The following is a 57671-nucleotide window of genomic DNA, read 5'->3' on the forward strand; positions in this document are numbered from 1 at the left end:
AAGAGCAGATCGCCATCGCCTTTGGCTCAACGCTGCGTTTCAACGAGGAAACAACCAAACCGTATCAGTGGGCAATGCAGTGCCGCATAAACTGCGAGGACCCGCAGAAGAACTTTGAACCCAACTCCGGGCGTATTACCCGTTACGTTTCTCCCGGTGGGCAGGGCATTCGTATCGACTCCTGCATTGGAGATGGATACCGCTTCCCGTCCAACTATGATTCCGCAGCATCCTTGTTGATTGCTTACGGCAACTCGTGGGACAAAGTCGTTTCCCTGATGAAGCGTTCTCTGCGTGAGTACATGATCGGTGGTTTGAAAACGACTATTCCTTTCCATCGCAAGATTATTGATCAGCAGCGCTTTGTCGATGCGGATTACAATACCAATTTTGTGCGCGATAATTATGCAGAGCTCATGGACTATTCGGATCGTGAGCCTGATTCTTTGCGTATGACTCGTCTCGTGGCCGAGATTTCCGCACTGGGGTACAACAAATACGTGCAGCTCGGTGAATATCGCGGACGCGAGGACAAGCGAGTCGGACGTTTTGAACTGGCAGAGCCGCCCGAAGTGTCCTCATGGTTCGAGCCGCGCTTTTCACGCAAGATGGACCGTGATGCGATCCTGGATACCCTGCGTACGGATCGCGAGGCCGGTATCGTCCATATGACCGATACCACCACCCGTGATATCACGCAGTCCAACAGCGGTAACCGTTTCCGTTTGGCTGAAGACAAAATCATTGGTCCGAGTCTGGATAAATGCGGCTTCTTCTCTTTGGAGAACGGTGGCGGGGCACACTTCCATGTGGCCATGCTGGCGAACATGACCTATCCGTTTATGGAAGCGGCCGAGTGGAACAGGTTTGCACCCAACACCTTGAAGCAGATTCTGGTGCGGTCGACCAATGTCCTCGGTTACAAGCCGCAGCCCAAGAATGTCATGCGGCTCACCTGCGAGATGATTGACGAACATTACGAAATCATCCGTTGTTTCGATTTCCTTAACCACGTTGAAAACATGCGTCCCTTTGCTGAGGTCGCCATGAATTCCAAACGCAATATTTTCGAACCCGCAATATCCCTTTCCTGGGCTAAGGGATTCGACGTAGAGCGGTATATGGAAGTCACGGATAATATCGTTGCCATGTGTGCTGACGCTGCCGGCATCAGCAAGAAGCAGGCTGAGAAGAGAATCATCCTTGGCCTCAAGGACATGGCCGGTGTATGCCCGCCCAGATTCATGCGTGAACTGATCGGCGCCATTACCAAAAAATATCCTGAACTGGTCGTTCACAGCCATCGTCACTACACAGACGGACTGTTTGTCCCCACCATGGGAGCTGCTGCTGATGCCGGTGCACATATCGTTGATGTGGCCATTGGTTCCGCAGTTCGCTGGTATGGACAGGGTGAAGTGCTTTCCACAGCTGCCTACATCGAGGATGAGGTTGGCCTGCAGACGCATCTTGATAAGGATATGATCCGTGCAACCAGCTTCCAGCTCAAGCAGATCATGCCTTACTACGATAAATATACCGCACCGTACTTTCAGGGCATCGATCATGATGTTGTTCGTCATGGCATGCCTGGTGGCGCGACCTCTTCCTCTCAGGAGGGGGCACTCAAGCAGGGCTATATCAAGCTTCTGCCCTATATGTTGAAATTCCTTGAAGGGACCCGCAAGGTGGTTCGTTACCATGACGTGACGCCTGGTTCTCAGATTACCTGGAATACGGCATTCCTGGCTGTTACCGGTGCATACAAGCGTGGTGGTGAACGCGAGGTTCGCAGGTTGCTTTCCATTATGGATATCGTCAACCTTTGTTCCGAGAGCGATCTGACCAGCCTGGAACGCAGCGCCCGACTCGACCTGTATCGTGATGCCAATGATGCGTTCAGAAATCTGTTGCTTGGCAAGTTTGGTAAGTTGCCCCTCGGTTTCCCCGAAGACTGGGTTTACCAGTCCGCCTTTGGTAAAGGGTGGGAAAATGCCATCAAAGACAGGACCGAGGAGTCCCCTCTTGTCACGTTGGTGGATGTGGACCTCGAAGCCGAGAAGAAGGCTTTGCAGAATCGTCTTCATCGGCAGCCTTCCGAAGAAGAATTCGTCATGTACCTCAACCACCCTGGCGACGCCATTACCACCATCGACTTCTGTGAGAAGTATGGCAATATTAACAATCTGCCTGTCGATGTCTGGTTTGAAGGGCTTGAAAAGGGCGAACTGCTCCAATTCCAGGGTAACTGCAAGAAGCCGCACGTCATGCGTATTCTTGATATCTCTGAACCTGATGAAAATGGTATGTGTGTTGTCCGCTATATTCTCGACTCCGAAATCATGAGCCATCAGGTGAAGATTGCCGAGCCGGAATCCGGAAGCAAGGACAGCAATGAAATGGCTGATCCTGCTAACCCGTATCACGTTGGTTCGCCCAGTAATGGCGACCTGTGGGTCACCCACGTGCAACCTGGTGACAGGGTCAAGGAAGGGGAGGAGCTGTTCAACATCTCCATCATGAAACAGGAGAAGGCTGTACTTGCTCCCATGGGCGGTACCGTACGTCGCGTCCTCAAGTCCGGTAACTATACCGAAGACAAGAAGATGATTCCTGTTGTTGAAGGGGAGCTCTTGGTTGAACTTGGTCCTGATGGTGGCGTCTGCCCCACATGCAAAGCCGAGATCGCCAATGAAGATGCCAACTTCTGCGCCAATTGCGGACAAAAAGTATAAAAAGTTCAAATCAATTTAAATTGGTCTGAAAACGAAATAAGACGTGCTTTGAGAGCGCGTATGATAAAAATCAGGGCCGATGCACAATAACTGTGCGTCGGTCCTGTCTTTTTTTGGGATATCCTATTTCTTCGATCGAGTGTGCATATTTTGAAAATGCATAATTTTATGGTTTTTTGGCACAATGGTCAGACCAATTGTTTCGTTGACGAATAGTTGGAAATACCTGTAAACGAGTACTCGAAACTTATGTCTTGATTGTTTTTTTGTATACACTCAAATCATATGGAATCCGTGGGCCTCGGTTGAAGAGGCAATCAATCCGCTTCAACTGCACGGATCAACCAGGAGGATGAAATGGCCAAGACCCAGAAAAAGCCCGCAGACAAAACTGAGGGTGCCAAAGCCAAGAAGGCGGACGCGAAAACTGAGAGTCTCATGAAGAAGTTGGTTCTCAACGGTGCCGACATCAAGAAGATCGGTGAAGAAGCTGAGCTTCTCGTTGGTGGCAAGAACTATAATACTGCCATCATCAGCCAGGTTCCTGGCATAAGGGCCCCGGAGTTCAGGGCCATTTCATCTCATGTATTTCATACAATTCTTGACGACACGAAGGTGAATGCCGCTGTTGTGCGCGCCACTGTCGACAAGGAATACAATAAGGTTGATTGGAATTCGGATGCCGTCAACGAAGACTCTGAATTCCTGCAACAATTTGTTCGCGAAGTCGGCAAACGGATTCGTGAACAGTCCGAAAAGCAGTCGGGAACGCCTATCCGTCTGCGCACCTTTATTAATAATGTAGTAGAAGGGTTCGCCACTTCTCCCGAGGGTATTGACCAGCTGCGCATGCGTTCGGTTCTGGTTCAGTCCGCCATCCTTTCTGTGGATGTCCCTGAAGAGATCGGAAAGGAAGTCATGGGCGCCTACAATTCCATTTGCAAGGAAGCCGGTCTGGATGACGTGCCAGTGGCGGTTCGTTCTTCGGCTGCTGGTGAGGATAGCCGCAAGAAAGCCTTCGCCGGTTTGCAGGATACGTATCTGAATATCGTGGGTGCGGATGAGTGCCTTGAGGCGTACCATTGGGATTGTGCTTCCGCATACAACCTGCGCTCCATGACCTACCGTCGTGAAGCCATTCTTGACGCCATTACCAAGGCTGAAGAGACCGGCGATGATTCCATTGCCGAGATCGCCAAGCAGGAGTGGGCCATTGAGCATACCTCTCTGTCTGTCTGTATCATGCGTATGATCAATCCGGTTATTTCCGGTACGGCGTTTTCTGCTGATACCGCCACCGGTTGCCGGGGTACCGATCGAAATGATCTCGTATCCATCGATGCCAGTTACGGACTGGGTGAAGCCGTTGTTGGCGGTATGGTTACTCCTGATAAATTTTATGTATTCCAGCGTGATGGCGGTCGAGAGGTCGTCATTCGTTATATGGGCTGCAAAGAAAAGAAGATTGTCTACAAGCAGGACGGCAGTGGAACGCATGTGGTCAAGGTCCCGGAAAACGAAGTCAATCGTTGGTCCCTGTCCATTGCTCAGGCCGAAACTGTTGCAGAAGGTGTACGAGCCATTTCCAGTGCCTATGACGGCATGATCATGGACACCGAGTTCTGCATCGATAGCACTGATCGTCTCTGGTTTGTTCAGGCCCGTCCTGAAACGCGCTGGAATGAAGACATCGAACTGCATCCCAACACCATTTTCATGCGCCGTCTGGAAGTGGACCCCAAGGCCATTAATTCTGCCGAAGTCATTCTGGAAGGCAACGGCGCTTCCCGTGGCGCAGGGCAGGGAACGGTCAGATATCTCCGTTCCGCACTGGAACTCAACAAGATCAACAAGGGTGAAATTCTGGCCGCGGCACGTACTGATCCGGACATGGTTCCGGGTATGCGTATCGCTTCCGCCATCCTTGCGGATGTTGGTGGTGATACAAGCCACGCGGCTATTACTTCCCGCGAACTGGGCATCCCGGCCATCATTGGTATTCAGCGCATCGAAGCTCTGAGGGCCCTGGAAGGGCAGCAGGTCACGGTCGATGGCTCACGCGGCAAAGTGTATCGCGGCGAACTTCCCCTGGTGGAAGTTGGTGGTGAGATCAAGGTCGATGAACTTCCTGCAACCAAAACCAAGGTTGGTCTTATTCTGGCTGACGTCGGTCAGGCGCTGTTCCTGTCCCGTCTGCGTCAGGTTCCCGATTTTGAAATCGGCCTGCTCCGTGCAGAGTTCATGCTTGGCAATATTGGTGTCCATCCCATGGCTCTCGAAGCATATGACAAGGACACCTTGAACGATCTAGTGGAAGAAAAGATCGAGGAAATGGACTCCAAGTTGACCAAGGTCATGAAAGAGCAGCTCGACACCGGGCTGATTTCCATCCCCCTCAAGCTTCGTGACTACGTCGGTCTGATCACCGGGCTGAACAAGGAAATGGAAGCCCTGGCTGAGCAGGAAGGCGCACGCAGCACTGACGAAGTGCTCGCCATGCACCGTCGCCTGCGGGAAATGGATCACAAATTGGATGACCATATCTCCTTGGCCACTGAACGCCTCGATGTGCTCAAGACGTCCATTGACATGGAAGCCCACGTGGCCGTTGTTCTGGGGTACCATGACATGCTTGAGACTGCTCCCGAACCCCGTTCAGAGGATTGGAAGATTCGCAGGCAGCATGAAAAGGAAATTGCCACCTATGTGGAACGATTGAAGAATGAGCCTGAATTCATTGCTCATATTGATAAAATTATAGGTCTGCGCGAAGAAGTGGCCCTCAAAATGGGGCTGAAATCCGAAATGGATGAAGTGGCAACTCTGCCTGATCGCATTCGCCACATCCTTGAGTCTCGCGGCTATACTTCCGGTAAGGAAAACTACATTCAGACCCTGGCTCAGGGCTTGGCGCTGTTTGCCATGGCTTTCTACGGCAGCAACATCGTTTACCGTACCACTGACTTCAAGTCGAATGAGTATCGCAACCTGCTTGGCGGTTTGCTGTTCGAGGCTGAAGAAGACAACCCCATGATGGGATACCGGGGTGTTTCCAGAAATATTCACGACTGGGAACTCGAAGCTTTCAAGCTGGCCCGTGGTATCTACGGTGGTACAAACCTGTCCATCATGTTCCCGTTTGTCCGTACCTTGGAAGAAGCGCGCAGTATGAAGCGCTATCTCAAACAGGTGCACAATCTTGAATCCGGCAAGGATGGTCTCAAGGTCATCCTCATGGCTGAGATTCCGAGCAACGCCATTCTGTGTAAGGAATTCCTTACGGAAGTCGACGGTTTCTCCATCGGCTCCAACGATATGACCCAGATGGTTCTGGCAACAGACCGCGATAACGCAAGCTTGCAGCATATCTATGATGAAGAAGATCCTGCAGTTGTCTGGGCTATCCTGTGCGCCATCTTCTCTGGTCAGAAAGTCGGCAAAAAGGTCGGTTTTTGTGGGCAGGGCGTTTCCAACTCCGTTATCCTGCGCGGCCTGGTTGCCATTGCCGGTATCGTGTCGGCATCGGTTGTTCCTGATACGTACCACCAGACCAAGCTTGATATGGCTGCGGTAGAAGCCGAGAACATCAAGACACGTGACTTGGGTACGTGGCTCAAAGCGCAGCACATGACCAAGTTGAAAGATCTTCTTGAGCAGAACAGCTATGGCCATATCCTGAAGAAATACAAATCATCAGAAGACTTTATGGAATGGTACGAAGGTGAACTCGATCGTTTCGGAGAACAGCTCCGCGACAATATCGAGACACCCAAGGAAGAGTTCTATCGCCAGGAGATGGAGCAGTTCAGGGCTGTATTCCACAAGCCGGTTATCTATGCCAGCTGGGATTGGAACAACACGGTTTATGATGCCATGCGTCATGCCGGGTTCGACTCCTTTGATGAGCAGGAAGCGGCTCTCGAAGAACAGCGCAAAAAGAAATGGTAGAATCGAAGTAAGAGCAAATAAAAAGCTCCCGGCCATTTGGCCGGGAGCTTTTTTGTGTATGGTGTTTAAGCGATGGTGTCGGCAATGCTGCCTATGCCTGTACTTAATGTCGAGTTTACCGCCTGCTGGATATCAATATCGGTTCCAGTGGAGCCGAAGTCAGTGCCGGCACCAATGAAATCTTCCGTTTTGGAGGCGACTTCAGCTCCAGTCACAGCTTGTTCCATCGAATCTAGTCCCTTGGAATTCATCCCGGAAGAAATCTCGCTGGTCTGGTCTGGAATGAATTCCGGACCAGAAATCTGATTCTCCATTGCCATGGATTGTATGGTGTTCGTAGAAATGCTGATATCGGACATGGTTGCCTCCATGTTTGCTGACTGCTACTTGTTTGTAGTATGCATCAAGACAATACATGAAGGCAAGTGTGTTGGATTCAGACGAAAAACGGCCAAAATCGCCCCGGCCTCAGGGGCAGGGGCGTGAATATTTGGCTGTGAAATGAGTAACGATCTAGGAGACTTCGTTCAAAAAGCCTTGACCGAGATTCTTCAGAGACTTTGTCAACTTGAGAAAATCATCATCAGGAATCTTGCGGATGGTCTTTCCTTCTGCGTCGACAATTTCCACCTGCACGGTGTCGTTTTCTTCCAGAATATTGAACTTCAGTTGCACGTTCGAATTTTCAAGCTGCTTTTCTGCTTCAGCAACAAGCGTGTTTAACTCTTCTCTGGAAAAATGGTTTGATTGAGCATCAGTATCAGATGCGTCCTGCTTGTTGACCGCATCCGTGCGCTTCGCTGTCTCGCCCTGATCGGGCTGCCGGGCCACTGCCTTAGCCGGTGTCACACTCTCCGAGCGCATACCTTGCTTTGTGTCGATTCTTATATCGGGGATATTCATGGTCTCCCTCCCTGGTGTTACACGAATCATCCCAATCCTGATTCACCTCTTACGTTTGTTATCGACATCTTTTGGGGTATCTTTAGAGTTGCAGGTATATAAATTATATGTTTGTCCGTTTTTTTTGATAAGCAGTGTTAATCATTGACGGTAATTTGAATATTGAATATGGTATTCAGAATTTAAAATTGTGTGCAATTACCGTTTTTTATGTGAATGATCTTGTAGCTGGCTGTGGCTGGTGACACGGGAGTTTATGCCCTATATTCTGAAACATTACTTTGACCCCGACTGGGATCTGACAAAACTCAAACCAGCCGAGCAGGTTGACGGCAGTGTGGACCACCATGAAAAGCACTTTGTGCATAGTGTGGAAGCCGGTGCTGTCATTGCGGAGTGGGTTGAGCTGGCTGAAGACGCCAATGGTCAGGACGAGCGATTCGTCTATGATGAGAAGGCTTTTCCGGCTGGTCGAGGTACTGGTATCAAACATAGGCATCCAGATCGGCTCTACGCAGCAAAGGACGGGTATGTTTGTTATAAAGATGGAAAAATAGTCGTAAGAGACACGCTCATCCTTGCCAAGGATATCGATTATCATACCGGAAACATAGATTTTATAGGTAATGTGGTCATAGACGGTTCTGTGCGCTCAGGATTTTCTGTGCGGGGCCGGGATCTTTCTGTCCATGGGCAGATTGAAGGCGCAGAAGTCAAGGCGTTACAGGATTTGAACTGTAAGGGTGGTATCAAGGGAGGACATAAGGCGCAGGTTAAATCCGGAAGAGATATGAAGCTTGCGTTTTGTGAAAATGCGACCCTTCAATCAAGTCGTGATATCTTGATCAAGGGAGCGTTGATGCATAGTGATGTGTATGCCGGGCGGCGTCTGGCTGTTGGCGGTCGTCTAACCGGTGGAAATATTTCAGCCTATAATTACATCTATGTAGGCGAGCAGTTGGGGGGCGGGCTGGATACCGACACCTCGTTGGTCCTCGGATACCATCCCTCATTGCTGTATGTGAACAGAGAGTCGAATATTCGTATCAAAAAACTGCATGATGATATTGCCTCGTTTGAGAAGATATTGAACAAAGACGATGAATTTCAGGAAGAGTATAAAGAAAAGCTTGAGTCTGCTAAAGCTGAGCTGGAGTTGATCAAATCCCTGAAGGTCCAACTTTGGGAGGGGATGTATTGCACGGAATGCCTTGAAGAATGCAAGGTTCTGGTTCCGGGGGTGGTCAAGCCCGGTGTCGAAATCAGCATTGGCAATGCGTATTACAAGGTCGACGATTATTTGGAAGATGTGTTTTTTTATTATGATCATGAAGAAGTTAAAATTGGTGCCTCCACCAAAAACATTAAAAGATAGCACATGGATATTGCAACTTTAATAGGATTGGCTGGAGCCTTTGGCCTTGTAATCACGACCATTTTTATGGGCGGTAATGCTGCGGGTTTTATCGACATCCCCTCGGTCGTTGTTGTCATTGGTGGCACGTTTGCCGTTACCTTTGTCATGTTTCCCATGGGAGTGGTGATCAATGCCATTAAAGTTGGGATGAAAACATTGCTTTTCAAATCCAACGATCCTCTTGATATAATACGTCTTATCGGGAACCTTGCTGACACTGCGCGCAAAGAGAGTCTTGTTGCGCTGGAAAAAGTCAGTATTGATGACGCATTTCTGAAAAAGGGCGTCATGCTTGTGGTTGACGGATCCAGCGAGAGCCTTGTGCGTAATGTCATGGAAATCGAGTTGGAGTTCATGAAGCAAAGGCATCGTCAGGGGCAGGCTGTTTTCAAGGGGATGGGAACCATGGCTCCGGCATTCGGAATGATTGGTACATTGATCGGGTTGGTCAATATGCTGTCAAATCTTTCAGACCCGGCCTCCATTGGTCCGGCCATGGCTGTTGCGCTTTTGACGACGTTCTACGGTGCGGTCATGGCGAACTGTATTTTTCTCCCCATGGCAACCAAGCTGGAAGAGCGGTCTGCAGAAGACGTTCTGTTTATGCAAATCATGATTGAAGGAGTTTCTTCCCTGCAGCGTGGAGATCACCCCTCAGTGGTCAAGGAAAAGTTGCAGGCATTCCTGTCGCCCGCCATGCGTGAGGCGAGCGCATAAAATCAATGATGTCCTGGAGTTGTCGTGGCTGATCAAGCTGAAGAAGCCGTACAGAGAAAACCGCCTGACGCCCCTCCTGTTGATGAAGGACTACCGCCGTGGATGGCGACCTTTGCCGACATGGTCACGTTGTTGTTGTGTTTTTTCGTCCTGTTGCTTTCCTTTGCGGAACAAAGTGAAGAAAAGTATCGGGACGCCCTGGGGTCGTTGAAAGGAGCCTTTGGCGTCAAGGAAGTGCGCGCGGTTTCCGAAGATATGGCTCAGTTCAATACAAGTCCCAAAGCCAAGGAAATGGCTGCCAGTATCTCTCGCGACGAGCGATTGCTCCTTGGCGTGGTCATGCGCATCAAATCGCTGCTTGAAGAGGACAAAGACCTTATGGAAGGGACCGGTGTCACGGCTGACAGGGATGGTGTTGTCTTTAGCGCCAGTTCATCTGCCATGTTTGAACCCGGGTCGGCTGAACTCGCTCGAAAAGCTACGGATATTCTGGATAAAGTGATCGACGTTTTGAAGGATTATAAGCTCAAGATAGTAGTCCGTGGCCATACGGACGACCGGCCTATTTCCTCCAAAAAATACCCCTCGAACTGGGAATTGTCAGCGGCAAGAGCGGCCATGGCGTTGGATTATATCGTGAACAAGGGTGGCATAGAAATCAGCCGGGCAAAAGCCGTCGGGTATGCTGATACGCGACCTGCTGTTCCCAATGATTCTGATGAAAATAGATTGAAGAATCAACGAGTTGAATTTTATCTTCACATGCCGCAACGCGATGCATGGTAAAGGTCTCTATTATGGCTGAGCAGGAAGCAGTAGAACAACAATCCGGCGGAGTTCAATCCGATCCGCCCAAGCCGGATGAAGGCATACCACCGTGGATGGCGACCTTTGCCGATATGGTGACGTTGCTCTTGTGCTTTTTTGTGCTGCTTCTCTCCTTTACCAATACGAATGTGACCAATTTCAAAAAAATGATGGGCTCAATTCAAGAGGCGTTGGGTGTGCAGTATGAGGATTCCAGCGCGCTTTCGACTCCGTACGCCGATACTTCTTTTCAGGAAAGACGGAGTGTAAAGGAAAATAGGCTGATTGCAGAATTAGGCGTTCGGATTGCGAAGAGTATTCGGGCCAAGGATTTGTCCAGCATGGCTCGGGTCAGTAGTGACAAGTCCGGCGTCATGCTGCGTTTGAATAATCAGGCCATGTTTGCCAGAGGTTCTGCTGTGCTGACGTCTGCGGCTCAACAAGGTCTTCAGGTGGTTATTGATGCCATGGAAGGGACTGATTTTAATCTGATAATCCGTGGGCATACAGATAGTGAACATATACAGTCCAGCTTGTACCATAATGACTGGGATCTTTCTGCTGCCCGCGCCGCCCGCTGCCTGCGGTATATACTGGAAAATTCCGACATACCCGCCAGTCGTATGAAAGCGGTCGGGTATGCCAACGCAAAACCCATTCTTCCCAGTACATCTGAGGAGAACAGAATGATGAACAGAAGGGTGGAATTTTTCTATATCCCTTCGGGGCGTTCAAAGTGGTAGATTGATGCGAATCAGTTAGGTGTTGTGAGAAAATTTTTGATAGGAGCCCCCTTTACCTGCTTGGTGTGAGGGGGTATTTTGTTGCATCGTTTGAAAATGCAGTGAAGTGATGTGAAATTATCCGAATCAACAATAATGGAGTTGCAATATGAGTAATACAGAACACGTTGGCGTCATGGATGCCATCACCGGTCGTCACAGCGTTCGTGCTTTTACAGAAGAACCTGTCTCAACCGAGCAGCTGGATGCTTTGTTTCAGGCAGCCCGTTTGGCACCTTCCAGCCTGAATTCTCAACCGTGGCGTTATAAGGCCGTGGTGGATAAGGACATGCTGCAATTGTTCGCGACAAAGGATGTCTCGAGAACCCAGACATGGCTCGCGCAGGCCGGGGCGATCATCGTTTGTTGTGCCGATACCAGTGGATATGTTCGAGATTCCCAGGCAAGTGCGTTTTACTATAGGGAAAACGACTTGATTACGGGTGACTCAATGGATGGGATCGAAGACTATGTTGAGCGGGAATCATCCGCCGCGGCATCTGCACAATTCGGCGCGGCAGCCATGAATGTGGGGATATCCATTTCCTTCATGATGCTGCGGGCCATAGAGTTGGGGCTTGGTACCTGCTGGGTCGGCATGTTTAATGAACAGAAAATCAAAGAGATGCTGAATATTGACTCAGGATTGCGCATTGTCGGTCTGTTGGCCGTCGGGCATCCCGCCTCTGATGAAGTGGTGGAGCATAATCGCAAGTCTCTGGATGAGATCATTCTTTCCTGAGCATGCCGGGATTGAATAGCTGCGAAAATCAAAAGAAGCCCTTGAACAACAAGGGCCCCTTTCTTTTTGGCGGTTTTTAAATATTTTGTTGTTTTTTACGTAACTGGTCTTAAGTCTTAAGCATCCGGCTCATTCTAACTGTAGGGGGGCGATGCAGCAGAATGACTTTGCAGGGCTTATCCAGATTTTTGAAAGACTGGACACTGAGGGGCAACGGAATTTCTTTAACTACATCAGGCGCATGCTTGGTGATTTACTTCCCATTTCTGACCACTTGAAGTACATTCGTGATACACGTTTTGCTGATGGCTTCTCCTGCCCACATTGTGGTGGCGAGAAGGTAAAGCACAATGGGACGTATAGTGGCCGACAACGGTATCTTTGCCATAGTTGCAAGAAAACATTCAATGATTGGACCGGCACGCCCATGGCTGGCACTCACTATACAGATCGCTGGATGGAATACATCCAGTTGATGCTTGAAGGAAAAACTTTGAAGCAATGCGCCAAGACACTTGAGATCAGCATTCCGACAGCTTTTTACTGGCGGCCATAAGGTGCTGAACGCTTTGCTACGATTAGGGGGATGGTAGTCTGCTATCAGGCATCGTCGAAACTGACGAAACCTATTTCCTTGAATCCTTCAAGGCGAGCGCAATTTGACCATCAGAAACCCCCGTAAGCGTGGCAGTAAGGCTTTCAAGTTGTATGCCGAGCAAACAATCATTGGAGCATGTTGCGATCAACCCCAACAAAGGGGTTCGCAAGTTCGGAATCTACCATATCCAAAGGGCAAAAGGCTATCACTCACGTCTGAAGAAGTGGATGCGTCGATTTAACGGTGTAGCCACCAAGTCTCTGGATCATTATTTGTTCTGGTTTAGACTGTTAGAACAAAGTAAGGATCTGGGAGACAGAAGCAGATGGGAAAAACTATTATTGGCCTCCTGCCGTAAATCTCAAAAGTTATCTATCAGCGATTTTCCACTGCCGGAGGCGGCATAAGCTAAGAAAGGTGCATACAAATAGATAACAGATTTACTATCTCGAAAAGGAGTAGCTAGTGGGTATTAATAAGAAGCTTGTTGAACTGCTCAGCACTGGGGTTGCTTTGCACTCTAGCGGTATAAGCAACTGGGCGTTCAAGAAGAATCAAGCATTGATAGTTCTTGACGAAATAAGGGATATTCATGTGCCGATTTTAGGTGGTGATGTTTTTTTATTTGAAAACAAACTCCTAGTGCCAGCCTACGAGAACTGGTCATGTGACCAGCTAAACAAAGAAACATATGGATGAGTATGTCTTGCGAAGCATAAACGTTGCAAAATCGTATATAGAAAAGATGCAACTGAATGGAAGGGTGCCATATTTTGTTCTTGTGCCGCCAAGCGATTTTGTCGTTGAAACGGATGAAAAACTCAACGAGTTGAAAGAACTGTGGAGAAAGAATCGGGGGCACCATACGAATTAAATACCAACAGCAAACAGGGGGTATATATCTGTTGCAATATACCGATATACCTTTTCTTATGAATAGATAATAGCAACAGGATTTTTTAAAACCGCCTTTTTTTTTGAGTTATCACGGAGCGTGTGTTGTCGATGTTGAAGAGAGTATGGATTTCATGTCTGCACCCCCAACAACTCATCCCAGGTGGTGGTATACCTTGGGGAGCGCATTTCACGGCGCATACGCCATGAACCATTGATACCGGAAGCGGCAAATTTCACTGTATCCCGTCCCCATCTGGCATTGCAGGCATCAACGGCTTCCATAATGGGCGTGTGGCGACTGTGCGCGTCCGGGGGGATATCCAGCAGTGAAAGCCAACGACCATTGCTCGCCTCAAGCCCGGAGAGCATGACACCGCATTTCTTGTAGGCGTATCCTTCGCGATAGATGCGTGTCATACCAGCTTGAGCCGCCTTGATAAGAGTAGGGGTGTGCGCTGTAGAAACGATCAGAGGGATGGATACAGTGTTGGAGTATTGTGGTTGCCCCAACCGGAATTTGTTGGTCTGGAGAAAGACGAGTATGTGTGAGGCGACAGAGCGCTGTTTACGAAGTTTTTCGGCGGCTCGCGTGGCATATTGTGCCGTGGCTTCCAACAGATGCTCCTGGCTTGTCACGGGGTGACCGAATGAACGTGACGAGACAATAGTCTTTTTGGAAACCGGGCCTGCCTCCAGTCCGTGGCAGGGGAGACCTCGTAATTCCAAAAGCGTTTGCAGGCCCGTAATGGTCATTTTCTTTTTTACCCAGTCCTGTTTCAGGGAGCGGAAGTCAAATGCGTTGTTCACCCCGAGTTTGCGCAATCTTTTGGCATGTCGGGGGCCGATACCCCAGATATCTCCAATTTCAGTCCAGCGGAGCACCCGATCTGGGTCTGGGCTGGTGTTTAAATTGAAAACACCGTGGCAGCGCGGCTGTTGCTTTGCAAATTTATTGGTGAGTTTGGCCAGGGTTTTGGTAGGCCCAATGCCGATAGAGACCGGAATGGATGTCCATTGCTCCACTGTGGCTCGCAGGCGCCGGGCAAACTGCGTGGCCCCGCCAGGTATGCCCGAGAGGTCCACGAAAGCTTCGTCGATGGAATATATTTCTACATGAGGACAGAAGCGTGTGAGCACGCGCATGACTCGGGCGGAGAGATCGCCATAAAGAGCATAGTTGGATGAGAAGACCGCTATGCCATGGCGTTCCAGCTGGGCTTTGCATTTGAAGTATGGGGTACCCATCCCGACGCCCAGGTCCTTGACCTCGTTGGAACGGGCAATAATGCATCCGTCATTGTTGGAGAGAACAACGAGCGGACGTCCTCGAAGGTCCGGGCGAAAGGCGCGTTCACAGGACGCGTAAAAATTGTTGCAATCAATCAGAGCATATTCTTTGGGCATGGCTCAGACCTTATGCACCACATGGCGTACCACTCCCCAAACTTCAAACGTTGTGTCCAGTGTCAGTGGGATGGTGGAGAAGTCAGGATTCTCTGGAGCGAGGGCCAATTCTGTTCCATCGCGTATCAGCCTTTTTACCGTAAATTCCCCGTCCACAAAGGCGATAACGATATTTCCGGGGACGGCCTGTTGAGATCGGTCCACCACCAGGATGTCATCGTGATGAATCCCCGCGCCTATCATTGAGTCCCCGGACACGCGTACGAAAAATGTCGCTTCTGGGCGGGGGGCCACATACTCGTTCAGGTCCAAAGGACGTTCCAGATATTCGTCGGCGGGGGAGGGGAAGCCCGCCGGGACAGCTTCTCCTGCCAATGGCAACGCTTTCCCATTGTTTGTCAATTTGCCTATGACCCAGGGCATTCGTTGGCTTGGGATGGAGGTGTGTTTCAGCATAAAACGCCTTTATTATTGTTAATCAAAAGAAAACAATAGTCGGCAGATTATGTTAAAATGTCAATCTTTAAAAAACATTCGGCGTTGCCGAAACAGTGTTCGTGGAGAGTCGCGGTAGCAATTTTTCGTCAGCAAAAGCACCGCGTTACTTCCCTGATCCTGGTCTTCAGAAACCCAAAAAGGCCCTGCAAGTAAGGGCCTTTTTGTAATCTTTACAGATTCAATCTGATAGTTTTTCTGGTGGAGGCGGGGAGAGCGGGCTGCCTCCACCAAAGTGAAGGTTAACTCCCCGGAATTGTTGGACCGCATCTTTGGCCCGATGTTAATTTGCCGCTGAGTTTGTATTACTTATGTGTGAAAGACTGGTCAAGGGGTGCCTAAATTCTCATGACCTTCCAGGTCAACAGAAAGGCCACCTCCGATGACACGAAGATGGCCGTAACAGCATAATTGTATGTGTCGATTAGCCTGTGACTAATTTCATAATAGCCGGAAGGAACGGACTGGCTATTGTGACTACTTGTGCACCAAGGTTCATAAGTTTGCTGATCGCACCTGTGGTACCTTCTTCTGAATCGGCAGACTCCAACTCATCAACGAGAGCTAGAGCCTGGGATTTAACATCTTCGTCGGTAAGTTCAGCGATCATCTTTTCTCGCAACTCGTTGAACACGCTGTCTTTATTGATGATGTTTGTGGAGTTGTCAGTGGTGTTAATGTTGACGCGTGAATTGTCGCCCATGGTTACGTTGCCAAAACCCATAGGTGAGGTTGTGGCGGGTGCATCTTGTCGCCGCACTCTAGATTGGTAATGAGCAGGGATTCCACCCAACGCGTTGTAGTAGCAAGGGTCTTCTACGATGAAGACCGTGACTCCAGCGGGCGTTGTTTGGTGGATTTGATCTCCAACGTCAATGACTGCTTGGTCAGCTTCAAAGAATATTTTTCCACGTTGAACAGAGGCTGCTACGTTTTCATAGCGGTCTCCATTCTGTCTTACAACTACGACCTTGTCGTTAGCTAAATCACCAAAACTCATGATGTCTCCTTGTTGCTTGTTCGCAAAATCAATAATCATCATGTGACGAACGTCAATACTTGGTGTTTGCGTTCTTACTTTGTCCATGGGAAAGAGGCAAAGAGAAGGTTTGCTAGCCTTGCTCATTATTGAGGTTGTGCCTAATCAGCATTGAGTTAAGTTGTTTCCGCGATAGTGAAGATGCTTCTACTTCATCAGTAAATATTATCGTGTTTGTCAGAAGGGCGTCCTCAAAAGAAGCACCTTTAAGTTTTGCTCCTGACATGTCCACATCGAGAACATATGCCGAATTAAAGTTGGCTCCACGTAGGTCTGCGTCTTGAAAATTGGCACTAGTAAATACTGCCTCTTCGAATGAAGCTTTCTCCATGCTGGCTCCTACAAAGGTTGATTTGGCCAAATTTGTTTCTAGGAATCTTGTATTAAAGCAAACTGACTCCTCAGCATACGCGTCTTCCATGTCTGCGAAGCATAAAGTGGCGTTGCTTAGGTCTGCTCCATCGAAACCAGTATTGTGCATGATGGCGGAGTGGAAATAAGCTGAGCGAAAGTTACCGTTCGGGAATGAGGCATTGGTTAAAATCGCGTGGCTCAAATCAGCTCCTTCTAGATCAGCATCTTGAATAAAGGCATCAGAGAGATCTGCATTTGCTAAATCAGGAGCATATTGACTTGAAAGGTTTAACTCATCTCTGTGCAATGTGATCAGAACTAACGCTGTTCTGACATCCTCTCTCAGTGAGCCTTCTGGTGGTGTGTGTTCATCTGCTGTTGGTGTTCGAATAAACGCGCATAGGACATCCAAGATGTGAGTTTTGTCTGCCATTCGGTTGGAATCAATGGCTGTCCTCCATAGAGTGTAAATAGCACCTATGCGTACTAGGCTTTTATTGCTTCCAAGATTTTCAGTCGCTTTGATTATTCTGTCTGTAATATGACCTTGTTCCGCTACGAGTGCCTGTCGGGACATGCTCTTAGCGCGCCACCCAGCAAGCCCCAGGCCGAACAAGCCAACAACAAAAAGCCCCATGTTTCGTATTATGACGTAGTTGGCAATGCCCACATCCGAACCGTAGGCTAAGAACCCTTTAATAGATGACCACCAAATTGGAATGGCTCCAAGGAGCATGATGGCTGCAAGCGCGACAATGCCGATTGGAAGGATGGTTTGGTAATCTTCCTTGGGTGTGATCTCGAAGTCTTTCTTGAGCATATTCAACAGTCTCATTGGGAACCTCCAAAAAGACTGATTACACCCCATGGCAAAAAGACGCAAAGACAAAGCCCACCCAGGAGGCTAGTTAGGGTGGGTATTAGCGGATGCCGTCTAAGGTGTTCTGTTTCTCGATTGGGGTTCCTGGCCCAAGATGTGTTTCAGAATGCGTTAGAGGTTAAATGTGGAAGCTGTTCTTGCGCTTAATGCTTCGCAATGACCCGATAAAGTGTCTGTCTGCTAACACCATATTCAATAGCTAGGGCTTTCTTCTCCTCGCCGTCCTCGATACGTCCCTTGATCTCTACCACCTGTTCCGGCGTGAGCTTGGCTTTCCTTCCGCAATGCTTCCCCTTGGCCTGTGCTTTAGCGATACCTTCGCGCTGCCTCTCCTTGATGATCTCACGCTCAAACTGTGCGACTGCTCCGATGATCTGGAGTTGCAGAGTTTGGAAGGGGTTGTTCTCTTCCCCGGTGAAGGTAAGGTTCTCCTTGTGGAATTTCACCGCCACACCCTTGCCTGTGAGTTCGTTCAGGAGGGACAGGAGGTCGGCAAGGTTACGTGCCAGCCTGTCAATGGAGTGGACGTGCAGGGTGTCACCCTTGCGGACGTAGCGGAGGCACTCCTTGAGCTTCGGTCTCTTCGTGGTAGCCGCGCTTACCTTCTCTTCAAAGACTTCGTCGAGGTCCACGCCGTCAAGCTGACGGTCTGTGTTCTGGTCTACGGTGCTGACTCGGATGTAGCCGATGTTGCTGGACATGAGGTTTCCTCCTGGTGGTCATCGTTGTGTAAGTGGTCGATGTAGTCAGTTTGTAACTAAACCTCTAGACCATGTGAGAGGGTGTGTCAATAAATTAATTTACAAGGTTTAGTGACACGATAGAATGCGGGTTGCCGAGGTCCGGCCAGGATGCTCACAACGTGTACCTTGTGAGACAGGGCAGAAGAGAGGGGCTGCGATCTAAGCCAAACAGGAGTGTGCTGACAGAGGTTGACCAGGAACAGGAGTGGTGAGAGGACGAAAAAATAGGGCATGACCGTTGAGCTTGGGAGGCTGTAGGTCATGCCCTAGTGGGTATGTCATGGAGTGGGACAGGTACGAGAAGATGAGCAAGGAGGAAGGAGCGTGTTGTTCACCTGACTACTCCTGCATGTGTGTATTGGGGCTATGAGTGTCCAAGAAGGACAATAGATCATCGTGGACATCACCCTCATTACCCAAGGCCTGGGACAGTTCATTACGGAGCGAGAGAGCTTCATCGACTTCCTGACCAAGCTGTTCTTGCTTCTGCAAGAGAACTTCGATCTGGTCTTGGATGTACAAGGGTCTCTTGGTGCTTGGTCAGTACGACCTTGGTGAGTGTGGGGATGTTGATGATGGGAGTGTGCGGGGTTCTGTGAAAGTAAGCATAACTTGATCTCCAGTTTAGGGTTGGGAAGGAAAGTCAATGGTATGCGTCTTTCCGCAACGTGTGTCAATAAAAACAATTAGTTACGCAACAGTATGTGTTGCGCTAGCGAAAGTGTCATCAAAATGGAACGGTAGCCGAGATGCAAATGACCCATGATTGTCTCAAGCCCTGCATTCTAGCATGATGCATGCCTACTCCCTATGAGAAGCAAGGGGGGGCATGGGGGGGAAATTAGATTCATAGTGTATGTAAAGTCACTCAGATTTTTCCACCATAATAAAGCTGGTTGGATTACTGGAGGGAAGGACAATAAGAACAATTGCCTATGGAAATTTTAATGACGGGCTAATGATCTCTTCAAGTACACCTAAAGGTAACCCCTAATAAAACCTTAAATAGCTTCACTGGGGCCTACCTTGTAGTGCAACCTAATTCCATTTATTTGGAATAATTGAATTAAATTGCATTTCGATTAGGGGGGGCTTTTTTAATGATTCTAGGTGGTTACGAGAAGTGATCCATGCCATCAACGGAGTGTCCAGTAAGAGGCCAAGGGATACTCTGTCTTCACTGGTCTACCTGGATACACGATTGGGCTGGTTCCAAGGGGATGTTGCAGGGATATGGGTTTATCCTTATGTAATTTAATGCTTTTTTATGGCATAATGGCTGTGCAACAAGTGGTCGAGGTCCAGGGTTCTGTGGAAATCGATGTGCATCACCACGTGTTCATTGATGAGATGTGACCGATATTGCTTGCCATACCTCCCCATGGTCATGCTGTTGTGGGCGTGCCCGTCGAGTTCATGGAGCAGGAGCGGGTCTACGAGCTTCTGCTTGAGATGATTTATGAGGGTGTGCCGGAAGCTGTGGAAGTCCTTCTTTGGTTCTCCCTCCTTGGCCTTTTCAATACCGCATTTGCCCTTGTAGCCGAAGGTCGTTGATGCGTTCCCATTGAACCACCTGCTAACCGTCTGGCCGTACCTGTCGCGTCCGCACTTGATTTCAGGGAAGAGACGTGTTTGACCCTGGTCGCGCAATACCTGGGCATACCCTGGGAGGTTGAGAGCTTCGGCTAGGAATGGATGCATGGGGACAAGACGCTTGGAGTTCTTCGTCTTGATGTGCTTGTCCGGTGCGTTGGCGTTGATGTCGAATACCCATAGGTCATGGTCTTGGCGAATGTCATCCAGGTGTAGCTGTGCGATCTCGTTCTGTCGCATCCCGGTGAAGAGGGCGATGGGAAGTACCCAAAACTGGTACGGGTGCTTGTGCGTGTCCTGGGTGTACTGTTCCGAGTGAAAGAGCTTCTTGAGATCGTCATCTGTGAATGTGGCACGTAGTTCGTCATCCCGCCGTTTCTCAGGCAGTTGCATACCTTCGGCAGGGTTAATCTGCATCCAGCCATTCTTCAAGGCGTACTTGAATAGGGTGGCTATTCTGTTGAGATATTTGTTGACTGTGGTTGTGGACATGGTCTTCTCAATGTCCATCGTCAACAACTCATGGATGGTCATGTCACGGTACGCCTTGGCTTTCTTCATGTTGGGGGGTAGCCCCATCAGGGCGGTCTTATAGTCCCGCATGAGGGGATAGGTGATCTGTCCTGTGGTGATCTCCTCCCCGGCGTATTCAAGAAAGAGTTGGTAGCAAGCGTGGTTTTCCTTCTTGCTCTTCTCTTCCCAACGTCCTGCGTGAGTTTGTTCTTGGGTGTAGGCGTCAATGACCTGGGTGAGCGGTACGCCTTCCCCCTGGCTTTCTTCTTGCGTTGTATGGGATATTCCTACGATCTGAGGAGTTTGGGCAAAGCGGTCTCTGTAGATGCCCTGGAGGCGTTTCTTGGCGATCTCACAGAACTCCAGGCTGCTCTGTGTAATGGCACGGCACAGGCGTTTGTAAGCGTCATTGTTCTGGTCGAGGTCCAAGCCATGGTTCTGGATTAGTTGGTCCACAGTCTCCCTGACATGCCTATAGTCGCGTTTCTGGAGGTCTTCCCAGTAGGCTTCCCAATCTTCATCAAGGCCTACAAAATCATGCTCCATAGACGCCTCTGAGGAGGGGGAAGAGGTGGCCCACTCTTCTTCAAGATCATTGAGTAAAGTGCGTATGTGGTTGTCTGCAATCGCCTGGATTTCTTCCTGCTTCATGTTCATTGCCTTCTTGGTACGCATCCACTGAAAGAGGTCTAGGATGCCTGTAGCGAGACGTGAGGATTTTCCCCTGGCTTCCCGTAGGAAAGCTGTTCGGAGTGAATAACGGTATTCGGTTCTGCCGAGCTTGGGGCGTAAGTCCTGCGGCACGGAGACCCGTACGTAGAAGATGTGCTTGTGTTTGACAAGGTAACTGGGAGAACGAGAAAGCCGCATCGGAAAACCCCGTTTTGGATCACAAGTTTGTGTGAAACCGGGTCTTCCGATGCGGCTTTTCTTCTAAGAGTCTGCAATAATTGACTCTGGTGGAGGCGGGGGGAGTCGAACCCCCGTCCGAGAACGATCCGCGAAAGCATCTACAAGTTTAGGTCCGGAATAAAGGTTCGCCTAGAGGATTGCACCGGGCCAAACAGCCCCTAGACTAGTTCTCCTTTAATTTCACATCACAGCCGAAGAAACCCAATTGTGGTGCTAGCCCTATAGTGTGTCGATTCTATCCGCTTATAAGGCGTCGGCAGTAGAATCGTGACAAACTAAGTTGTCAGGTAGCAATTCTGCAATTAAGCAGCCATTGCGTAGTCGTAATTGTCGTTTGCAATTATCTTGTGGTCGATTTTTACGAGGCCATCGACCAACCTCGACTTGCAGCCTTGGCTTCAACTATCCCCGTCGAAACCAGTGCGCCCCCATGTCAAAGAACTGTGTAGCAAGACATATATAAGGAGTTCTTCGCCTTTGGCAACCAAAAGATTGTAAGAGAGTTCAATCTTTGGCAACGAATGCGCAATCATGGTAATATCTCTATATCCAAGCACTTTATAGACTTTTCTAGAGATTTTCTAGGTTTTCTTTAGAATTGATGCAAGGTCTGTTCTGGTTTTTGATCGCTGATTGTCATGACAAACAGAGAGAAAAACAGTGAGAGGAAGCAAGTGTGGCAGGGGGGCGTCATCCATGAGAAAGGTGATTGGGCGAAGATTAAATAGCAATCAAGTTCTGGAAAATACGTGGGATCCTGCGTGGTAAAAGGGGAGAAAAGTCGGAGCCTAATCCAATGTCCGGCGATAGCGTTTCATGCCAATAATGATGATGAAAATCCAGAAGACGAGGATTGGCCAAACGTGGTGAATAGACTCGCCCAGATCGTTGCCCTTGAGGAGGATGCCACGAATAAGACGAAGGTAATGCGTGAGCGGAAGGACAGAACCGATAGCTTGTGCCCACTGTGGCATCCCTCTGAATGGAAACATGAAACCGGAGAGCAGCAATGAAGGCAGAAAGAAGAACAAGGACATCTGGACAGCTTGGAGCTGGTTTCTGACGATGGTTGAAATGGTGACGCCGACAGACAGCGTTGCCCCTATGAAAACGAGAGAAAGGATGAAGACCAGGGTGATGCTGCCATGAATCGGCACATCAAAGAGGAGAACAGCCGCCAGAATAATGAGCAAGATTTGGATGTAACCAACCAATATATAGGGAATGATCTTCCCAAGCATGACTTCGAGTGGTTTGACGGGAGTTGCCAGAAGATGCTCCATGGTACCGCGTTCAGACTCCTTGGTAATCGCCAGAGAAGTGATCATGACGAGCGTCATGGTCAGTATGACACCCATGAGTCCTGGAATGATGTTGTACTGACTCTCGGCCTCTGGGTTGTAGTCGTTGTGGATGCGTATCTCCACTGGCGATGCGTCCTGATTGAGATGCGCGGTGGGGCCTTTTAGTTCTTTTGCGAGTGCTCGCCTTATAATTTCTGGGAATGATCCTGCTGTGTTGCCTGTTGCCATTGGGTCTGTTGCGTCAGCTTCCAACAGAAGGACCGGCTTGCTTCCACGCAGAAGGTCTCGCCCAAATTGTTCCGGGATTGTCAGCACGAATTGTACAGTCCCTTCGCGAATAAGTTTGGTGGCTTCCGCTCGTGAGTCAGGATAATGCGTGATATTGAAAAAAGTGCTTGTCTGCATTCCGGCAACAATGGCCCTGGAGAATGAAGAATTATCACCGGAAAGGATTGCCGTAGGCAACTGGCGTGGGTCTGAGTTGATGGCATAGCCAAAAAGAATAAGCTGGATGAGAGGAATACCGATCATCATGGCGAAAGTGAGCCTGTCTCTTCGCATTTGCACGAACTCTTTGCCCACCATGGCCCTGAAACGAGTAAAGGAGAAGAGACTCATGCTAAATCTCCCTTGCTTTGCTGCATGAGATCAATGAAGACCTCTTCCAGGCTGGTATCGATTGGAGACCATTTGTATTGTGCGTGTTGGAATGGAGCAATGCTGTTGGCGAGCGTAGTTGCATCCCTGCCACTGACATGCAGCGTGTTTCCAAAGGCGACAACCTGATCAATGCCAGGAAGCGGCTTGAGTTGTTCTGACAGGGCATGGAGGCTTGCTTTGGTATCTTTCAAGCTGACACTCCATGTGTTCAGCTTTGCCTCCAGAATCATTTCTTCAACGGTTCCGGTTGCGAGAAGTTTTCCATATGCAATGTAGGCAAGTCTGTGACAGCGTTCTGCTTCATCCATGTAGTGGGTGCTGATCAATGCCGTGATGCCTTGAGATGCAAGGGTGTGGACCTGATCCCAGAAGTCGCGCCTGGCGCCGGGATCAACGCCTGCTGTGGGTTCATCCAGCAGGAGCAGCTGAGGAGAGTGGAGCGTGCACACTCCCAGTGAGAGTCGTTGTTTCCACCCGCCGGAAAGGCTGCCGGCCAGTTGATTTTCGAATGGTTTGAGTCCCATGCGCTCGATACAGTCATCGGTTTTTCGAGAGGGGTTTTCAAGGCCGAAAATGCGGGCGGTGAACGCGATGTTCTCTTTGACCGTCAAATCTTCATACAGGCTGAATTTTTGCGTCATATACCCTACATGGGGCTTGATGCTGGCTGAATCTTTTATCACATCGTAGCCAAGGCATGTCCCTGCACCAGAGTTGGGTTTGAGGAGTCCGCACAGCATGCGGATGGAGGTTGTTTTTCCAGATCCGTTCGGCCCGAGGAATCCGTAAATCTCCCCCTTGCGGATTTGTATGTCCAGATTGTCGACCACGGTTTTCGTACCAAACGATTTGGTCAGTCCCTGAACATCTATGATGATATCGGATGTCATGGCGTCAGCGACCGAAGTCAGGGAAGAAGTGTGGGGATGGTGATATCGACCGGTTGCCCCGGATGCAGGTTCGGCGCATCCTCCAGTGTCGGTTTGGCCTTGAGCATGAAGACAAGCTTTGCCCGGCTTTGGCTGGAATAAATCACTGGAGGTGTGAATTCCGCAGACGGGGACACATAGGTGATTGTCATGCGAATAGGGTGCCCCATGCCGTCGTATGTGACGATTGCCTCTTGTCCGGTCTGAATTTTCCCGACCTGGGTTTGTGGAACATAGAAACGAACTTCGATGTTCTCCGGGGGCAGGAGAGATACCACAGGTTGCCCGGAACCGATCCATTCTCCTTGTCTGAAGAGGGTGTCAAAAACAAATGCGGATGTCGGTGCAGTGCGAACCTTCTGGTCATAATTCCATAAGGCTTGATCAAGTTTGGCTTCCGCCTGCATGATCTCTGCTTCTGCACCACTGATTTCGTCGCTTCTAGCCCCCAAAGCGGCGGTTTTCAATTCAGAATCAATTTCTCTTACACGCTGTTTCTTTTGATCATAGTCGCTTTTTGTACGGTCCAGTTCTTCTTGTGAAATCGTTTCTTCGGCTATGAGCTTTATGCGTCTGTCATACTCGATTTTGGCAAGTCTGGCAGAAGCCTTGGCCTGTCGGAGTCGGGCCTGTATGGAGGCTATTTCAGATGGTCGCCGACCTTTTTGCAGGTTGGCGAGGTTGTCTTGTGCCCGTTGCAGGGTATGTCGTGCTTCTTCCACCGCAGCTTTCTCAAAATTCCTTTCAAGGGCAAAAAGCGGGGCGTCCTGTACGACTGATTGACCTCGGGCCACGGAAAGCTCACTCAGTGTGCCCCCGATGGGAGAGGACACAAGAATGTATTCGCCTTCTACATACCCCTGAAAGACGTTGTTCGCATCATTGGAGCAGGCCGTCGTGAATAACAGCAGGCAAAAAGAAACGAGTAAGAGTAGTTTATTCATTATGATTCACCCGTTGTTGATATATAGTAATAGTTAGACCTGTTTGAGAAAAATAACAATAGGGTGCGAGATTCTTGCAGAGGATACGAGGTGGGGCGAATTTGGAAATAGGGGTGTCATATAATTACATTGATGTTGTGGTTTGCATGGCAATATAAACATGATATCGTGCTAATAGTAATCATTTTTAGACGGAGAGAGCGTATGAGCAACAGACGTGTATTTTTGAAATCGGCTTTGGCTTTGGCTGCAGGACTTTCCCTTGGTGTTGGTAAGGCTGCTGCTGAGACCGGACCATTTCCCTCTGGTGTGGTCTATACTGCCGATGATCCGGGGATGTGGGCAGGTAAGGTGAAAACGCACCTGCCACAGGTCAACGTCATGGACGGCAAGGTCACTGTTGAAACCATGCATCCGCAAAGCCAGAAACATTTTATCGTGCGGCATACAGTGGTCGGCATGGACGGCAAAGTCGTCGGGACCCAGGTCTTTTCGCCTGATAAGGAACCTAAATCCAGCTATGAGATCACGAAAAGGGGCGAGTACTACGCCACGAGTTTCTGTAACCTGCATGATTTTTGGGTGACCAAGTTTACTGTTTAACCTGGTTGAAGGTCGTGAAAAGCCCACAGAGCAGGTTTCTTTGTGGGCTTTTTTTATACAAGGCGTGGCTAGGGCTTTTCATATAATCACTTCTTGTATCTTTTTTTGAGGCGGAATACAGGTCGTGAATGGTGGGATGCAAAAAAAGGAAGCCCGTAAAATCATTTTGATTCTACGGGCTTCCGTTTCATTCGTGGTAGCGAGGAGAGGAAAACGTACTCTCCGGGGTTTCGGAAGTTGTTTCGCATGGTGTTTTAGAGAACAATTTTAACAGGTTGTCGAGGTCGCTCTCTTCGACAACCTGTTTGCGTTTGTAGCCGTAACTTGGAGCAGTGGTCAAGGCTCCAAGACGAGATTTTGGAGAGGTTGGCAAGAAAAGTACAAAGTCGTATAGTACATGATATCAAAGGAGTTTCGACATTGTTTTGGAAATCTCTTGCCAACACCACTACCGAGAAATACTTGGACTTAAAAGAGCGTCTCTTCGACTTTGTGGCAGACCACCCGGTATTTTTCATTTCAGTCCCCATCTGGATATTTCTCTGGATGTTCATCATCGCACCTATGCCCACTGCGGCTGGATATATATGGCTTCCCGCTTATGCTCTCGCCTTGTTGTTGTCGTTGGTGTTTGTCTTAATGGGTGTCCTGAGGGCTGTTGCCGTCTTCGTATGGACAGGGGTGGTAGCTTTGCTCTTAATTATCGGCATTGCTACCCCGTTGAGCATAATTTTTGCGGTAACTGACAACTACTATATCGGAGTGGATGTAAACACGCCTTCGGGCCTCAAAAGTTGCACGAGCATGGTGCAATTAAAGGATTCAGGCCTCAAGGTGTGGGCTCTCAATCCTTATTCTCGCCAGCCAAAAGTCAAAGGCGAGGCCGTCTATTGCGATCTTGGGGATGGGAAGAATCTTGTGGCTCTTCTAAGTTTCCAAGGAGATCACTATGGATTGCACATGCTACATGATCTACCTTGGCGTGCGGCGGGCCATCGAGTGAATCATAAGGAAAAATACCAGCCGTTTATCAATGGACGCCATGATCTTATTGGTGATCTCACTCCCATTTTAGTGACATTTTCCGACACCAACGATCGTAATTCGATGACAGAAGTCTCCCCCGATTCAATGTCCACTGTTTACGGGGAGGGGTTTACCATAAGTCGAATTTGGGTCGAGATGACTGATGATCCATATCTGAGTAGTGGTATTAAAGAACATCTTCCGTGGGTGAAAGGCAGCTTTGGGGGGATGGACGCTTATCAACCCTTCAAGTCAATCGGAATTCATAATATCAGCCAGCCGTTTATTAGAGGTTCTCGCCAGCGATCAAGCCGGAGTAGTCTATCTAGAGTGTACCCTTGATGGACAGGTGGCCGGGTACATGAAATCAACATCCCCGGCGTGGAAATAGGGTTCCGAACAAATTGTTTGACACTGTGTTCGTCAAGGTCTAAGAGTCTTGATCAACACAAGGAGAACAAATGGAACCACATTTCGCATACATCCGAGTCAGCAGCACCGACCAAAACGAGAGCAGGCAGCTTGAAGGCGTCGAGGTCCAAAAGACCTTCATCGATAGATGCAGCGGCAAGGACACCGAACGACCAGAACTGCAACGGGCATTGGAGCATCTGCGTGAGGGCGACACTCTCCATGTCCATTCCATCGACAGGCTTGCACGGAACCTCCAAGACCTCCAATCCATCGTGGAAGGGCTGAACGAACGCGGCGTCACCGTCAAGTTCCACACCGAGAATCTGACCTTCACCGGAGACGAGAGTCCGATGCAGAAACTCATGTTCCAGATGATGGGCGCATTCGCGCAATTCGAACGCTCTCTGATCAAGGAACGGCAGCGCGAAGGCATCGAGGCTGCCAAGAAGAGAGGGGTCTACAAGGGGCGCAAACCAGCCCTCACTCCGGAGCAGGTCGAAGAGGTCAAGAATAGGGTCGTTCAGGGCGCGAATAAGGCGTCTTTGGCTCGTGAACTGGGCGTGAGTCGGCAAACGATCTACGCGGCCTTGAGAGCGAACTGAGGGCGACGAGAGAGGGTACTTGGCGACGCCTGTCATGTGGCGTAGAAGTTGTTTCCCCCTTGTCTAGGTAGATGTACTGTATATCGGCACATTGCCTATAGCCCCATGTATGAGACTCCAATGACACCAATGACATCCAGCACATCCGGTGGTTTCCGGCTTTCCCTCAGTAAGAGGATCATCGGTGGGGCAGACCTCACCAAGAAAAGCCTCAGGAAAAAGCCCTCGACATCCACGACACCGAAGAAGACAGCGACACCGAAAACAAAGACTCCGACCTTTTCCCGCAGGAGCCGGAATAATCTCATCAAGGCCGTTAACAGTCTCTCTGAACTGCCGCAGTACTTCGTGACCCTGAGCTACCCCGATGGCGTCAGCGATGATCCCAAGGCATGGAAAAGTGATCTGGACAATCTCAACAGACGTCTGAGACACCACTACCCGGAATCGTGGTGGATGTGGCGCATCGAACCACAGTCCAAGACAGGCAAGCCGCACTACCACATCGTCGGCTCAACCAACGTGACCATGGAGCGGATCGAGTTCTGGCGATGGCTTCACGACAAGTGGTGCAAGATCGTCGGACTCGACCCCAAGAAGGCCCAGTTCGCAACACGGGTGAATCGGGTGAAGGATGGTGAAGGCAGGCTCGAAAGATATTTCTGCAAGGTGGAGGGCAGCAGCTACGGCGCATACCGGCAAGGCTGGACCGACCTCACCAATCGATGGGGCAAAGTGAATGCGGTGAAAATCCCGTTCGAAGACCTCGATACCTACGAGGTCGGTCCGGTGACGCTGGAGAAGGTCAAGGAGTTGGTCCTCGGCAGCATCCAGACTCAGGTGGGCGAGTTGCAGGACAAACTCGACGGCATGGGCCAGTTCACCGCATACAAGGATCGCCACAAGATGGAGAGGGTTATCAGGAACAAGAAGCAGCACATGTACGACATCCGCTATACAGGAGACTTCTTCAGCATCCTCGATCCCGACCACATCAACCTGATCCGACAGACGCTACGAGATCGGCGCAAAGCTGGAACGATTCATCGGTAACATGGACGCCATCAGGTTTCGCAGGTATGGGAATAGCTGGCACAGGGATTCAACCGTCGTTCATGAGGAGTAACCATGGCATTGATAGTGGTCGCAGTCTTTTTCCACTTCATACTCATGCAGGTATTGTACGGGTACACCGAGCCGTATTTCTATAAGTTCGTTTCCGGTGAGGAGAAGGCAAGAACGCATGCGTCTAGACGGATCAACCTGCGGAGAGCATCGACAATAACAGATTTGGATTTCTTCATGACGTACATCCCGGTGCTGCATTTCTTCGCATGGATGAAATTCAACAGGTGGCTGTCGAATCAACTGTTCAACAGCGACTTGTACTCATTGAGGATGACTCTCTTTGGCCCTGTCTACTACCCCTATTTTGCCCTCAAGCTGTCGATGGAGAGCAGTAGAGGTTGAGTGTTGCTTGATCCCGATCCCGACTTATTCCGTGCTTTTTCCCGCACTGATTTTTTCGACGGTACCGTCAGTCTGAACGCTCCTCGGCGACAGCACGTTTGCACTGGAGATACCATAAAGTTGCCTCTTTTTTCCCACCCAACGTTTTTTCGCGATAAGCGCATGGCTCTAGACTTCCCGGCTGCAAGGAGAGGCAAAGTGAGGCCATTCTGACATCGTGGATGGCTACCCCTCCCTGTCAAAAGTAGGGCAAGAGTAGTGCGCTCAGAGGTGTTGGGAAAATTTTCGGAGGGGTGGTTTTTGGCGTAATCGGCTGAATCCTCAATGTAGGACTGAACAATCTTGAAATCCTGCATGTTGGTAGGCTGCATTTCAGGGTGTTAATTGCGCCCCCCGATAGGCTGAAAAGTACATATTGATGGGCTGAACCCGCTCAATATGTACTTTCCTCGTTCATCCGCAGTACTTGGACTTCTTGAGGTGCTCGAGTTCTACCGCGAATTCCAGTTTGCTGGCGATGTGTTGGTAGAGCTTCTTGGCAGCGTGTCTCTCGGCATAGTAGTCGTAGGTCATAGAATAACCACCTGAGGAATGGCCGTGAAATTCTTCGGCCATGCGATCATCGAATCCCATGTGTTTGCATATACTGGCAAGGGTTGAACGGAAGCTGTGGAACACCTTGCGGCGTTTCGGATTTTGTGGCTTGAGTCCCCATTTTCCCTTGCGTGCGGAGAACCAGTCGCTTGCCTTCTTCCCATATTTCAACTGCTCGGTGCCGTCAGGCTTCTTGATTGAGACTGGCGGCAGATCAGGAAACAGGCGTGCTTCGCCTTTTTGACGAAGCCGTTCCACATATTGGGGAAATCTCAAGTCTTCCGTCAGGAACGGCCACAGTGGGATGGGGCGGACACTGGATTCGGTCTTGGTGTCCTGTCCTTCGCCTTCGTCGGTGACCATGATGTACCAGACGCCCTCGTGACAGCGAACATCGTCGAGATTCAACTGGGCAAGCTCTTCGATCCGTGCGCCGGTGGCGAGGCCGAGAATGGGCATCCAGAACTGGTATGGCTTGGTCCAACTGTCGGCCACATACTGCTGGCAATGGAATATCGTGTGCAGGTCGTCAGGTGTGAATGGCTCCGTTGCCGCTCTCTTCTTCTTGGTGATCTTGAATTTGCGTCTGGTGACGTTGGGGACGACCTTGTAGCCCTGATCCTCGCACCAGTTGAAGAAGGTTCCGGTGTTGACCATATAGTTCTTGATCGTGGCACCGGAGACGCGATCTTCCTCGGGTACATCGTGAGTCAGAATCTGTTCCAAAGTCATATGATTGTAAGGTTTTTTGTTGCGCCTCGGGAGTTCTTTCAGTTTGGCAACATACTTCCTCATGGCATCATGGTCGACCTGAGACACCGGGATGTCTCCGAGGATGGCGGGTAGCAATTCGGCTACCGTTTTGTACTCCTTGTATGACGTAGCTTTTCACTGGTCATTCCCCTCAAGGAATGCGGTCAATGCCACAGAGAGGAGAGGGCCAGTGGGGGCTGGCTGTGGTGCCGTGGTATGTTCGAAGGGGAGCTTCCGGAAGTATTCTTTTTCGTAGTCATAATCACCCTGATCACGATGCTTATAGATGCGCCACATCTGGATGTCTCTTTTCAGAACTTCCCGGAGTAGCTTCTTGTAAAGGAATGAGTCTGGCTCTACATCCAGTTCCGCCCAATGGGTGAATTCCTCGGTACTGCCATCGGAAATGCTGTAGCTTCCACGTGCCAGAGCTTTTTGCAGCTTGGCGATGATTTCATCATGGAAATCTGAGGAGAAGTTGAGAAAGGGCGAATCAACCCTGAAATACTCATCTCGATCAAGGTGAGTCTTCATGTTTTCTGTCAGGAGTCGCTGTAGCTCGTCGTCGCTCAAGTGTTTCATGGTTCCGGCACGTACCTTGTTGAAATATTCCCATGCAGTGGATGCCAAGAGTCGAGTCTTGGCCTTGGCTTCTCGCAGGTAACACGTGCGAAGGGAGTAGCAGAGTTCGTGTCGGTTGAAAACTACTCGGAGATCAGCAGGGACGGCCAACCGGAAGTAGTAGACCGACCCTCGGCGCATGATGTTGGCGGGGAGGTGGCTTCGGGGCATGATCTGGGTCTCCTCACTGTCCCGACACCGGAGTCACTTGGTACACCGATTTGGTACAGTTCGCGAAAGTTCTTCCGAGCCCCATGAAAACCCAAAAAGGAAGCCCGTAAAATCATTTTGATTCTACGGGCTTCCAGTTTCATTCGTGGTAGCGAGGAGAGGACTTGAACCTCCGACTCTACGGATATGAGCCGTATGCTCTAACCAACTGAGCTACCTCGCCACGTTTGTTTCGCCGAAGCGGAAACAGTCTATAGACCGTCTTTTTGGCCTTGGCAAGTGGAAAATGGCACTTAAAGTAAATTTTTGGAACTAGTTACAAAAAAAGTAGAATTAAAGGGGCGAGTACAAGCCTGTAAACAGCAAAGGGGCGTAGGGTTAATTTGCCCAATAAAATAATAAATACTTTCACAGCCAGCCATGCAGAAATGAATGAAACAAAGAATCCAATGGCAAGAAACAGGATATCATTGTTTGAGAACAGTTGGTAGTTCTTCATGAGATCATACCCGGTTGCGGCAAACATGATGGGAACTGCCGCAATAAAGGAGTATTCGGCGGCAACGGTTCTTTTTGCTCCCAAGATCATGCCGCCCATGATTGTGGCTGCAGATCTGGAAAACCCGGGCCACAGGGCAAGGCATTGGAAGCAACCTATTCCCAGTGCCAGCTTCGGGGTTATCTCGTCCAGCGATAGGGTTGTTTCATGCTTTTCTTTGCCTTCCACGATAAAAATGAGTACCGCACCTACTGCGAGAGCAATGGCTACGGTTTTGGGGCCGAACAGGTACTGTTTGATATAGCTGTGTGTCAGCAGTCCGATGACCGAGGCGGGGAGTGATGTGAGAAAAAGCAGCCACAGCCCATAGACGCCACTGAATTTTTTGTTCGCATCGGGAAACAGAAGCCCGATGAAGCGGTCCCAGTACAACAGGACGACTGCGAGGATTGCTCCGAGCTGTATGACTATTTCGAAGGTTTCAGCCCGTGGTCCAGTAAAATCCAGCAGGTATCCCGTAATGATGAGATGTCCTGTGCTGGAGATAGGGAGGAATTCTGTCAGGCCTTCCACAATGCCGAGAATGATCGCAACGTACCAGGGTGCCATTTATGCCTCTACATGATAAATTTGAGAATACGACAATGAATTGGGGCCTAGCGCAACTAACCGTGTCTTGCAACCCCTTGGAAGCTGGTGTATTTCTCTTTGTCTGAACAGGAAATACTACTTAGGAGAGACTCATGACAACTATCATGCCTCAGGGCGAGTTGACTCGCAAAGCCGTCGCATGGATTTGCGAGATGCAGGAAAGCAAGCCGGATACTCAACTGGCGGTGCTGCTTGAAGAGGCTGCAGTCCGTTTCAATCTGAGTCCAAAGGAAGTCGAAGCTCTTCAACATTTCTACAAAGAAAAACAGGACTAGGCACTGACGTTGAAAATCCTGCACCGACAGATATTCATGGAGTTGTGCAAGCTCTTTGGCTTGACGATTTCCTGCCTGCTTGGGCTTATCCTTGTGGGAAGGATGTTGCAACTCCGAAGCCTGTTTCTTTCTCAGGACATCGGTTTTTTCAATATTCTTCAGTTGTTTTTCTTTCTGACGCCGTTTTTTATGCTGCTGATCACGCCCATTGCGACCATGCTGAGCGTGTTCCTGACATTTCTCCGCATGAGCACCGACAATGAGCTTATCGCGCTCAAAGCGAGTGGTGTCAGCTTGTATCGTATGCTGCCGGCTCCGTTGCTTTTTTGCACGGCATGCACGCTCTTCACGTTTTTCATTTCTTTCTGGGGCCTGGCTTGGGGGATGGATATGTTCAAGACCAACCTCTATTATTTTGCCAAGACTCATTCTAAATTTGCGTTACAACCAGGCGTGTTCAATAAGGAATTTCCAAATGTCACCTTCTATGCCCATCAGGTGGACAACGAGAAGGGAGAGCTGAAATTTGCGTTTGTTCGCGATGAATCCATCAAGGGAACGTCGGTAGTGGTGGTTGCCCCGGAAGCGCAGATTGTTTCCACCCCCCAGTTGGCTGAGATCAAAATTATCTTTAAAAACGGCAAGATTTTTCGTGAAAGTGGCGAAGAATTGAATGTCCTCAAATTTGGCTCGTATTCCATCAAGCTCGATCTGGGCAAACTGCTGATGGGGTTCAATTTCAGTGAGGACAAGGCCAAGGACATGCCGTTTTCCCGGTTGGCCGCCATTCGTGATGATCCCAACTTGGTGCCAAACCAGCGGCCCAGGTTTCATCGTAAGGTCGATACCGAGTATTTTAAGCGCCTGACGCTTCCTTTCGGGTGCATTATTCTCGGCATGTTTGCCATTCCCATTGCCTATGTGTTCAGGGGGTTGAAGCAGCAATATGGTCTTCTTTTGTCCATGGGGCTTTTTCTGGTGTATTATACCATGTTCTCCATTGGGGTAAGCATGGGAGAGGCCGGTTCAATCCCTCCCATATACGGTCTGTGGGCACCCAACGCAGTCTATGTATTCGTGGCCCTGGTCGGGATGCGGTATGCCAATAAGGAAAGCACGCCCACGGTGGTACAGTGGCTTCTCCATTTACGATACGGCAGGGGAGCCAAGGCATGAGAAATTTCCTCGGCATAGGCGTTCTAAGTCGTTATCTCATACGGCAGAATCTGTATCTCATGGCCATCTGTCTGGCCGTGGGAACCTGCATATATCTGCTGTCCGACATTTTTGATCGTCTGGATGAATTCATCAAGGCCGGGCTGGGTGTCGAAACGATCCTATTCTATTTTATTGTTAAAATTCCGCTGATTGTATCACAGTTGATGCCTGCGATTTTCCTTTTGGCCATGGTCATTCAGATGGGGGTGCTTTCTCGAACACGAGAACTGCTCGCACTGCGTGCCGGTGGCGTGTCGTATGTCTGGTTCATCCGGTTTTTTGTTGTCTACGCTCTGTTCTGGAGCGGGGGACAGTTGGTTTTTTCTCAATTTCTGGGTGTCTTTGGCGAGTATGAAGCCAATCGAATCTGGAAGGAGGATGTCCGCAAGAAACAGCTCGATGACATGGTCATCAGGGATCTCTGGTTTCGTGACGGTCCGTTTATTGTCATGGCTAAAGAAGCGCATCCGGCGAAAAGCCGGGCCAGCGATATCACTGTGTATGAATTCACGACGGACAATCAGGACCTCATCCGTATCCTGACGGCAAAGAAAGCCCTTATCGATGATCATGGCTGGGGGCTGCTGGATGTCCATGAACTGGATACGCGCACCTTCATTTCCGTGAGTAGAATGTCACAGTTCCTTTCGGTGCGTCAGAATCTCAAGGCGTATGCTGCAGTGGAACTCAAGGGAGACAAGGCGCAACTGCCGCTGCTTGAGCTCTCAAAGGCAATCGACAGGCTGGAGGAATCCGGTTCGAATGTCGAGATATTACGAACCGTTTGGCACGGAAAGCTCTCGTACGCCTTTTCCATGGTGATCATGGCGTTACTGGCTCTGGCACTGGTTACAGTGTCAGAGAATCTCTATGCCAATATAGGCATGTCCCTCATATTGATCTTTGTTCAATACGGCATGCATGTAGTGGGGGCTACAGCGGGCGAGAAGGGGGTGCTGCCGCCTATCATTGCCGCATGGCTGGGCAATGGCATCATAGGAGGACTTGCAAGCTTGCGCCTGGCATGGGTGTCCATGCCAGGGTTCCGCATCATGATCAAACAGTCCGTTCGTGACTTGATTCCAAGTAGGGGCTGATTACAACTGCGCGAATTCGCACAGGAGATTCCAGAGCTTTTCCTCGCCTTTTCCGGTTTTACTCGAAAAAAGTACCGGCGCTCTGTCCTGCTGGAGGATTTCCTGCCACTGGCTTTGTAATTTGGCCAACTCTCGTTGTTTGGGCTTATCCGCTTTGGTCAGGACCGGAATGACCGGAATACCCAGACTGCGGAGGTATGATGTGAGTTCAAGGTCGAGTTTCTGTGGTGAAAGACGTGAATCCAGGAGTACGGCTACAGCCTTGAGCTGTGGGTTGTCGCGCATATAGGCCTCGATGAGCTTGGCCCATTTGGCGCGTTCCGTCTTGGAGCATTTGGCGTAGCCATAGCCCGGCAGATCAACAAGGAAGTATCCGTCCGGATTGACCTTATAGTAGTTAAGGCTCCGAGTTTTTCCTGGCTTGGAACTGATTTTAGCCAGTTTTTTTTGGCCTGCCAGTCGGTTTACCAGTGAAGACTTGCCAACGTTGGAACGGCCGGCGAGGGCAATCTGTGCCTCGCTAAAGTCTTCAAGCTGCTTGATTTCGTATATTGTTTTGACTAACTCAATGGTTCGGTTCATAAAGAAATATCGCTTTTGCAAATGGTTTGTGTTCTTGCCTACTGTTCCTTCTTTTATTGGGATGAGTCAAGAAGTGAGAGTGGAAAATCCATTGGCATAACAAGGAAAGGGTCATGGCTACATTGAACATTCTGATATTGAACGGCCCCAACCTGGGGCATATCGGCAAACGGCAGCCCGAAATTTATGGTTCGCAGACCATGGACGACATGCCCGAACTTCTGGCCCAGGTAATGGGGGACAAGGCCGCAGGGATTGCTGTGAGTCATTTTCAGTCCAATTCAGAAGGGGCTCTCATTGATCGGTTGGAAAAGGCAAGGGAAGAAGGCGTGGACGGTGTTGTTTTCAATGCCGGAGCGTATACTCACACAAGTCTGGCCATTGCCGATTGTCTGGCTTGGATAGAGGTTCCCTGTGTCGAAGTGCATATCAGCAATATCTGGGCGCGCACCGATCAGCCGCTGCGGCAACAGTCCATAATGGGCGAAAGGTGCATCGGCGTCATTGCCGGATTCGGCATTCTGAGTTATGCCCTCGGTGTTCAGGCGTTGTATGAACGCTTGGCTGGATAGAGTTTAGCCTGTGAAGACCGAAGTGATTCGGTAAACTTTTTTGGAGAAAACATGATATCGACCAAAGATTTCAGGACCGGCCTGAAAATTGAGATAGATGGAAAGCCTTTTGAAATTGTTGAATTTCAGCACTTCAAGCCTGGCAAGGGTGGGGCCATGATCCGCACCAAACTGCGTCAGATGAAAACCGGCCAAATGCTGGATAAGACTTTCCGTTCCGGTGAAAAAGTGAAAAAGCCGGACATGGCCGTTACTGAGATGCAGTACATCTATAAAGATGGAACCGATTTTGTGTTCATGGATCTCGAAACCTACGAGCAGATGAATGTTCCCGGAGAAAACGTTGGTGATAAAGGCGGCTACATCAAGGAAGGGGACACGGTAAAAGTGCTCTTGTACAACGGCGAGTTGATCGGCGTCGACCTTGGTGCCAACGTCAGCCTGACTGTGAGCCAGACCGACCCGGGCGTGCAGGGTGATCGCGTATCCAACGCGACCAAGCCGGCCACGCTGGAAACCGGTCTCAAAATCAATGTCCCGCTTTTCATCAATGAAGGCGACCTGATCAAGGTGGACACCCGTAGCGGGGAATATCTTGGGCGCGAATAAAGCTGACTTGCAAATCGCCAGTAAAATTGCATAAAAAGGTCGTGGGCAGCTTGCTGTTCAGGACCTTTTTTCATAAAGTGGAGCTACATGGTGAAACGTCGAAATACTGTGATGCAAAATCTTCAGAAAGGGCGCGGCAACGAGTTTGTCGGGTTGTTTTTCCTTTTTCTGTCTGCATTCCTTTTTCTGAGCGTCTTTTCTTTCAGCCCTGGCGACCCGAGCTTTAATCAGGCCGTCACCCCCGGTGTGGTACAGAATGTTGTCGGCCGTGCTGGATCATATACTGCGGGCTTTTTGGTTTCCATGTTTGGTATTGGAGCCATATTCTGGCCTTTGTATTTTCTGTACCTCGGACTTGCTCGGTTCGTCCCCAGTCTGGGATTGTCTCTGACCAGATGGCTGGGCATCATAGGGCTGTTCATCTCTTTCGAAGCATGGGCCATGCACCCATGGATTTCAAACGTTCCTGATGGGGCGTATGGCCTCATCGGCAGCGGTTTTCTGGGACGTGACATCATTACCCGGTTTACTTTGCCGTACCTTCGTCCGGTTGGAACCTTTCTTTTGTGGTTGTTTGTCACCATCGTTTCTCTGCAGGGAGTTCTTGGTTTTACCTGGGCCTCCGTGTGGAAGTTCGTTGTTCAGTATTGGAATAAACTGTACGAAATAGCGCTGGCTTACCAAGAGAAGCGGGCGCTGCACAGGGCTGATAAAAAAGAAAAAAAGGCTACAGTCGAAGAGGCTGTGCCTGAAAAGGATTTGGGCCTGGAATTCATCGACTTGGGAGAAGAGCCGCCTCCACCGCCAAAACCGAAGGCGGTCAAACCAAAGCCGATTAAGAAGGCCAAAAGCAAGGTTCCAGTAAAAAGCGGCGATTTGCCGAGCACTGAATTGCTCTCTCCTCCTGCCGAGCAGATGACAAGTCAGACTGCGGAAGTGCTACAGCCACTTGCCGATCGTCTCAAGGAATGTCTTAATGATTTCAAAATTCAGGGTGAGATTCAGCGTGTGGTGCCCGGCCCGGTGGTCACCATGTTCGAGTTCAAGCCAGCCCCTGGAATCAAGGTCAGTAAAATAGAAAACCTGACTGATGATATTGCGTTGGCTCTGCGTGCCGAATCAGTACGTATCGAGGCCCCGATTCCTGGTAAAGACAGTGTGGGTATTGAAATACCCAATATTGACCGTGAAATGGTCTTTTTGCGCGAAGTCATTGAGTCCAAGGAGTTCAATTCGTCCAAATCTCCGCTGACACTGGCTCTTGGCAAGGACATCCATGGTCAAACCAAAGCGGCTGATCTGGCCAAGATGCCTCATCTTCTCGTGGCCGGCGCTACGGGCGCGGGTAAATCTGTCGGAATCAACGGGTTCCTGTTGAGTCTGCTCTATAAGGCTGGCCCGGAAGAGGTGAAACTGCTTCTTGTCGATCCCAAGCGGATTGAATTGGCCCCGTATTCCGAGTTGCCGCATTTGGTTCATCCTGTAGTCACAGATATGAATCTGGCAAAGAGTGCTCTTGAGTGGGCTGTCTTTGAGATGGATTGTCGGTACAAGAAAATGGCCACACTTGGTGTGCGTAATATCGAAGGCTATAACAAGAAAGTCGCCGAGATGGGTGACACGCCTCCCGAAGAATTCGCGAACATGAAGCCCATGCCGTACCTCGTTATCATTATTGACGAACTTGCTGATTTGATGATGACGGCTGCCAAAGAAGTAGAGCAATGTATTGTGCGTCTGGCGCAGTTGGCTCGTGCGGCAGGAATCCATATGATCCTGGCCACCCAGCGTCCCAGCGTGGATGTTGTTACCGGCATTATCAAGGCGAACTTTCCTACCCGTATATCCTTTTTTGTGACGTCAAAATTCGACTCCCGCACTATTCTTGATGGCGTGGGTGCGGAACGTCTGCTTGGTAAAGGCGATATGCTTTTCAAGCCCAGTGGCGGCAAGCTCAAGCGGATGCACGGTGCGTACGTGGATGAGACGGAAATTGCGCATGTTGTTGATTTTTGGAAGAACGCCATTCCCCAGGAATTTGAACTTGATTTTTCCGAATGGAAGCAGAGTTCAAGCGGTAACGGTACTTCCGGTGGGGTCGCTGAAACCGATGACCCGGTGTATGATGAAGCGGTACAGTTTGTGCTTTCACAAGGCAAGGCGTCCATTTCATTGTTGCAGAGACGGCTCAGAATCGGATTTAATCGTGCGGCCAGATTTATCGAACAAATGGAAATGGACGGCATCCTCGGTCCGCAGGAAGGAAGTAAGCCGCGCAAGGTTATTAAGCCTGAATAATTGGAGAAATTATATGTCTAGAGTGTTTTTTGGAGTTCTTGCATTGGTATTCGTCCTGGCGTTGCCTTTGGCATCCCTGGCTGCTGAATCGGTTTCTCCTGATGATCTGCCGGATTTGATTCAACAACGATATGAGTCCCTTAAAACGTTTAAGGCCGACTTCGAACAGGAGTTGACCAATGTTGCCAGTGGTGAAGTAGAGACTCGAACCGGAACAATCTGGTTCAAGCAACCTTCACAGGTGCGGTGGGAAACTGTTTCGCCTGAAAAGGAATTGCTTGTGGTTGGTCCGGATGTTGCCTGGAACTATATTGAGGACGAAGAGTTGGCCATCAAGTATAGCGTGGCGACACTCCTTGATTCCAAGACGATTCTCCGTTTTATCTCCGGTCAGGCAAACATCAAGGAAGACTTCGTGGTTCAGACCGAATGGCAGGGCGCTGATGACGTAAGGGCAAAGTGGGGCAAGGGATTCACTGTGCTCAAGCTCATCCCCAAGGAAGCGGAACCTGGTATGGTCCTGGCTTTTGTCGGCGTAGAACCGGAGACCGGTCTCCTTCGACAGGTTATGATTGTTGATTTTTACGGCAACGGCAATGAGTTACGTTTGTCTGATGTGTCGTTGAATGTCGACCTTGGTTCCGAGATGTTTACCTTTGTTCCTCCCAAGGGAACACAGGTGGAAGACAACACCCAATAAACGTCTAGGTGAGGCGGACGGCCTTTTTCAGGGCCTGTACTTCCTCTTTCGTCAATTCACGCCAGGTCCCTCGCTTGAGATTTCCCAAAGCGATGGGACCTTGCTTTATACGGCTCAAGCGAAGGATGGTTAATCCCAACTCATCGCACATACGCCGGATTTGTCGATTGATACCCTGAATCAGCGTAATCTCGATCTGCTGTGTTCCTGCCACCGGTTTCTTTAGCTGAACCTTGGCCGGTGCAAGCTTGTCGCCTTCCTGCAGGGTCATCCCCTTACGCATGGTTTCGACTGCACTGTCAGGAACAGTTCCACGAATGGTCACAGTATAGACTTTTGGCAGGTGATATTTAGGATGAGTCAGGCGATAACAAAGGTCACCGTCTGTCGTTAGCAGCAATAAACCTTCAGAGTAAAAGTCTAGACGTCCTACAGGAAAAGGTCGCAACCGTTTGATATCATTTGGAAGAAGATCAAGGACAGTTTGACGTCCTTGTGGGTCTTTTGCCGTAGTAACCGTTTCCACCGGTTTGTGGAGAATAAGTGTGATTTCCTTGTCCGCACCGGGGAGGGCCAACGGTTTACCGTTTACGGCCACGGCATCAACTCCGGGATTGACTTTGATGCCAGGAGAATCAGCCAACTCACCGTTGATGGTGACTCTGCCGTCAAAGACGAGCTCGTCGGCGCCGCGGCGTGATGCGACGCCGCATTGGGCGATGTATTTGTTCAGTCTGATCAGTTTTTGTGCGTCATTGTTCATGCAGAGGTTCTAGACGCGAATGGTCTTGGTGGCAAGCTGGAAACTGGTCACAACGTCGAGCATATTGGTCACCTGGCCTACTTCACGTTGCCCGGTCAGTCCAAAGTGCTCCAGACAGGTGCCGCAAACAAGGATGGATACGCCGCTTTCTTCGAGCTTTTTTAACTCGTCCAGGCACTTGTTGTCTGAGATAGCTAATTTGACACCGCCGTTGAGCATCACAATTCGCCACAGCTCGTCGCCCAGTTCCTTCAACGTCACCAGGAAATTATACATGAGGCTGGCTCCGAGTGCGTCATCGCCGACACCAATAGTGTCGGTGGCAATGAAGACCAATATTTTTTGTTTATCCACGTCTGCAAGCTCATTGTCCGTCATCACTGCGCACTCTTTGCATTCTCCAGCATTCTCTTTATGTCCGGTTACGACGAAGTCGGCATCTTTCTCTTCAGCTTTCACCTCGTAGCCATGAACTGTCAGAAAGCGTGAAACGTTTTCTTTTGCGGCTTCATTATCAACGGTAACGGCAATTTGTTCCGGGGAAAAATCTTCAATTGATTCTTTGCATTTGAGGACCGGCTGGGGGCAGGGGAGCCCTTTGCATTCGAGTGTGATTTCAGACATATGTACTCCTTGATTCAAAAAATCTCATCACAGTTGTGACCATTAGGTCAAATAGATATATGCTATTTCCCAATTGGTTGCTAATGAACATTCCAATGAATTTCTTTTCTTGCTCTTCATGGCCCGAGATTATAGAAAATGTAAAAATCGAAATATATTATGAAAATACCCATTGATCCTCTCAAGTTTATTCCCTTGGTTACCGGCATTTTTACGCTTTGGACCAAGACCATGCGTTTCGAAATGCAAGGTGAGTTTCAGTCTCTTATTGATTGTAATAAAAAAAGAAAGCCTGTGATCCTTGCTGCGTGGCATGGAGAGTTGTTCTCAATAGCTGGAGGACAAAATCAGGTGGACCTCAGATTTGCGGTGATGGTCAGCCAAAGTAAAGATGGTGAATTTATTGCCAGGATTATCGAGCGGCTTGGACATCATACGGTTCGAGGATCAAGCTCCAGAGGTGGAGTCCGGGCCTTGATACAGGCCAAGAAAATGATGGAAAAAGATAATGATGTCGTTGTGGTAACTATGGATGGTCCTCGTGGTCCACGCCATAAAGTCAAGGATGGTATCATTTATTTGGCCCAGAAAACCGGGGCCTTGATTTTTCCTGTCAGAGTATTTCCTGAGAAAACTAAAGTTTTTGAGAAATCATGGGATCGTTTTGAGTTGCCATACCCGTTTACCCGCACACCAATATATATTGGTGAAGGGATGGCAGTCACCGACGAGAAGCTTGATAAAGAAGTGTTGAAACGTGAGAAGAAGCGCCTTGAAGAACGGATGCAAGCATTGAAGCCTATTAAGAGGTAAAAAAAGGACGCCGAAGCGTCCTTTTTTTATTCTAATCGACTTTTTTTCTTGCCGTTCCATCTTTGTAGAAGGGCAGGATTGTCTTTTTTGCGTCCAGCTCGACTCGCGCTGTTTTGATCGTAAATGCATCTTTGTCGGCATATTCCGCTCGAACGTAAGCCAGGGCAATGCAGCACCCAAGACTCGGGGCAAACGAGCCACTTGTGACGACACCGACTTTCTCCCCATCAAGGTATACTTCATCATGATGCCGTGCTGTGCGACGGCCTTCGATGGTAAGGGGGATGAGAGATTCCTTTACCTCGGCCAATCCTGATTTGCCGATGTAGTCGCTTTCCTTTTTCAGGAAGAAGTCGGCCCCTGCTTCTTTGGGGGTGTGTCCTTCGTCCAGATCCTGACCATAGAGAGGATAGCCGATTTCAAGCCTGAGCGTGTCTCTGGCACCGAGACCGATAGGTTCGACCCTTTCGTCAGCTGCTAATTTTTCCCATATTTCAAGGGCCTTGTCAGCCGGAAGATAGAGTTCATATCCGAGCTCACCTGTGTATCCGGTACGGCTGATGATCATGCGAAAACCCGCTTGATCTATCTCTTCAAAATTGAAGTATTTTAAATGATTCCAGTCGGAACCCATCAGTGAATTCAGCACTTCGAGGCTTTCAGGTCCCTGGACATCGATTTTGGCGGTTTCGTCGCTGACATCCGTGAACTCAAGTCCATCCGAAAGGTTGTTCTTGATATGGGAAAAATCCTTTTCTCGGCAGGCACCGTTGACCACGAGCATATAGCTGTCTTCGGCCAGACAATAAATAATGAGGTCATCGTTGATACCGCCTGTTTCATTGAGCAGGAAACCGTAGCGGCATTTTCCTGGGGTCAAGGTGTTCAAGTCGTGGCTGACGACAGTATTTAAGGCGTCTTTTGCTCCAGCACCGGACAAGGTAAATTCACCCATGTGCGAGATGTCAAAAATCCCCGCTTTTTCACGGGTATGTTTGTGTTCAACAATAATCCCCTTGTATTGAACCGGCATGTCGAATCCGGCGAAAGGGGCCATTTTGGCACCAGCCTCGTGGTGCCAACCCGTCAATGGGGTGGTGGCTAAGGTTTCCAATGATATCTCCTTTGGAATGTCTAAAACGGACCAGGGGGAGCGTCACTCGAGACTCGGGATTTTCTGATTGAGCGGAACTCGTCGAGTAACATAACCAGTTGCTGGTACGATTTTTTAATTTCACGACCATAAGTCGAGAGTTGCTTCTCGTCCTTATTCACATAACTTCTCAATAGGTAAGAGTCGGAAATAACGTCATTACCTATTATCAAGACTTTAACGACAAGTTTGTCGAAATAGTTAACAATTTCAAATTTTAACTCGCTAAGAATCTCAGTCATCAATTCAAGCATGCGATGATAGGAGATGGTTTCTCCCTTGTACTTGCGTTGTCTGATATCTTCCAGAATCCGAACTTTGCGTGCCTGTTGGATCTGACCGTACCTGGACCAGACCTCCTGATGCAATTCATAATGTTCATTGAAAATATCGTAGTTGTCCGGTGCCAGAAGATACCCGTCCAATACGCGAACAATCTGCGAGTAATAGTCATCAGAGTAGTCAACGATGCGGTGCATGTGTTTGGAGAGCCACATGAACAGGACTTTAAGCCGGTTTTCGTGGGTCTCAGTGCTGCTGATGACCTCTGTGCGCTTGTAATTGACAGGGACACGATATTCGCCGCGAACGATGTCGTTGAGGCGCAGAATCATGTTCTTTACGTTTTGAATAATATTCAACGAATCGTTGATTCGTCCTGTAATGGGATGCATTATTTCTTGCTTGAGTACAGATAATGCCCTGTCTTCACGGACGTTTTTGGGGCTGTAATCGTGCTGCTGATAGGTCACACGCAGAATAACGATCCGTTTTTTATCATCAATGAAAAAGCCTTGTTCTTTCAATACTTCAATGAGTTCCGTCTGGTTTTCATTGACTTGAACAAGTGCAGTCTTTTCAATCTTCGGATATTTTCTCAATCGGCGCGGCGCGTCTTCCGGAGGCGACATCATGGTGGTAATTGTTCTGTCGCTTTGTCCAAGAACACGGACGATAAAGCGTTCGTGTTGCCTGAGGAGGCGAATGGCGAACATGGCCGAAGAGGTACGCCGTTCAGAGACAATGGGGAACCCATGTAATTCCATCATGAACTGGTATACGAACAGCCGATTGCATTCATACATGAGGCTGTTGCCCGGTTTGAACTTACCGATTTTCAAACCGAATTGCTTGAGTTCACTGTCAAGATTGGAAGGCAGTGAAGAATATATCCCCTGCAGCGTGAACTGGCCTGTGGAGTCGTGGGCCAGGACGTGCGCTCGTTCCAGCTCCATCAGAAACGGCAGCATGCGAGGGTAGTTCTGCATGGCACAGATGTTTTGATTTTCAAATTCTTCTAGAAAATCGGCGTGATACCGCTTCGGCAATCTGCTCTGATATGTGCGAAGATTGGTTGCGGTCACATTATCTTCAACTGTGCAGCTAGCTTCTACCAGCATTTCTTCCCAGTCGGAAAGAGAGTGCAGGGCGTCATACTGAAATATTTCCTGGAAAGAATTGAGCTGTCGCTCGAAGGCCACCATGGTGAAGCCTGGCAGGGCCTTGTATTCGTAAAGATCGACTTCAAAGGAAGGAAGGAGCTCTCGTGCTTCGACGATGGGATAATCCGCAACTTCGAAGTACGGCTTTAAGAGACAGTATTTGATGTGGTTGTAGTCGATGAATTCTTTCAGCTCTTCAAGGGTCGTCAGCTTGGGCGGGACAGATTGATCGGTTCCGGAATCATGAAAGCCTGGCGCTTTGCTGAATGCTTTTTCCCACATAAAATAACTGCCGTTTTTCGGTCTTCCTTAACCGAGATGATTCTCGTTTGTAGATGTAAGTTTATCCTATACACATATTTGTAGAAAAACAATATATTGAGCTGGAATTTAAAGTTATTCCGGATTATGCAATCGTATGTGTCAAACTTTCAATAATCCTAGTCTGTTCATAGAACAATACTCCTGAATTATTGACACTCTATGCTCATGTGGTTAGGCTCACTCACTTGTTTGAGAGAGTTCCGTTAATCTGATGGTGTCCCGGTGAGGAGTGTCATGAAGAAAAAGGATCAGTGCCCCAGAGCAAAGATAAATGAACAATATTGTTCTTGTACCTATAGCTGTGACAAGCACGGTATCTGTTGTGAATGTCTGCACTACCATAGGCAACGGGGTGAGATTCCAGCATGTTATTTCACCACGGAAGAAGAGAAGACATACAACAGGTCTGTTGAATTTTTCATCCAGCGTCGGTCATAATTATCGTGTTTTTTTGGGAAGGCGGCATTGTGTCGCCTTTTTTTTGAGGAGGGCACATGACGCATTTTGATCCAGAGGCCATCATGGATGGTCTGTTGGAGTATGTGGGCAAGGCCGGTGATATCGTCAAGGATGCTTCCACAAAAACCAAGAAGATTACGCACAAGGGGCGGATCGACCTGGTTACGGAAACAGATCTGGCTGTAGAACTCATGCTCAAGGAAGGATTGGCAAAGCTGTTGCCGGGCTCTGATTTTCTGGCCGAAGAAACAGCCAACAGCACGACGCCGGGTGAATTGACGTGGATCATAGACCCGGTCGACGGCACGACCAACTTTGCGCATGGAGTGCCGTTCGTCGCGAATTCCATAGCCCTCTGGCATGAGGGGCGTGTGGTGCTCGGAGTTGTCAACCTTCCTCTTTTAGGCGAGACATTTCGCGCCATCGAAGGACGTGGCGCCTTCATGAACGACAACCCCATTTCCGTGACGGATGTGACATCCATGGAAAAATCCCTGCTGGCCACAGGGTTCCCCTATGCCATCGATGCGCATCTGGACGATATACTCAAGCATTTCAAGCGGATTTTGCCCTTGACTCAGGGGATTCGCAGACCGGGCGCCGCAGCGCTTGATCTTGCCTATGTTGCCTGTGGGCGGTACGAGGGATTTTTCGAGGCTGCCCTCAATCCGTGGGATACGGCGGCAGGACTGCTGCTCGTTCATGAAGCTGGCGGAACGGTTAGTGAATATGACACTGCAACTCCATACGCATTTGGTTCACGAACCATTCTTGCGACAAACGGTGGCATACACGCAGAATTGAGCGTGTTGCTCTGCGAAGACTAGATTTCGGACAGCAGGCCTGATTCCCAGAGAATAACCAGGTTTGGTGTAAGGAGTTCCTTGAACTCCTTGATAAGACAGGTGAGTTCTTCCTGTGAGTAATAGTATCCCTCAGCCACCGTGTCCTTATTGGGGATTATGGGCTGGGTATTCTTGTGCACGGCATAGATGCTGACATGCTCAAACCCGGTTTCAGGGCTGGGCGGGAATTCTTTGATAAGAAGCGGGTGTTCTACAGTGATATCCAGTTCGTTCTTGAGAGCACGAATGGCGGCATCAAAGGTAGCTTCTCCGGCAATTGGATGTGTACGGGCTGAAATATCCCAGCGTCCCGGGAAGAACTGCTTGTTACTGTTCCTTTTTTGCAGGTAGATTTTCTTGTCAGGACTCGTGACTATGACTTGGACGGACCGATGCATCAACAGTTGGCGGTGTACGACTCTTTTGGGGAGAACGGCCAGAGGGCGATTCTGTTGGTCGATGACTTCCACATTGTGACCGTCATCAGTGTCTTCAATAGCTTTTTTGTTGAATATCATGCCATGGTTCCCATAATGTTTTGATTTGGCTGCAAAGAACGTATACACTCATTATCTGCGCATATCCAGTGCACTGTGAGAAGAAATAAGGTGTTCAAATGATTTACGAACCTCGTGAACTCGGTGAAGCCGACATTGAGGATCTCATAGAGCTTGAAAGAGCCTGTTTCAATTATCATTGGACCCGAGAGCAGTTCCTGTTGGGGTTGAACAGGAAAGCATTCAAGATACTTGGCATCAAAACAGCTGCCGGGCTTGTTGGATATATGGCCTTTTCTCTTATTGAAGATGAAATGGAAATATTGAATTTGGGTGTGCGTTCCGACTACAGGCGGCATGGATTGGCTGCACGGTTGTTGCAAAAAAGCTTTGATATCTGTGTCGAATCTGGAATTAGAAAGAGTTTTCTTGATGTAAAGGCGAGCAATGAGCCTGCGTTGGCTCTGTATCGCAAGTTTGGCTACAAGCAGATCGGTGTGCGGAAAAAATACTACCCGGACACCAAGGAAGATGCTTTATTGTTCAGGCATGATTTCCCCAAGGACTCCTAACTACTTGTGAGGATTGATTTATGTTGTTTATTGATCAGGTTGATATCAGTGGCAAGAAGTTGCTCTTTCGGGTGGATTTCAATGTCCCTCTGGAGAATGGTGTCATCACCGATGACAATCGAATTCAGGCTGCTGTTCCGACATTGAAATATGCTTTGGAGAAAGGGGCTTCGATTATATTGTGCGCTCACTTGGGCAAACCCAAGGGAAAAGTTGTCCCCGGACTTTCGCTTGCTCCGGTTGCTAAAAGAACAGGTGAGCTGTTGGGGCTGGATGTCGTTTTGGTTGAAGGGGTGCTGGGAGATGCCGCAGTACAAGCTGCCGATGCTTTGCTACCCGGCCAGGTTATCATGTTGGATAACCTTCGCTTCAACCCTGAAGAGACCGGCAAGACTGTTGAAGAGCGGGGGGATTTCGGCAAGAAACTCGCCTCGTTGGCTGAGATCTATGTGAATGATGCCTTTGGTGTCGCACATCGTGAGAATGCTTCCGTTGTGGACGTCCCCAAGTATGTCCAGACAAGTTGTGGTGGATTCCTTCTCAAAAAGGAGCAGGAATTCCTAGGCGATGCGCTCAATGATCCCAGACGTCCCTATGTCTGTGTGTCCGGCGGTGCCAAAGTTTCCACCAAATTGGGGATTTTAAATAATCTTCTCGGGAAAGTGGACGACATTATCATTGGTGGCGCAATGGCCAACACCTTTATGCTTGCCAAGGGGTACGAGGTCGGCAAATCCCTGGTGGAGGTTGATTTGGTGGACGACGCCAAGTCGATTATCAAAAAGGCTGAATCCATGGGGTCAACACTTCACCTGCCGGTGGACTATCTGTACGCTGCTGCACCGGATGCACAGGCGGCAGAAGGTGTGTGCGCGGCCGATGCGATCCCGTCGGATTCCATGGTGTTGGACATCGGTCCTGAAACAATTGAAAATTTCACGGCAGTTCTTGAACGTTCAAAGACGATTGTTTGGAACGGGCCAATGGGGATGTTTGAAACCGAAGCATTTGCCAAAGGCTCTCTGGCTGTTTGTGAGGCCATAGCTGGCCTTGATGACGCGCTGAGCATCGTTGGTGGCGGTGATACCGACGCAGTGGTGCATCTGATGCATCTGGCAGATAAATTCAGCTTTATTTCCACAGGTGGTGGATCCTTCCTCCAATTTCTGGAGGGCAAGGAGTTGCCCGCTTTCAAGGCTTTAAAGGAGTACTCAAACAAATGAAAAAATTAATGGCTGCCAACTGGAAGATGTTCAAGACCTGGGATGATGCCAAAACCACGGCTGAAGAACTGGTCTCGTTGACTGCATCCAATCTGCCCGAAGACAGGGAAGTTTTGATTTTTCCGCCGTTTACAGCCCTCAAGGGCGTTGCTGAGGCCATGGCTTCTGAAGGGTTCTCTGCGGGTGGTCAGGACTATTACATAGAAGAAGAGGGTGCTTTTACAGGCGAAATATCCCCTAAGATGCTCATGGATGTAGGAGCGACCTACGGTTTGACCGGTCACTCCGAACGTCGTCACGTGCTCGGCGAAAATGATGAGTATATCGGTCAGAAGACTGCATATGGCCTTGAAGCGGGACTTAATGTCGTCTTCTGCATAGGTGAGAAGATTGACGAACGTAAAGCCGGCAAGGTAGAGGAAGTCCTTGAGCGCCAGATTCGTGTTGGCCTGAAGGGTGTTCCGACTGATATTGCACCTGAAAAATTGAGTGTTGCCTATGAACCCGTGTGGGCTATTGGCACAGGTGAAGTGGCCGGACCGGAAGAAATTGTGGCTGCTCATACTTTTACTCGGAAAACACTTATTTCGATCTTTGGTGAAAAAGCCAATGAAATGAGGATATTATATGGCGGCAGTGTCAAGCCTGGCAATTGTAGTGATATTATTGCTCTTGACAATGTTGACGGAGTATTGGTAGGAGGCGCGAGCTTGCTGAGTGAAAGCTTTTCTCAGATCGTTTTGGCCTGATGAAGCGAGCAGATAAAAGGAATAAGAAAAGGGAATTATTGTGGAAACTTTAGTGATCGTCATTCATGTTTTGGCTTGCATTTTTCTGATCGGCGCAGTAATGCTCCAGTCCGGTCAAGAAGGGATGGGAGTCATCTTCGGCGGCGGTAGCAGCACCATGTTTGGTAGCTCCGGCGCAGGCGGTATTCTTGTGAAGATCACAGCAGGTCTTGCTACGGTTTTCCTGCTTACCTCCCTTGGTTTTAATATTATGAGCGGCAATAAGGTATCCGATCCGGGTTCCATTATGTTGCAGAACGGAGCTGCGGTGGAAACCGATGCTCCTGCCGCCCCGGCCAAGCCGGGTATTACTTTCCAGGATACTGGAGAAGACGCCAAGAGCGAATAAGCTCAACGCATATCGTGCCGAGGTGGTGGAATTGGTAGACACGCTGTCTTGAGGGGGCAGTGGAAGAAATTCCGTGGGGGTTCGAATCCCCCCCTCGGCACCATGATAGTAAAAAGGGTTGCAGTTTCAAACTGCAACCCTTCCTCTTTTTTGGCGACAGGGTAGAGCTCGTCGGACCTGAAATAAACGTGGTAACGGCCTTACTTAGGACACGTCTTAACTGGGGCTCAGCGAATGAGGTCCATGTACTTAAAATACGAGCTTAAGTCGTGTTGAAGTCATACTCCCCATAGAATATTTCCGGTATTTGAGAGTACAAGCTGAAAATACAAAAAAATATTCACAAAAGTCTTGACATTTTGGCCGTATAAGTATGAATTCAACGTCCGGTTTTTGAAAGCCGAGGTGGTGGAATTGGTAGACACGCTGTCTTGAGGGGGCAGTGGAAGAAATTCCGTGGGGGTTCGAATCCCCCCCTCGGCACCACGATAATAAAAGGGTTGCGGCTAACAAGCTGCAACCCTTCCTCTTTTGGTACGGTAGTGTATCGCACATAGACTTCCAGTATTGTTGTAGGGCATTCTCTCGGCAAGCGGGAGGCTGATCCTGTTTCGCCTTTTCATTTCTCTCTGTCTTGATTTTTTACTCCATACTATTCAGCTCAAAAAGAGTTCCAGCACAGTTCATTCGAATCGGTCTGAGCGTACACGGTGTTCATTCTCCTCAGAATTCACCCGATTAGCTGTGTAGTGTTTTGCGATGGGAGCATTTTGAATCATTCCCAAAGAATGACACTCAATCTGGTTTGATTAATATCAACACCTATTATTTGTTATTGATTTTATCAGTTATATAAATAGATGATTTAGATGGTGAAAGGAAAATAACAAACATTCTGTTTCTGCATTTTAGCCACGTATATCCCGTAGAACCTTTCCATTATTCTTACACATGTTCTTTTTAACATATTGCAATAATTAGATTTTATTTTATGATGCCTCTAATACATACGACGGTATTTTAAAATTTGCAGTGGCCATTTTGCCTCTGCTCAACCAAGGAGGCCATCTCATGAAATGTGACCGCCGAAGATTTTTGAAGCTTTCAGCCTCATCGGCAGCGTATCTTTCCCTGGCTCAGATCGGGGTCAGTTTAACGCCGATCAAGAGCTATGCTGCCAGCCTGAAGATCGACGGAGCCAAAGAGGTACTCACAGTCTGTCCTTTCTGTTCTGTGAGTTGTTTTGCCATTGGCTACGTGAAGAACGGGAAATTGGTGAGTGTCGAAGGCGACCCGGATTATCCCATCAACGAAGGTTCCCTCTGTGCCAAGGGCGCGGCGATGTTTACTATGACAACGTCACATCACAGGGTTCAGAAGCCCATGTACCGCGCTCCCTACAGTGACAAATGGGAAGAAAAAAGCTGGGATTGGATGATTGATCGTATCGCGCGGAGGGTGAAGGATACCCGCGACAAGGAATTCGTCAGTAAAAACAAGGCAGGGCAGCAGGTCAACCGGCTTGAATCAATGTTCCTGATGGGCACATCCCATGCCAGCAACGAGGAGTGCGCGTTGACGCATCAGTTTGCTCGTGGGTTGGGTGTGGTGCACATGGATCATCAGGCACGCGTGTGTCACAGCTCCACAGTCGCCGCACTTGGTGAGAGCTTTGGCCGGGGAGCCATGACCAACCACTGGATTGACATCAAGAATGCCGATTCCATTCTGATCATGGGGAGCAACGCGGCTGAACACCATCCGATTTCCTTCAAGTGGGTGCTGCGTGCCAAAGACAAGGGCGCGACGGTTATGCATGTCGATCCGAAGTTCTCCAGGACTTCGGCACGCTCTGATTTTCATGTTCCCCTTCGTTCCGGTACGGACATCGCCTTTCTGGGAGGCATGATCAAGTATATCGTTGATAACAAGAAGTACTTCAACGAGTATGTGGTTGAATATACAAATGCTTCCTTGATTGTTGGTAAGGATTTCGATTTCAAGGATGGTCTTTTTTCTGGCTACGATCCCAAGACACGAAGCTATGACAAAAGCAAATGGGCGCTGGAACTCGATTCCAAAGGTGTGCCCAAGCGAGACAAGTCGCTCAAACATCCACGCTGTGTTTTCCAGTTGTTGAAGAAACACTATTCCCGCTACACTCTGGACAAGGTCTCGGCGACAACAGGTGTGCCTGAGGAAACCCTGTTGCGTGTGTACAAAACCTATACAGCCACAGGAACCGGCACCAAGGCCGGTACGATTCTGTATGCTCTGGGCTGGACCCAGCACACTGTAGGTGTACAGAATATCCGTACTTCCGGAGTCATTCAGCTCCTGCTGGGTAATATCGGTATCGCTGGTGGCGGTATCAACGCCCTGCGTGGCGAACCGAATGTTCAGGGGTCCACCGACCATGCACTGCTGTATCACATCCTGCCTGGGTATATGGCTATGCCCCGCGGTGATTGGCCTACGTATGATAAGTACAATCTTGCCAACACCCCTGTCAGCAACGATCCGCAATCCGCTAACTGGTGGCAGCACAAACCTCAATACTTTGCGTCGCTGCTCAAGGGATGGTTTGGTGATAACGCAACAGAAAAAAATGGATATTGTTATGAACTCCTGCCCAAGGTCGATAAAGGTGGAGACTACTCCTACTTGTTCATGTTCGACCGGATGTATCAGGGCAACATGACCGGCGGTTTCTTCATGGGGCTGAATCCCATGAACAGTGTTCCCAACACCAATAAAATCCGCAAGGCCATGGATAAGCTCGACTGGGTTGTCTGTGCCGAATTGCATAACTCGGAAACAACGGACAACTGGCATCGTCCCGGCGTTGACCCGAAAAAGGTCAAGACCGAGTTCTTCCTGCTTCCTTCGGCTCATCGACTGGAAAAGAGTGGTTCTGTGACCAACTCCGGCCGTTGGCTTCTGTGGCATGGTCAAGCTACTCCTCCACAGTTCAAGGCGCGTCCCTTCGGTGAGATGTATATCCCGATCATGAACAGACTCCGCGAGCTCTACGCCAAAGAGGGCGGCACTTTCCCTGAGCCCGTGCTCAAGCTCGACTGGCCTGAAAAGTATGATCCTGAAGATCTGTGTCAACGCATCAATGGCCGCTTTACCCGTGACACGGTCGTCAAGGGAAAGAAGTATGCCAAGGGGCAGCAGGTTCCGACCTTCGTTGCTTTGGCTGACGATGGTTCGACCTCCAGTCTGAACTGGCTCTACTGCGGCAGTTGGACAGAGGAGGGGGGCAACAAATGTCTGCGGCGTGATCCGAAACAGACTCCGATGCAAGAAAAAATCGGACTGTACCCCAACTGGTCATGGTGTTGGCCGGTCAACCGTCGCATCCTTTACAACCGCGCATCCGTTGATCTCAATGGAAAACCGTTCAATCCGGCCAAGGCCGTCATTGAATGGAAGAATGGCAAGTGGGTTGGCGATATCCCTGACGGCGGATGGCCGCCCCTGGCAACCGGCAAGGGCAAGTACCCCTTCATCATGCATCAGCATGGCCTGGGACACATTTTCGGTCCCGGCAGACAGGATGGTCCGTTCCCCGAACACTACGAGCCGGTTGAGACTCCGGTAAATACCAACTTGTTTTCCAAGCAGCTCAACAGCCCGGTCTACAAGTTCGTTTCAAGCGCACTTGATGTGCTCGCAAAACCGGCGGACCCCAAGTATCCGATCGTACTCACCACTTACAGTCTCACAGAACACTGGTGTGGTGGCGGAGAGACCCGGAATGTGCCGAACTTGCTCGAAGCTGAACCGCAGCTCTATGTGGAACTGAGCCCTGAGTTGGCCAAGGAAAAGGGCATCGAGAACGGGGATGTCATCATTGTCGAGAGTATCCGTGGCAGGGTCGAAGCTGTTGCCATGGTTACCGTGCGTATGCGTCCATTCAAGATTCACGGCCGCATTATTCATGAAATAGGCATGCCGTATTGCTTTGGTTGGACGACTCCCGGAAGCGGCGACTCCACCAACCGGCTTACACCTTCAGTGGGCGACCCGAACACCACTATCCCGGAATACAAGGCGAGTTGCGTGAACATCCGCAAGGCGAAGAAAACCACTGAGTTGGCCACCCCATAAAAGAAGGAGATCGTCATGCCCAAGACCATATTGATAGACACATCCCGCTGTACAGCGTGCCGCGGGTGCCAAATAGCCTGTAAGGAATGGCACGAACTTCCGGCCAACAAGACCTATCAGGTCGGCTGGGGTAGCCACCAGAATCCGCAGGATTTGAATCCCAACAACTATAAACTCGTCCGTTTCAGCGAACACCTTGATGATGGTGTGGTTCATTGGAACTTCTTCCCTGATCAATGCCGGCACTGTGAAATTGCTCCATGCAAGGAAACCGGTGATCTCTACATCGAGGAAGCCATCGTTCAGGACGAAAAAACCGGGGCAATTCTGTATACTCCCAAAACCAAGGACTTCTCCAAGGAGCAGTTCGAGGAGATCAAGGATGCCTGTCCGTACAATATCCCCAGACGTAATGAAATGTCCGGTCTGATGGTCAAATGCACTATGTGTAATGATCGTATCCATAACGGTATGCCACCTGCCTGCGTCAAATCCTGTCCCACAGGTGCCATGCAGTTCGGTGATCGCAAAGACATGGTCAAGCTTGCCCAGTCCAGACTGGCTCATCTGAAAAAGGATTGGCCTAACGCCACGTTGGCTGACCCGGATGAAGTAAACGTCATCTACCTGTTGATCGACAAGCCCGAGAACTATCATGAGTTCGCGGTAGCCCAGGCCAATATCGGCCCCATGTCAAAACAACAATTCCTCGCAACCTTGGCTCGTCCGTTCAAGGCAATGAAAGGATAACACCTCAATCCTCTCCTTTCGGGCGGGGCGCCATCTCTATGGTGTCCCGTCCCAAGGAGAATTCGGAGCAACCGCATGAAATCGTCATTCACTCAGGGCCAAATCGAATCAACTCTTCAGGACATACAGGCACGGGATACCGCATACGCAGAACTGGCTGGCCGCTTCGGAGCTCTATTCCTGGAAAGAGAATCAGTGCGTACCAATCTCATAAAAGAAAAAAAGGAATCTCTCCAAATTGATGCTGGCCGCGTGGCCGTGGGGGTTCCCATACTGTCGGATGTTGACCTCACACCCTGGAGCGACTTGTTCAGCCGGTCAAACCAAGCCATGTTGCCGGTGTTTGCTGAAGTGCTGCAACTGGAAGAGGAGACCTTCAGAAAGCTGCAGTCTCATTTGAAAGAGACGGACACCCTCATGGAGCTTGTTCATGCCAAAATTGCAGGCAACCGGCAGCTTTTTGAGCAACACTCTGAACAGCTTGATATCTCTCCTCATACTCTTTTGTCTTATTGTATTGAGACCGTTTGCTCTCCGGCTTTTTCCGCTATAGCCCACACCATAGACGAGTCCTTTTCCTGGGATCAGGGGTCTTGTCCGGTCTGTGGTTCCACACCTTCCATTGCGCAACTCAGCCCCAAGGAAGTCGATTCGAATGAATATCTGGTGGGCGGTGGAGGGAAAAAATATCTGCACTGCACTCTGTGCGGTCATGATTGGCATTACAAGCGGAATGCCTGCGCAGCCTGTGGTAATGAGGATAATGAAAGCCGCGAGATTTTTCATCAGGATGATGTGAAGTACGAACGTATCGAGGCGTGTCACAATTGCGGCAAGTATATGCTTTGTGTGGACATGCGTGAATATGCCTCGCTTCCCGATTTGGATACCGTGCAGATGGGACTCATCCACCTGGATGTCATCGCTCATGAACGCCAATTGTATCCTATTACTCAGACTCTGTGGAACACCCTTAAATAGGCGGCGTTATGACCACATATCCTCTTCGTATATTGAACTCTTCAGTTGTTCCAGCTATTGAACCGCACCAATCTGTCGAGACATCGCAGCGGGAATGTACTGTCGCGTTGAAGAGATACGGGAAGGGCGAGCTCTCCAACCATGAGGACTCGATAGCCGTGGAGGCGGACCTGATTGTTTACGTTAATGGCCAGCGAGACGGTGTCCTATCTCGAACCCCGGGCAATGATCTGAATCTTATTGTGGGGCATTTGTTTTGTAACGGCATGATCAACTCGTCAGAAGATGTAGCCAATATCAGTTTCAGCTATCAGAACCCTGCCCATGTCGATGTTTTCCTTGATACTGGCAAAGGGCGCAGTCGCCTTTTTCCGTCACGACCGCCTGTTCGACTTTCTCCCCTTCAATTGTTCGAACTGAAGGCAACCTTTGAGCGCCGTCAGAACCTTTTCAAAAACACCGGTTCCACCCATGCGGCCGCACTCTTTTCGCTCAATGGCGAATTGCTTGTGTTCGGCGAGGATGTGGGGAGACACAATGCCTTTGATAAGGCAATTGGTCGAGCTCTCCTGGAAGGAATACTGGAACAGACTGCCATAGCGATGATCTCTTCCCGTATTGCGGTGGAGCTGACAGCAAAGGCGACCATCGCGAATATACCCGTATTGTGCGGCTTTTCTGCCGCAACCAGCTCAGGGGTTAACTTTGCGGAACAGCACGACATAACGCTGGTTGGCCGTCTCAAAGAAGATTCCTTTGATGTGTACACCAATGCCTGGCGCATGCAGGAGTAAGTAAAGTCAGATACCCTATAATGAGATACTGCTGGCGCGGGTTTTATAGCCCCGTAATGGTAGGTAAGGAAGAAAAGAGCCGTTGGCATATGCTGACGGCTCTTTCATGTCTGATTGGCATGTTGCGATGATCGGGACACCCCTTGTTGATAAATCAACATTTTGTTACTTTTATTTTTTTTGTTAAAAAACAACTTGTTATAATTGCTGTTCTTTGGGGTTGGTCCTTCTTTTTTAGGGTAAGTGTGGCAGCTCAGTGGAACTGATTTTGAGGTCCGTTTATTGCAGTTTGGATTGGGATAAAGGAGAGCGTTTATGCGATATATTTATAATGAGAGCACAGATCCGACATTCAATCTTGCGGCGGAAGAGTGGTTGCTGACCAAGACGGATTTTGATGTCTTCATGCTCTGGCGCAACATCCCCGCTATCATTGTTGGCCGTAATCAGAACACGCTGTCCCAGATTGACGAGGCTTTTGTTAAGGAGCGTAATATCCCTGTTGTCAGACGGTTAAGTGGTGGCGGGGCGGTTTTTCATGACCTGGGAAATATCAATTTTACCTTCATCACTAATGGCGCTTTATCAGATGGGGTTGATTTTCAACGTTTCACCAAGCCGATATTGAAAGCATTGCAGGCGATGGGAGTTGATTGTGCCTTTGATGGAAGAAATGATCTTGTTATCAAAGGACAAAAGTTTTCCGGAAATGCGCAACATTTTCATAAAAACAGGGTGTTGCATCACGGAACGCTCTTGTTTGCCTCTGATATTACAGATATTTCGGACGCCTTGCGAGTCGACCCGGAGAAATACAAGGATAAGGCGGTAAAAAGCATTCGTAAACGTATCACCAATATTTCAAGACACCTTCCAGAACCGATGGAAGTTACTGAATTCATAGATGTCCTTATGAGATCCGTCTCTGGTGAAAAGGGTGAAGAAGAGCGGGGGCTTGCTCCTCAGGAGATCGATGCCATCAATCGGATTGCTGATGAGCGATACCGTTCCTGGGATTGGAATTTTGGATATTCTCCTATTTACAATTTTACGAGAAAGACAAGAACGCCAGGAGGACTTGTGGAGGTTCATCTGGATGTCAAAAAG

52 protein-coding genes, 3 tRNA genes, 1 other RNA gene and 2 pseudogenes (2 of these 58 running past the window's edge) are annotated in these 57671 nt (G+C 49.3%); 35 read left to right on the forward strand and 23 right to left on the reverse strand.

Annotated features, from left to right (window positions below):
* Positions 1 to 2735 carry the 3' portion of a pyruvate carboxylase gene (locus tag SRBAKS_RS01795; protein WP_229593001.1) on the forward strand. Its footprint begins 964 nt before the window's first position, so only the last 2735 of its 3699 coding nucleotides appear in the window; its start codon lies off the left edge, out of view; its stop codon occupies positions 2733 to 2735.
* A 357-nt stretch (positions 2736 to 3092) separates the two neighbouring features.
* Positions 3093 to 6683: a PEP/pyruvate-binding domain-containing protein gene (locus SRBAKS_RS01800; RefSeq protein WP_229593003.1), complete on the forward strand. Its 3591-nt coding sequence runs from the start codon at positions 3093 to 3095 to the stop codon at positions 6681 to 6683.
* Positions 6684 to 6748: 65 nt separating this feature from the next.
* Here the strand turns inward: SRBAKS_RS01800 and SRBAKS_RS01805 are convergent, their stop codons facing one another.
* Together SRBAKS_RS01805 and SRBAKS_RS01810 are read right to left on the reverse strand one after the other, a co-directional pair.
* Entirely contained in the window at positions 6749 to 7042 is a 294-nt protein-coding gene (locus SRBAKS_RS01805; protein WP_229593006.1) for a hypothetical protein, read from the reverse strand.
* A gap of 154 nt (positions 7043 to 7196) precedes the next feature.
* Complete coding sequence (locus SRBAKS_RS01810; protein WP_229593008.1) at positions 7197 to 7586, reverse strand: flagellar protein FlaG; 390 nt, start codon at positions 7584 to 7586, stop codon at positions 7197 to 7199.
* A gap of 256 nt (positions 7587 to 7842) precedes the next feature.
* Between SRBAKS_RS01810 and SRBAKS_RS01815 the strand changes: the two genes are divergently transcribed.
* The 7 genes and pseudogenes from SRBAKS_RS01815 (at position 7843) to imm40 (ending at position 13348) form a co-directional block, all read left to right on the forward strand.
* Positions 7843 to 8961 carry a flagellar assembly protein A gene (locus tag SRBAKS_RS01815; RefSeq protein WP_229593011.1) on the forward strand — a complete coding sequence of 373 codons (1119 nt, stop codon included), beginning with the start codon at positions 7843 to 7845 and terminating at the stop codon, positions 8959 to 8961.
* A gap of 3 nt (positions 8962 to 8964) precedes the next feature.
* Entirely contained in the window at positions 8965 to 9720 is a 756-nt protein-coding gene (locus SRBAKS_RS01820; protein ID WP_229593013.1) for a motility protein A, read from the forward strand.
* Positions 9721 to 9744: 24 nt separating this feature from the next.
* Positions 9745 to 10506 (forward strand): OmpA/MotB family protein, encoded by a 762-nt coding sequence (locus tag SRBAKS_RS01825; RefSeq protein ID WP_229593015.1) that lies wholly within the window; start codon positions 9745 to 9747, stop codon positions 10504 to 10506.
* A gap of 11 nt (positions 10507 to 10517) precedes the next feature.
* Positions 10518 to 11270 (forward strand): OmpA/MotB family protein, encoded by a 753-nt coding sequence (locus SRBAKS_RS01830; protein ID WP_229593017.1) that lies wholly within the window; start codon positions 10518 to 10520, stop codon positions 11268 to 11270.
* A gap of 148 nt (positions 11271 to 11418) precedes the next feature.
* Complete coding sequence (locus SRBAKS_RS01835; RefSeq protein ID WP_229593019.1) at positions 11419 to 12051, forward strand: nitroreductase family protein; 633 nt, start codon at positions 11419 to 11421, stop codon at positions 12049 to 12051.
* Positions 12052 to 12202: 151 nt separating this feature from the next.
* Positions 12203 to 13056: pseudogene (locus SRBAKS_RS17915) on the forward strand (transposase-like zinc-binding domain-containing protein).
* A 58-nt stretch (positions 13057 to 13114) separates the two neighbouring features.
* On the forward strand, positions 13115 to 13348 hold the full coding sequence (gene imm40 / locus SRBAKS_RS01850) for an Imm40 family immunity protein (protein ID WP_229593023.1): 234 nt from the start codon (positions 13115 to 13117) through the stop codon (positions 13346 to 13348).
* A gap of 327 nt (positions 13349 to 13675) precedes the next feature.
* On the opposite strand, the gene SRBAKS_RS01855 is transcribed toward imm40, so the two are convergent.
* From SRBAKS_RS01855 to SRBAKS_RS01900, 11 genes and pseudogenes are all read right to left on the reverse strand, one after another.
* Positions 13676 to 14950 carry a Y-family DNA polymerase gene (locus tag SRBAKS_RS01855; protein ID WP_229593026.1) on the reverse strand — a complete coding sequence of 425 codons (1275 nt, stop codon included), beginning with the start codon at positions 14948 to 14950 and terminating at the stop codon, positions 13676 to 13678.
* A gap of 3 nt (positions 14951 to 14953) precedes the next feature.
* Positions 14954 to 15406 carry a LexA family protein gene (locus SRBAKS_RS01860; protein ID WP_229593028.1) on the reverse strand — a complete coding sequence of 151 codons (453 nt, stop codon included), beginning with the start codon at positions 15404 to 15406 and terminating at the stop codon, positions 14954 to 14956.
* A gap of 463 nt (positions 15407 to 15869) precedes the next feature.
* Entirely contained in the window at positions 15870 to 16571 is a 702-nt protein-coding gene (locus SRBAKS_RS01865; RefSeq protein WP_229593030.1) for a hypothetical protein, read from the reverse strand.
* Positions 16558 to 17673 carry a pentapeptide repeat-containing protein gene (locus SRBAKS_RS01870; RefSeq protein WP_229593032.1) on the reverse strand — a complete coding sequence of 372 codons (1116 nt, stop codon included), beginning with the start codon at positions 17671 to 17673 and terminating at the stop codon, positions 16558 to 16560. Before SRBAKS_RS01870 ends, SRBAKS_RS01865 begins: the two co-directional genes overlap by 14 nt.
* A gap of 188 nt (positions 17674 to 17861) precedes the next feature.
* Positions 17862 to 18419: a recombinase family protein gene (locus SRBAKS_RS01875; RefSeq protein ID WP_229593034.1), complete on the reverse strand. Its 558-nt coding sequence runs from the start codon at positions 18417 to 18419 to the stop codon at positions 17862 to 17864.
* 1296 nt (positions 18420 to 19715) lie between these two features.
* Entirely contained in the window at positions 19716 to 21218 is a 1503-nt protein-coding gene (locus tag SRBAKS_RS01880; RefSeq protein WP_229593036.1) for a site-specific integrase, read from the reverse strand.
* A 30-nt stretch (positions 21219 to 21248) separates the two neighbouring features.
* A pseudogene (locus tag SRBAKS_RS17920) lies at positions 21249 to 21437 on the reverse strand (DUF6538 domain-containing protein); the annotation flags it as partial.
* A gap of 87 nt (positions 21438 to 21524) precedes the next feature.
* Positions 21525 to 21909, reverse strand: a transfer-messenger RNA (tmRNA) gene (gene ssrA / locus SRBAKS_RS01885).
* A 358-nt stretch (positions 21910 to 22267) separates the two neighbouring features.
* A complete protein-coding gene (locus SRBAKS_RS01890) occupies positions 22268 to 23401 on the reverse strand; it encodes an ABC transporter permease (RefSeq protein WP_229593038.1) in 1134 nt (377 codons plus the stop codon).
* Positions 23398 to 24333: an ABC transporter ATP-binding protein gene (locus SRBAKS_RS01895; protein ID WP_229593041.1), complete on the reverse strand. Its 936-nt coding sequence runs from the start codon at positions 24331 to 24333 to the stop codon at positions 23398 to 23400. Before SRBAKS_RS01895 ends, SRBAKS_RS01890 begins: the two co-directional genes overlap by 4 nt.
* Positions 24334 to 24350: 17 nt before the next feature.
* On the reverse strand, positions 24351 to 25316 hold the full coding sequence (locus SRBAKS_RS01900; RefSeq protein WP_229593043.1) for an HlyD family secretion protein: 966 nt from the start codon (positions 25314 to 25316) through the stop codon (positions 24351 to 24353).
* Positions 25317 to 25520: 204 nt separating this feature from the next.
* On the opposite strand from SRBAKS_RS01900, the gene SRBAKS_RS01905 reads away from it, so the two are divergent.
* The 5 genes from SRBAKS_RS01905 (at position 25521) to SRBAKS_RS01925 (ending at position 29431) form a co-directional block, all read left to right on the forward strand.
* Entirely contained in the window at positions 25521 to 25919 is a 399-nt protein-coding gene (locus SRBAKS_RS01905; RefSeq protein WP_229593045.1) for a desulfoferrodoxin family protein, read from the forward strand.
* Between the two features lie 366 nt (positions 25920 to 26285).
* On the forward strand, positions 26286 to 27287 hold the full coding sequence (locus tag SRBAKS_RS01910) for a hypothetical protein (protein ID WP_229593047.1): 1002 nt from the start codon (positions 26286 to 26288) through the stop codon (positions 27285 to 27287).
* Positions 27288 to 27406: 119 nt separating this feature from the next.
* The gene (locus SRBAKS_RS01915; protein ID WP_229593049.1) at positions 27407 to 27961 is read left to right on the forward strand and encodes a recombinase family protein; all 555 of its coding nucleotides are present in this window, start codon (positions 27407 to 27409) and stop codon (positions 27959 to 27961) included.
* Between the two features lie 120 nt (positions 27962 to 28081).
* Entirely contained in the window at positions 28082 to 29014 is a 933-nt protein-coding gene (locus SRBAKS_RS01920) for a rolling circle replication-associated protein (RefSeq protein WP_229593052.1), read from the forward strand.
* 75 nt (positions 29015 to 29089) lie between these two features.
* A complete protein-coding gene (locus SRBAKS_RS01925; protein WP_229593054.1) occupies positions 29090 to 29431 on the forward strand; it encodes a hypothetical protein in 342 nt (113 codons plus the stop codon).
* A gap of 453 nt (positions 29432 to 29884) precedes the next feature.
* On the opposite strand, the gene SRBAKS_RS01930 is transcribed toward SRBAKS_RS01925, so the two are convergent.
* From SRBAKS_RS01930 to SRBAKS_RS01945, 4 genes are all read right to left on the reverse strand, one after another.
* Entirely contained in the window at positions 29885 to 30844 is a 960-nt protein-coding gene (locus SRBAKS_RS01930) for a site-specific integrase (protein ID WP_229593056.1), read from the reverse strand.
* A gap of 69 nt (positions 30845 to 30913) precedes the next feature.
* On the reverse strand, positions 30914 to 31570 hold the full coding sequence (locus SRBAKS_RS01935) for a DUF6538 domain-containing protein (protein WP_229593058.1): 657 nt from the start codon (positions 31568 to 31570) through the stop codon (positions 30914 to 30916).
* Between the two features lie 146 nt (positions 31571 to 31716).
* Positions 31717 to 31793 (reverse strand) — tRNA-Met (locus tag SRBAKS_RS01940).
* A 93-nt stretch (positions 31794 to 31886) separates the two neighbouring features.
* Positions 31887 to 32678 (reverse strand): undecaprenyl-diphosphate phosphatase, encoded by a 792-nt coding sequence (locus SRBAKS_RS01945; protein ID WP_229593060.1) that lies wholly within the window; start codon positions 32676 to 32678, stop codon positions 31887 to 31889.
* A gap of 134 nt (positions 32679 to 32812) precedes the next feature.
* Between SRBAKS_RS01945 and SRBAKS_RS01950 the strand changes: the two genes are divergently transcribed.
* Genes SRBAKS_RS01950 through SRBAKS_RS01960 form a run of 3 tightly spaced genes read left to right on the forward strand, consistent with a single transcriptional unit; the run spans position 32813 to position 35310 of the window.
* On the forward strand, positions 32813 to 32995 hold the full coding sequence (locus SRBAKS_RS01950; protein ID WP_229593063.1) for a hypothetical protein: 183 nt from the start codon (positions 32813 to 32815) through the stop codon (positions 32993 to 32995).
* A gap of 9 nt (positions 32996 to 33004) precedes the next feature.
* Entirely contained in the window at positions 33005 to 34171 is a 1167-nt protein-coding gene (lptF, locus tag SRBAKS_RS01955; protein ID WP_229593065.1) for an LPS export ABC transporter permease LptF, read from the forward strand.
* Positions 34168 to 35310 (forward strand): LptF/LptG family permease, encoded by a 1143-nt coding sequence (locus SRBAKS_RS01960; RefSeq protein ID WP_229593068.1) that lies wholly within the window; start codon positions 34168 to 34170, stop codon positions 35308 to 35310. Before lptF ends, SRBAKS_RS01960 begins: the two co-directional genes overlap by 4 nt.
* Here the strand turns inward: SRBAKS_RS01960 and yihA are convergent, their stop codons facing one another.
* Positions 35311 to 35892 (reverse strand): ribosome biogenesis GTP-binding protein YihA/YsxC, encoded by a 582-nt coding sequence (gene yihA / locus SRBAKS_RS01965; RefSeq protein WP_229593070.1) that lies wholly within the window; start codon positions 35890 to 35892, stop codon positions 35311 to 35313.
* 113 nt (positions 35893 to 36005) lie between these two features.
* On the opposite strand from yihA, the gene SRBAKS_RS01970 reads away from it, so the two are divergent.
* The 4 genes from SRBAKS_RS01970 (at position 36006) to lolA (ending at position 40071) form a co-directional block, all read left to right on the forward strand.
* Complete coding sequence (locus SRBAKS_RS01970; protein ID WP_229593072.1) at positions 36006 to 36464, forward strand: type II 3-dehydroquinate dehydratase; 459 nt, start codon at positions 36006 to 36008, stop codon at positions 36462 to 36464.
* Between the two features lie 51 nt (positions 36465 to 36515).
* Entirely contained in the window at positions 36516 to 37073 is a 558-nt protein-coding gene (gene efp, locus SRBAKS_RS01975; protein ID WP_229593075.1) for an elongation factor P, read from the forward strand.
* Positions 37074 to 37160: 87 nt separating this feature from the next.
* Positions 37161 to 39371 (forward strand): DNA translocase FtsK, encoded by a 2211-nt coding sequence (locus SRBAKS_RS01980; RefSeq protein ID WP_229593077.1) that lies wholly within the window; start codon positions 37161 to 37163, stop codon positions 39369 to 39371.
* Between the two features lie 13 nt (positions 39372 to 39384).
* On the forward strand, positions 39385 to 40071 hold the full coding sequence (lolA, locus tag SRBAKS_RS01985) for an outer membrane lipoprotein periplasmic chaperone LolA (protein WP_229593079.1): 687 nt from the start codon (positions 39385 to 39387) through the stop codon (positions 40069 to 40071).
* 4 nt (positions 40072 to 40075) lie between these two features.
* Here lolA and SRBAKS_RS01990 read toward each other — a convergent pair whose 3' ends face one another.
* Both SRBAKS_RS01990 and yedF read right to left on the reverse strand, forming a co-directional pair.
* Entirely contained in the window at positions 40076 to 40834 is a 759-nt protein-coding gene (locus tag SRBAKS_RS01990) for a pseudouridine synthase (RefSeq protein WP_229593081.1), read from the reverse strand.
* Positions 40835 to 40843: 9 nt separating this feature from the next.
* A complete protein-coding gene (gene yedF, locus SRBAKS_RS01995) occupies positions 40844 to 41458 on the reverse strand; it encodes a sulfurtransferase-like selenium metabolism protein YedF (RefSeq protein ID WP_229593083.1) in 615 nt (204 codons plus the stop codon).
* 159 nt (positions 41459 to 41617) lie between these two features.
* On the opposite strand from yedF, the gene SRBAKS_RS02000 reads away from it, so the two are divergent.
* Complete coding sequence (locus SRBAKS_RS02000; RefSeq protein WP_229593086.1) at positions 41618 to 42271, forward strand: lysophospholipid acyltransferase family protein; 654 nt, start codon at positions 41618 to 41620, stop codon at positions 42269 to 42271.
* A gap of 31 nt (positions 42272 to 42302) precedes the next feature.
* Here the strand turns inward: SRBAKS_RS02000 and gcvT are convergent, their stop codons facing one another.
* The gene (gene gcvT, locus SRBAKS_RS02005) at positions 42303 to 43385 is read right to left on the reverse strand and encodes a glycine cleavage system aminomethyltransferase GcvT (RefSeq protein WP_229593088.1); all 1083 of its coding nucleotides are present in this window, start codon (positions 43383 to 43385) and stop codon (positions 42303 to 42305) included.
* A gap of 20 nt (positions 43386 to 43405) precedes the next feature.
* Positions 43406 to 45148, reverse strand: a complete 1743-nt coding sequence (locus tag SRBAKS_RS02010; RefSeq protein WP_229593090.1) for a hypothetical protein — start codon at positions 45146 to 45148, stop codon at positions 43406 to 43408.
* A 276-nt stretch (positions 45149 to 45424) separates the two neighbouring features.
* Here SRBAKS_RS02010 and SRBAKS_RS02015 point away from each other — a divergent pair, with 276 nt between their 5' ends.
* Positions 45425 to 45628: a DUF6485 family protein gene (locus tag SRBAKS_RS02015; RefSeq protein WP_229593092.1), complete on the forward strand. Its 204-nt coding sequence runs from the start codon at positions 45425 to 45427 to the stop codon at positions 45626 to 45628.
* 56 nt (positions 45629 to 45684) lie between these two features.
* Positions 45685 to 46476, forward strand: a complete 792-nt coding sequence (locus tag SRBAKS_RS02020; protein ID WP_229593094.1) for an inositol monophosphatase family protein — start codon at positions 45685 to 45687, stop codon at positions 46474 to 46476.
* Here SRBAKS_RS02020 and SRBAKS_RS02025 read toward each other — a convergent pair.
* Entirely contained in the window at positions 46473 to 47012 is a 540-nt protein-coding gene (locus SRBAKS_RS02025; RefSeq protein WP_229593096.1) for an NUDIX hydrolase, read from the reverse strand. The two genes, SRBAKS_RS02020 and SRBAKS_RS02025, sit on opposite strands and share 4 nt — an antisense overlap.
* A gap of 98 nt (positions 47013 to 47110) precedes the next feature.
* Here SRBAKS_RS02025 and rimI point away from each other — a divergent pair, with 98 nt between their 5' ends.
* From rimI to lplA, 11 genes are all read left to right on the forward strand, one after another.
* The gene (rimI, locus tag SRBAKS_RS02030) at positions 47111 to 47563 is read left to right on the forward strand and encodes a ribosomal protein S18-alanine N-acetyltransferase (RefSeq protein WP_229593098.1); all 453 of its coding nucleotides are present in this window, start codon (positions 47111 to 47113) and stop codon (positions 47561 to 47563) included.
* Between the two features lie 20 nt (positions 47564 to 47583).
* Entirely contained in the window at positions 47584 to 48786 is a 1203-nt protein-coding gene (locus SRBAKS_RS02035; protein ID WP_229593100.1) for a phosphoglycerate kinase, read from the forward strand.
* Positions 48783 to 49535: a triose-phosphate isomerase gene (gene tpiA, locus SRBAKS_RS02040; RefSeq protein WP_229593102.1), complete on the forward strand. Its 753-nt coding sequence runs from the start codon at positions 48783 to 48785 to the stop codon at positions 49533 to 49535. The genes SRBAKS_RS02035 and tpiA overlap by 4 nt, the downstream gene beginning before the upstream one ends.
* Positions 49536 to 49575: 40 nt before the next feature.
* The gene (secG, locus tag SRBAKS_RS02045; RefSeq protein WP_229593104.1) at positions 49576 to 49923 is read left to right on the forward strand and encodes a preprotein translocase subunit SecG; all 348 of its coding nucleotides are present in this window, start codon (positions 49576 to 49578) and stop codon (positions 49921 to 49923) included.
* A 16-nt stretch (positions 49924 to 49939) separates the two neighbouring features.
* Positions 49940 to 50026: transfer RNA gene (locus SRBAKS_RS02050), tRNA-Leu, on the forward strand.
* Positions 50027 to 50322: 296 nt separating this feature from the next.
* Positions 50323 to 50409 (forward strand) — tRNA-Leu (locus tag SRBAKS_RS02055).
* 585 nt (positions 50410 to 50994) lie between these two features.
* Positions 50995 to 54039 carry a formate dehydrogenase-N subunit alpha gene (gene fdnG / locus SRBAKS_RS02060; protein WP_229593107.1) on the forward strand — a complete coding sequence of 1015 codons (3045 nt, stop codon included), beginning with the start codon at positions 50995 to 50997 and terminating at the stop codon, positions 54037 to 54039.
* 15 nt (positions 54040 to 54054) lie between these two features.
* Positions 54055 to 54789 carry a 4Fe-4S dicluster domain-containing protein gene (locus SRBAKS_RS02065; RefSeq protein ID WP_229593110.1) on the forward strand — a complete coding sequence of 245 codons (735 nt, stop codon included), beginning with the start codon at positions 54055 to 54057 and terminating at the stop codon, positions 54787 to 54789.
* Positions 54790 to 54864: 75 nt separating this feature from the next.
* Positions 54865 to 55770 (forward strand): formate dehydrogenase accessory protein FdhE, encoded by a 906-nt coding sequence (locus tag SRBAKS_RS02070; protein WP_229593112.1) that lies wholly within the window; start codon positions 54865 to 54867, stop codon positions 55768 to 55770.
* 8 nt (positions 55771 to 55778) lie between these two features.
* Positions 55779 to 56564 carry a formate dehydrogenase accessory sulfurtransferase FdhD gene (locus tag SRBAKS_RS02075; RefSeq protein ID WP_229593114.1) on the forward strand — a complete coding sequence of 262 codons (786 nt, stop codon included), beginning with the start codon at positions 55779 to 55781 and terminating at the stop codon, positions 56562 to 56564.
* A gap of 315 nt (positions 56565 to 56879) precedes the next feature.
* Positions 56880 to 57671: the 5' portion of a lipoate--protein ligase gene (gene lplA / locus SRBAKS_RS02080; RefSeq protein ID WP_229593116.1), read on the forward strand. 186 nt of this gene lie beyond the right edge of the window; only the first 792 of its 978 coding nucleotides appear in the window; it begins with the start codon at positions 56880 to 56882; the stop codon falls past the right edge of the window.

This window comes from Pseudodesulfovibrio sediminis, from assembly GCF_020886695.1.
GTDB classification, from domain to species: Bacteria; Desulfobacterota; Desulfovibrionia; order Desulfovibrionales; family Desulfovibrionaceae; genus Pseudodesulfovibrio; species Pseudodesulfovibrio sediminis.

Excerpts from the sequence above, each read along its gene's own strand:
- SRBAKS_RS01800 (WP_229593003.1), top strand. The coding sequence starts at position 3,093 with ATGGCCAAGACCCAGAAAAAGCCCGCAGACAAAACTGAGGGTGCCAAA.
- SRBAKS_RS01805 (WP_229593006.1), bottom strand. The coding sequence starts at position 7,042 with ATGTCCGATATCAGCATTTCTACGAACACCATACAATCCATGGCAATG.
- SRBAKS_RS01810 (WP_229593008.1), bottom strand. The coding sequence starts at position 7,586 with ATGAATATCCCCGATATAAGAATCGACACAAAGCAAGGTATGCGCTCG.
- SRBAKS_RS01815 (WP_229593011.1), top strand. The coding sequence starts at position 7,843 with ATGCCCTATATTCTGAAACATTACTTTGACCCCGACTGGGATCTGACA.
- SRBAKS_RS01820 (WP_229593013.1), top strand. The coding sequence starts at position 8,965 with ATGGATATTGCAACTTTAATAGGATTGGCTGGAGCCTTTGGCCTTGTA.
- SRBAKS_RS01830 (WP_229593017.1), top strand. The coding sequence starts at position 10,518 with ATGGCTGAGCAGGAAGCAGTAGAACAACAATCCGGCGGAGTTCAATCC.
- SRBAKS_RS01835 (WP_229593019.1), top strand. The coding sequence starts at position 11,419 with ATGAGTAATACAGAACACGTTGGCGTCATGGATGCCATCACCGGTCGT.
- SRBAKS_RS01855 (WP_229593026.1), bottom strand. The coding sequence starts at position 14,950 with ATGCCCAAAGAATATGCTCTGATTGATTGCAACAATTTTTACGCGTCC.
- SRBAKS_RS01860 (WP_229593028.1), bottom strand. The coding sequence starts at position 15,406 with ATGCTGAAACACACCTCCATCCCAAGCCAACGAATGCCCTGGGTCATA.
- SRBAKS_RS01865 (WP_229593030.1), bottom strand. The coding sequence starts at position 16,571 with ATGAGCAAGGCTAGCAAACCTTCTCTTTGCCTCTTTCCCATGGACAAA.
- SRBAKS_RS01870 (WP_229593032.1), bottom strand. The coding sequence starts at position 17,673 with ATGAGACTGTTGAATATGCTCAAGAAAGACTTCGAGATCACACCCAAG.
- SRBAKS_RS01875 (WP_229593034.1), bottom strand. The coding sequence starts at position 18,419 with ATGTCCAGCAACATCGGCTACATCCGAGTCAGCACCGTAGACCAGAAC.
- SRBAKS_RS01880 (WP_229593036.1), bottom strand. The coding sequence starts at position 21,218 with ATGAAGCAGGAAGAAATCCAGGCGATTGCAGACAACCACATACGCACT.
- SRBAKS_RS01890 (WP_229593038.1), bottom strand. The coding sequence starts at position 23,401 with ATGAGTCTCTTCTCCTTTACTCGTTTCAGGGCCATGGTGGGCAAAGAG.
- SRBAKS_RS01895 (WP_229593041.1), bottom strand. The coding sequence starts at position 24,333 with ATGACATCCGATATCATCATAGATGTTCAGGGACTGACCAAATCGTTT.
- SRBAKS_RS01900 (WP_229593043.1), bottom strand. The coding sequence starts at position 25,316 with ATGAATAAACTACTCTTACTCGTTTCTTTTTGCCTGCTGTTATTCACG.
- SRBAKS_RS01905 (WP_229593045.1), top strand. The coding sequence starts at position 25,521 with ATGAGCAACAGACGTGTATTTTTGAAATCGGCTTTGGCTTTGGCTGCA.
- SRBAKS_RS01915 (WP_229593049.1), top strand. The coding sequence starts at position 27,407 with ATGGAACCACATTTCGCATACATCCGAGTCAGCAGCACCGACCAAAAC.
- SRBAKS_RS01920 (WP_229593052.1), top strand. The coding sequence starts at position 28,082 with ATGACACCAATGACATCCAGCACATCCGGTGGTTTCCGGCTTTCCCTC.
- SRBAKS_RS01925 (WP_229593054.1), top strand. The coding sequence starts at position 29,090 with ATGGCATTGATAGTGGTCGCAGTCTTTTTCCACTTCATACTCATGCAG.
- SRBAKS_RS01935 (WP_229593058.1), bottom strand. The coding sequence starts at position 31,570 with ATGCCCCGAAGCCACCTCCCCGCCAACATCATGCGCCGAGGGTCGGTC.
- SRBAKS_RS01945 (WP_229593060.1), bottom strand. The coding sequence starts at position 32,678 with ATGGCACCCTGGTACGTTGCGATCATTCTCGGCATTGTGGAAGGCCTG.
- SRBAKS_RS01950 (WP_229593063.1), top strand. The coding sequence starts at position 32,813 with ATGACAACTATCATGCCTCAGGGCGAGTTGACTCGCAAAGCCGTCGCA.
- SRBAKS_RS01960 (WP_229593068.1), top strand. The coding sequence starts at position 34,168 with ATGAGAAATTTCCTCGGCATAGGCGTTCTAAGTCGTTATCTCATACGG.
- yihA (WP_229593070.1), bottom strand. The coding sequence starts at position 35,892 with ATGAACCGAACCATTGAGTTAGTCAAAACAATATACGAAATCAAGCAG.
- SRBAKS_RS01970 (WP_229593072.1), top strand. The coding sequence starts at position 36,006 with ATGGCTACATTGAACATTCTGATATTGAACGGCCCCAACCTGGGGCAT.
- efp (WP_229593075.1), top strand. The coding sequence starts at position 36,516 with ATGATATCGACCAAAGATTTCAGGACCGGCCTGAAAATTGAGATAGAT.
- SRBAKS_RS01980 (WP_229593077.1), top strand. The coding sequence starts at position 37,161 with ATGGTGAAACGTCGAAATACTGTGATGCAAAATCTTCAGAAAGGGCGC.
- lolA (WP_229593079.1), top strand. The coding sequence starts at position 39,385 with ATGTCTAGAGTGTTTTTTGGAGTTCTTGCATTGGTATTCGTCCTGGCG.
- SRBAKS_RS01990 (WP_229593081.1), bottom strand. The coding sequence starts at position 40,834 with ATGAACAATGACGCACAAAAACTGATCAGACTGAACAAATACATCGCC.
- yedF (WP_229593083.1), bottom strand. The coding sequence starts at position 41,458 with ATGTCTGAAATCACACTCGAATGCAAAGGGCTCCCCTGCCCCCAGCCG.
- SRBAKS_RS02000 (WP_229593086.1), top strand. The coding sequence starts at position 41,618 with ATGAAAATACCCATTGATCCTCTCAAGTTTATTCCCTTGGTTACCGGC.
- SRBAKS_RS02010 (WP_229593090.1), bottom strand. The coding sequence starts at position 45,148 with ATGTGGGAAAAAGCATTCAGCAAAGCGCCAGGCTTTCATGATTCCGGA.
- SRBAKS_RS02015 (WP_229593092.1), top strand. The coding sequence starts at position 45,425 with ATGAAGAAAAAGGATCAGTGCCCCAGAGCAAAGATAAATGAACAATAT.
- SRBAKS_RS02020 (WP_229593094.1), top strand. The coding sequence starts at position 45,685 with ATGACGCATTTTGATCCAGAGGCCATCATGGATGGTCTGTTGGAGTAT.
- SRBAKS_RS02025 (WP_229593096.1), bottom strand. The coding sequence starts at position 47,012 with ATGATATTCAACAAAAAAGCTATTGAAGACACTGATGACGGTCACAAT.
- rimI (WP_229593098.1), top strand. The coding sequence starts at position 47,111 with ATGATTTACGAACCTCGTGAACTCGGTGAAGCCGACATTGAGGATCTC.
- SRBAKS_RS02035 (WP_229593100.1), top strand. The coding sequence starts at position 47,584 with ATGTTGTTTATTGATCAGGTTGATATCAGTGGCAAGAAGTTGCTCTTT.
- tpiA (WP_229593102.1), top strand. The coding sequence starts at position 48,783 with ATGAAAAAATTAATGGCTGCCAACTGGAAGATGTTCAAGACCTGGGAT.
- fdnG (WP_229593107.1), top strand. The coding sequence starts at position 50,995 with ATGAAATGTGACCGCCGAAGATTTTTGAAGCTTTCAGCCTCATCGGCA.
- SRBAKS_RS02065 (WP_229593110.1), top strand. The coding sequence starts at position 54,055 with ATGCCCAAGACCATATTGATAGACACATCCCGCTGTACAGCGTGCCGC.
- SRBAKS_RS02070 (WP_229593112.1), top strand. The coding sequence starts at position 54,865 with ATGAAATCGTCATTCACTCAGGGCCAAATCGAATCAACTCTTCAGGAC.
- SRBAKS_RS02075 (WP_229593114.1), top strand. The coding sequence starts at position 55,779 with ATGACCACATATCCTCTTCGTATATTGAACTCTTCAGTTGTTCCAGCT.